Annotated in this window: 41 protein-coding genes, 4 pseudogenes and 2 riboswitches (1 of these 47 only partly in view); of the genes and pseudogenes, 26 read left to right on the top strand and 19 right to left on the bottom strand. The window is 41.5% G+C overall.

The annotated features are described in order from the left end of the window. Window positions 1-104 precede the first annotated feature (104 nt). Window positions 105-368: a hypothetical protein gene (locus V7K38_RS07735; RefSeq protein ID WP_334856746.1), complete on the bottom strand. Its 264-nt coding sequence runs from the start codon at window positions 366-368 to the stop codon at window positions 105-107. Between the two features lie 151 nt (window positions 369-519). Continuing rightward, a complete protein-coding gene (locus tag V7K38_RS07730) occupies window positions 520-1,791 on the bottom strand; it encodes an ATP-grasp domain-containing protein (RefSeq protein WP_334856743.1) in 1,272 nt (423 codons plus the stop codon). A 59-nt stretch (window positions 1,792-1,850) separates the two neighbouring features. Here V7K38_RS07730 and V7K38_RS07725 point away from each other — a divergent pair. From V7K38_RS07725 to ylqF, 3 genes and pseudogenes are all read left to right on the top strand, one after another. Further along, window positions 1,851-2,011 (top strand): annotated as a pseudogene (locus V7K38_RS07725) (chloride channel protein); the annotation flags it as partial. Window positions 2,012-2,151: 140 nt separating this feature from the next. Beyond that, window positions 2,152-2,538 carry a VOC family protein gene (locus V7K38_RS07720; RefSeq protein WP_334856741.1) on the top strand — a complete coding sequence of 129 codons (387 nt, stop codon included), beginning with the start codon at window positions 2,152-2,154 and terminating at the stop codon, window positions 2,536-2,538. A 96-nt stretch (window positions 2,539-2,634) separates the two neighbouring features. Continuing rightward, window positions 2,635-3,516, top strand: coding sequence for a ribosome biogenesis GTPase YlqF (gene ylqF, locus V7K38_RS07715; RefSeq protein WP_334856739.1), 882 nt, complete (start codon window positions 2,635-2,637; stop codon window positions 3,514-3,516). A gap of 144 nt (window positions 3,517-3,660) precedes the next feature. Here ylqF and V7K38_RS07710 read toward each other — a convergent pair whose 3' ends face one another. The 5 genes from V7K38_RS07710 to V7K38_RS07690 form a co-directional block, all read right to left on the bottom strand. Beyond that, window positions 3,661-4,002 (bottom strand): cupin domain-containing protein, encoded by a 342-nt coding sequence (locus V7K38_RS07710; RefSeq protein WP_334856737.1) that lies wholly within the window; start codon window positions 4,000-4,002, stop codon window positions 3,661-3,663. A gap of 7 nt (window positions 4,003-4,009) precedes the next feature. Continuing rightward, on the bottom strand, window positions 4,010-5,179 hold the full coding sequence (locus V7K38_RS07705; protein ID WP_334856735.1) for a zinc-dependent alcohol dehydrogenase: 1,170 nt from the start codon (window positions 5,177-5,179) through the stop codon (window positions 4,010-4,012). A 164-nt stretch (window positions 5,180-5,343) separates the two neighbouring features. Next, entirely contained in the window at window positions 5,344-5,724 is a 381-nt protein-coding gene (locus V7K38_RS07700) for a hypothetical protein (protein WP_334856733.1), read from the bottom strand. Window positions 5,725-6,024: 300 nt separating this feature from the next. Continuing rightward, window positions 6,025-6,723 carry an SRPBCC family protein gene (locus V7K38_RS07695; RefSeq protein WP_334856731.1) on the bottom strand — a complete coding sequence of 233 codons (699 nt, stop codon included), beginning with the start codon at window positions 6,721-6,723 and terminating at the stop codon, window positions 6,025-6,027. Window positions 6,724-6,954: 231 nt separating this feature from the next. Continuing rightward, a complete protein-coding gene (locus tag V7K38_RS07690; RefSeq protein ID WP_334856729.1) occupies window positions 6,955-8,052 on the bottom strand; it encodes a DJ-1/PfpI/YhbO family deglycase/protease in 1,098 nt (365 codons plus the stop codon). Window positions 8,053-8,428: 376 nt separating this feature from the next. Between V7K38_RS07690 and V7K38_RS07685 the strand changes: the two genes are divergently transcribed. From V7K38_RS07685 to V7K38_RS07675, 3 genes are all read left to right on the top strand, one after another. After that, window positions 8,429-8,827 carry a DUF6335 family protein gene (locus tag V7K38_RS07685; RefSeq protein ID WP_334856727.1) on the top strand — a complete coding sequence of 133 codons (399 nt, stop codon included), beginning with the start codon at window positions 8,429-8,431 and terminating at the stop codon, window positions 8,825-8,827. Window positions 8,828-9,224: 397 nt separating this feature from the next. After that, a complete protein-coding gene (locus V7K38_RS07680) occupies window positions 9,225-9,716 on the top strand; it encodes an orange carotenoid protein N-terminal domain-containing protein (protein WP_334856725.1) in 492 nt (163 codons plus the stop codon). 355 nt (window positions 9,717-10,071) lie between these two features. Next, a complete protein-coding gene (locus V7K38_RS07675) occupies window positions 10,072-10,521 on the top strand; it encodes an orange carotenoid protein N-terminal domain-containing protein (protein WP_334856723.1) in 450 nt (149 codons plus the stop codon). Between the two features lie 841 nt (window positions 10,522-11,362). Here the strand turns inward: V7K38_RS07675 and V7K38_RS07670 are convergent. Both V7K38_RS07670 and shc read right to left on the bottom strand, forming a co-directional pair. After that, window positions 11,363-11,644, bottom strand: a complete 282-nt coding sequence (locus V7K38_RS07670; protein ID WP_334856721.1) for a hypothetical protein — start codon at window positions 11,642-11,644, stop codon at window positions 11,363-11,365. Window positions 11,645-11,987: 343 nt separating this feature from the next. After that, window positions 11,988-13,898: a squalene--hopene cyclase gene (gene shc / locus V7K38_RS07665; RefSeq protein WP_334856719.1), complete on the bottom strand. Its 1,911-nt coding sequence runs from the start codon at window positions 13,896-13,898 to the stop codon at window positions 11,988-11,990. A 120-nt stretch (window positions 13,899-14,018) separates the two neighbouring features. Here shc and V7K38_RS07660 point away from each other — a divergent pair, with 120 nt between their 5' ends. The 3 genes from V7K38_RS07660 to V7K38_RS07650 all read left to right on the top strand — a co-directional run bounded on the left by V7K38_RS07660 (window position 14,019) and on the right by V7K38_RS07650 (window position 16,345). Further along, entirely contained in the window at window positions 14,019-15,251 is a 1,233-nt protein-coding gene (locus V7K38_RS07660) for a glycosyltransferase (RefSeq protein ID WP_334856717.1), read from the top strand. A gap of 81 nt (window positions 15,252-15,332) precedes the next feature. Beyond that, window positions 15,333-15,569 carry a hypothetical protein gene (locus V7K38_RS07655; RefSeq protein ID WP_334856716.1) on the top strand — a complete coding sequence of 79 codons (237 nt, stop codon included), beginning with the start codon at window positions 15,333-15,335 and terminating at the stop codon, window positions 15,567-15,569. Next, window positions 15,566-16,345 (top strand): nucleotidyl transferase AbiEii/AbiGii toxin family protein, encoded by a 780-nt coding sequence (locus tag V7K38_RS07650; RefSeq protein WP_334856714.1) that lies wholly within the window; start codon window positions 15,566-15,568, stop codon window positions 16,343-16,345. The genes V7K38_RS07655 and V7K38_RS07650 overlap by 4 nt, the downstream gene beginning before the upstream one ends. 37 nt (window positions 16,346-16,382) lie before the next feature. On the opposite strand, the gene V7K38_RS07645 is transcribed toward V7K38_RS07650, so the two are convergent. Beyond that, on the bottom strand, window positions 16,383-16,730 hold the full coding sequence (locus tag V7K38_RS07645) for an ArsR/SmtB family transcription factor (RefSeq protein WP_334856713.1): 348 nt from the start codon (window positions 16,728-16,730) through the stop codon (window positions 16,383-16,385). 80 nt (window positions 16,731-16,810) lie between these two features. On the opposite strand from V7K38_RS07645, the gene trxA reads away from it, so the two are divergent. The 13 genes from trxA to V7K38_RS07580 all read left to right on the top strand — a co-directional run bounded on the left by trxA (window position 16,811) and on the right by V7K38_RS07580 (window position 27,485). Next, window positions 16,811-17,134, top strand: coding sequence for a thioredoxin (gene trxA / locus V7K38_RS07640; RefSeq protein WP_334856711.1), 324 nt, complete (start codon window positions 16,811-16,813; stop codon window positions 17,132-17,134). A gap of 145 nt (window positions 17,135-17,279) precedes the next feature. Continuing rightward, the gene (locus tag V7K38_RS07635; protein ID WP_334856709.1) at window positions 17,280-18,074 is read left to right on the top strand and encodes an SDR family NAD(P)-dependent oxidoreductase; all 795 of its coding nucleotides are present in this window, start codon (window positions 17,280-17,282) and stop codon (window positions 18,072-18,074) included. A gap of 189 nt (window positions 18,075-18,263) precedes the next feature. After that, a complete protein-coding gene (locus V7K38_RS07630) occupies window positions 18,264-19,376 on the top strand; it encodes an alkene reductase (protein ID WP_334856708.1) in 1,113 nt (370 codons plus the stop codon). A gap of 188 nt (window positions 19,377-19,564) precedes the next feature. Next, complete coding sequence (locus V7K38_RS07625) at window positions 19,565-20,230, top strand: nitroreductase family protein (protein WP_334856706.1); 666 nt, start codon at window positions 19,565-19,567, stop codon at window positions 20,228-20,230. Window positions 20,231-20,340: 110 nt separating this feature from the next. Beyond that, window positions 20,341-21,636 carry an MFS transporter gene (locus tag V7K38_RS07620; protein WP_334856705.1) on the top strand — a complete coding sequence of 432 codons (1,296 nt, stop codon included), beginning with the start codon at window positions 20,341-20,343 and terminating at the stop codon, window positions 21,634-21,636. 164 nt (window positions 21,637-21,800) lie between these two features. Further along, entirely contained in the window at window positions 21,801-22,025 is a 225-nt protein-coding gene (locus tag V7K38_RS07615) for a hypothetical protein (protein WP_334856703.1), read from the top strand. Beyond that, window positions 22,025-22,288 (top strand): type II toxin-antitoxin system RelE family toxin, encoded by a 264-nt coding sequence (locus V7K38_RS07610; RefSeq protein WP_334856701.1) that lies wholly within the window; start codon window positions 22,025-22,027, stop codon window positions 22,286-22,288. The genes V7K38_RS07615 and V7K38_RS07610 overlap by 1 nt, the downstream gene beginning before the upstream one ends. Window positions 22,289-22,348: 60 nt before the next feature. After that, window positions 22,349-23,038, top strand: a complete 690-nt coding sequence (locus tag V7K38_RS07605) for an SDR family NAD(P)-dependent oxidoreductase (RefSeq protein WP_334856699.1) — start codon at window positions 22,349-22,351, stop codon at window positions 23,036-23,038. A gap of 34 nt (window positions 23,039-23,072) precedes the next feature. Then, window positions 23,073-23,849: a class I SAM-dependent methyltransferase gene (locus V7K38_RS07600; protein ID WP_334856697.1), complete on the top strand. Its 777-nt coding sequence runs from the start codon at window positions 23,073-23,075 to the stop codon at window positions 23,847-23,849. Between the two features lie 40 nt (window positions 23,850-23,889). Next, entirely contained in the window at window positions 23,890-24,588 is a 699-nt protein-coding gene (locus V7K38_RS07595) for a glutathione binding-like protein (RefSeq protein ID WP_334856696.1), read from the top strand. A gap of 588 nt (window positions 24,589-25,176) precedes the next feature. Further along, window positions 25,177-25,626, top strand: a complete 450-nt coding sequence (locus tag V7K38_RS07590) for a hypothetical protein (RefSeq protein ID WP_334856694.1) — start codon at window positions 25,177-25,179, stop codon at window positions 25,624-25,626. Window positions 25,627-26,148: 522 nt separating this feature from the next. Then, complete coding sequence (locus V7K38_RS07585) at window positions 26,149-26,574, top strand: hypothetical protein (RefSeq protein ID WP_334856692.1); 426 nt, start codon at window positions 26,149-26,151, stop codon at window positions 26,572-26,574. Between the two features lie 53 nt (window positions 26,575-26,627). Then, complete coding sequence (locus V7K38_RS07580; protein WP_334856691.1) at window positions 26,628-27,485, top strand: lysophospholipid acyltransferase family protein; 858 nt, start codon at window positions 26,628-26,630, stop codon at window positions 27,483-27,485. Between the two features lie 110 nt (window positions 27,486-27,595). On the opposite strand, the gene V7K38_RS07575 is transcribed toward V7K38_RS07580, so the two are convergent. Together V7K38_RS07575 and V7K38_RS07570 are read right to left on the bottom strand one after the other, a co-directional pair. Next, window positions 27,596-27,856 (bottom strand): MoaD/ThiS family protein, encoded by a 261-nt coding sequence (locus V7K38_RS07575; protein ID WP_334856689.1) that lies wholly within the window; start codon window positions 27,854-27,856, stop codon window positions 27,596-27,598. Between the two features lie 281 nt (window positions 27,857-28,137). After that, a complete protein-coding gene (locus V7K38_RS07570) occupies window positions 28,138-31,257 on the bottom strand; it encodes an MFS transporter (RefSeq protein WP_334856688.1) in 3,120 nt (1,039 codons plus the stop codon). A gap of 627 nt (window positions 31,258-31,884) precedes the next feature. On the opposite strand from V7K38_RS07570, the gene V7K38_RS07565 reads away from it, so the two are divergent. Together V7K38_RS07565 and V7K38_RS07560 are read left to right on the top strand one after the other, a co-directional pair. Next, window positions 31,885-32,097: a high light inducible protein gene (locus V7K38_RS07565; RefSeq protein WP_334856687.1), complete on the top strand. Its 213-nt coding sequence runs from the start codon at window positions 31,885-31,887 to the stop codon at window positions 32,095-32,097. A gap of 42 nt (window positions 32,098-32,139) precedes the next feature. Further along, window positions 32,140-32,352 carry a high light inducible protein gene (locus V7K38_RS07560; protein ID WP_334856685.1) on the top strand — a complete coding sequence of 71 codons (213 nt, stop codon included), beginning with the start codon at window positions 32,140-32,142 and terminating at the stop codon, window positions 32,350-32,352. Between the two features lie 828 nt (window positions 32,353-33,180). Here V7K38_RS07560 and V7K38_RS07555 read toward each other — a convergent pair. The 3 genes and pseudogenes from V7K38_RS07555 to V7K38_RS07545 all read right to left on the bottom strand — a co-directional run. Further along, window positions 33,181-33,801, bottom strand: coding sequence for a universal stress protein (locus tag V7K38_RS07555; RefSeq protein ID WP_334856753.1), 621 nt, complete (start codon window positions 33,799-33,801; stop codon window positions 33,181-33,183). Window positions 33,802-33,995: 194 nt separating this feature from the next. After that, window positions 33,996-34,131: riboswitch (cyclic di-AMP (ydaO/yuaA leader) on the bottom strand. A 17-nt stretch (window positions 34,132-34,148) separates the two neighbouring features. Further along, window positions 34,149-35,010: pseudogene (locus V7K38_RS07550) on the bottom strand (ABC transporter ATP-binding protein). A 250-nt stretch (window positions 35,011-35,260) separates the two neighbouring features. Further along, a pseudogene (locus V7K38_RS07545) lies at window positions 35,261-35,551 on the bottom strand (nitrate ABC transporter permease); the annotation flags it as partial. A gap of 97 nt (window positions 35,552-35,648) precedes the next feature. Beyond that, window positions 35,649-35,865, bottom strand: a riboswitch (cyclic di-AMP (ydaO/yuaA leader). A gap of 416 nt (window positions 35,866-36,281) precedes the next feature. On the opposite strand from V7K38_RS07545, the gene V7K38_RS07540 reads away from it, so the two are divergent. Next, window positions 36,282-37,472 (top strand): sensor histidine kinase, encoded by a 1,191-nt coding sequence (locus V7K38_RS07540; protein WP_334856683.1) that lies wholly within the window; start codon window positions 36,282-36,284, stop codon window positions 37,470-37,472. Window positions 37,473-37,530: 58 nt separating this feature from the next. Here V7K38_RS07540 and rnc read toward each other — a convergent pair whose 3' ends face one another. From rnc to V7K38_RS07520, 4 genes and pseudogenes are all read right to left on the bottom strand, one after another. After that, on the bottom strand, window positions 37,531-38,217 hold the full coding sequence (gene rnc, locus V7K38_RS07535; RefSeq protein ID WP_334856681.1) for a ribonuclease III: 687 nt from the start codon (window positions 38,215-38,217) through the stop codon (window positions 37,531-37,533). Window positions 38,218-38,354: 137 nt separating this feature from the next. Continuing rightward, complete coding sequence (locus V7K38_RS07530) at window positions 38,355-39,155, bottom strand: NYN domain-containing protein (protein ID WP_334856680.1); 801 nt, start codon at window positions 39,153-39,155, stop codon at window positions 38,355-38,357. A 609-nt stretch (window positions 39,156-39,764) separates the two neighbouring features. Then, window positions 39,765-40,373 carry a hypothetical protein gene (locus tag V7K38_RS07525; protein ID WP_334856678.1) on the bottom strand — a complete coding sequence of 203 codons (609 nt, stop codon included), beginning with the start codon at window positions 40,371-40,373 and terminating at the stop codon, window positions 39,765-39,767. A gap of 133 nt (window positions 40,374-40,506) precedes the next feature. Continuing rightward, window positions 40,507-41,094: pseudogene (locus V7K38_RS07520) on the bottom strand (Uma2 family endonuclease). Window positions 41,095-41,186: 92 nt separating this feature from the next. Between V7K38_RS07520 and bchD the strand changes: the two are divergent. Further along, window positions 41,187-42,893, top strand: the 5' portion of a protein-coding gene (gene bchD, locus V7K38_RS07515; protein WP_334856676.1) for a magnesium chelatase ATPase subunit D. Its footprint extends 327 nt past the window's final position; only the first 1,707 of its 2,034 coding nucleotides appear in the window; it begins with the start codon at window positions 41,187-41,189; the stop codon falls past the right edge of the window.

Genomic DNA, 42,893 nt, shown 5'->3' with positions numbered 1-42,893 from the left:
TCTTTGAGACAGAAAATATATTAGCTACTTTCCTGATTGAGATGTTTTTCTCTTATATGTGCTGCAACTATTTTTTCTCGAAGATCGACAGAGTAGGACTTCATTTAAAAGTATTTATATTTTAATCTAGTGTACCTCATAATAGACGCAAGTGCTGTAACTCCACCAAAACTTAGACCGTTTTCATCTGGTGCAAATATTGGTTTTGTAAATAGAAAGCTTGCCCATAAATCCGTGCGCCCACAAAGGTCAATAATCACCTGCTCTCCATCAAACCGATTAAATTGACGCTGCCAAACCAAGGCCGCAAATAGTTCTTGAGGAGAATAAGATTGAGCTATCGATTGGATTTTACTTAAGTCAAGCATTACTATTCCCCACTTGTTTTCATCACCTATTTTCGCTAAATTGTAGGACGTATTAACTAGGTCAGCTAATGCAAGTTTTATTCCCAATCAAACAGTAAACCGATCTGATCGAAGTAGAATAATAAATTTTCAATATCGACTATCGTCCTGTTTAAGGGAGTAGTTGTAATCCCTTAGCCTGTAATTTCTGCTCGATGTGCTGCATTTCTTCGATAGTTTCTCCAGTAGCGATCGCATAAAGTTCCGTATAGATTTTTCCGTATTTCACTTTCTCTAAAGCCGATAGAATAATCAAGTCTTTGCGAGCTAGTTCTGATTTCAGGGTTATCAGGATTGATTCCAATGTCCCCTCCATTCGATAGCTACTGGAATATTTAGCTACTTCTTTCCCCAGTTGCAGTAGGGTATGGCGTTGCAAACACAACGGAGTCGAGCCATTGACTCGGAAATTGGCATCGATCGCATAAAATTGTCCGTCTTGGTCTTCCAGCACATCAAAGCCAATCACGCCAAAATATCCCTGTTTGTGAGCATACTCACCAACGTTGGCAATCATCTCAAAAAACTTGCTCATGTCAGTTCTGCGGTAGTCAATCACTCCCCCTAAATAGTTGCCTTCTGGAGTGACGAGTTGTGTGGTAGTGCCGATGAGTGTTATCTCTCCGGCTTTGTTGACATAGAACTGTACGCAGTAATTTTGCACCTCATTTTTGACGAACTCTGAGACAATAATCGTATCAAGCAACTTAATATCAAGATATTTCCTAATTTCTTCAAGGCAGTAGTTTAAATCGCTGGGACTTTTGATGATATAAGTGCCTTCTCCTGACAGTCCGTGAGACGTTTTTATTAAGTAGGGAAATTGTGGTAACTGAATGTCTTCGAGATTGACTTGGTGGAGATTGTAGCTCTTGTATTTTGGACATTGCACCCCCAATTCGTTTAGCGTTACTTTGCTGAGTAAGCGGTAATGGGTGTCTGGAACAACAGCGTGTTTTTCAGGTTTTAGACGATCAAAAGGAAATAGAGTGATGAGTTTGTCAAAGCGTACGCTGTGACTGAGATCGTCTAGATAAGTCGAGCGATCCATTATCTCAATACTGGAGTACTTGAATCCAAAATGCTCTTGCCAGTATTCAAGCAAGGACTTTGGCGGCGGAATAATCACAATACCGGGAATGCGATCGCCTAATACAGCCAAATTTTTCCAAGGTTCCTTTTGACAAAGCTTGTCGAGGGAGGTTTTGCTAGCTTCACTACTCCCATCTTGAATAAAATATTTGTTCCCATTGGGATAAGCAGCCCAACTTGCAGTTGCAGGGTAATTTAAGATAAAGCCATAAGATGTATCTGCGATATCTTGAGCAAATAAATCAGAAAGAGAACTGCCTTGAAAGTATTGAAAGTTATATTTTGAGTTCATTAATTCCTCGCCAATTTGAACAAAAACCTATATATTCAGGAAGTTTCCCATATTCAAACTTAAAACTCCAAGGTGAAGACCTCAGAACTATAAGTTTAGCAGCGATGGCGGCTGGTTTTACTGCTTTATTTGGCGCACCTCTTGGCGCTGCAATGTTGCCTTAGAGATTTTGCACCATGAGCATATTGTGGAATATTACGAAGCCTTGATGCCAATGATTGAATAATGTTTTGAATCCAAAGTCAAATTTCACTATTTTACCAGTCGTTAGCTTAGATTTTAGCTCCAGATAATTGTCAACTATGATAACCATAAATGCGTATGCTATTTAAATTAAAACTTCAAAGGCGATAAACAAATATGGTTTTTCAGTACACTAATGCATTTGTCGCTATAGCATCGGTTAATTGCGAGACTTTAATGAATTTCTATACTAAATTACTGGAGCAGAAGCCAGTTATTTTGGTTCCGAATGTCTATGCTGAGTTTAGTTTGCTTGGTATGCGATTAGGTATTTTTAAACCCAAGAACGCAAAGGAATCGGAATTTGAAGCTGTCAGCAAAAGTAAGATAAGTTTGTGTTTAGAGGTGAGTAACTTAGAAGATGCGATCGCTCATCTAACAGTTTTAGGCTATCCCCCACCAGGAAAGATTTCCATTGCTTCCCACGGCAGAGAAATTTATGCTTATGACCCCGATGGCAATCGTCTAATTTTACATCAAGCAAAAGAGGAGAGATGCGATTAATCGCGTCTGTACAAGAGTTTGGAGTTATTATTCTCCCCTAATCCCCAGTCCCTTTAATATTAGTGATAATAAGTAATTGGTAGTTAATCATAAATTATGGCTATAACTCAAAACTATAGATTAAATCTGATTCAATGGTATCCAGGTCATATTGCTAAAGCTGAAAAGAAGCTCAAAGAGCAGCTTAAGCGCGTAGATGTGGTATTTGAGGTACGAGACGCGCGGATTCCCTTAGCAACTCACCATCCCCAAATAGGTGAGTGGGTGGAGGGTAAGAAACGGGTGTTGATTCTTAACCGAGTAGATATGATTACGCCGCAAATGCGATCGCTGTGGATAGATTGGTTTAAACGTCAAGGGGAAGTCCCTTATTTTACCAACGCTCAACATGGTAAAGGTATAGCAGAAGTGGCACGGGCAGCGCAAGCCGCCGGAGTAGAACTTAATCAAAGAAGAAGCGATCGCGGAATGTTACCTCGTCCAGTGCGGGCTGTGGTAATTGGTTTTCCCAACGTCGGTAAATCAGCTTTAATTAACCGCCTTTTAGGACGGCGAGTTGTGGAAAGTGCAGCCCGTCCTGGAGTGACTCGCCAACTGCGCTGGGTAAGAATTTCCGAACATTTGGAATTGCTAGATGCTCCTGGTGTTATCCCTATCAGGTTAGAAGACCAAGATGCAGCATTGAAATTAGCTATTTGTGATGATATCGGTGAAGCATCTTACGATAATCAGCTAGTAGCAGCAGCCCTAGTCGATTTATTCAACTATTTGGAAGCTGTAACTACAGATTTATTACCAAAGAAACCATTACAGTCCCGTTACCAACTCGATTCGACATCCGACACTGGGGATACTTATTTGCACGCCTTGGCCGAGCATCGTTACAAAGGTGATGTAGAGCGTGCTGCAAGGCAACTGTTAACAGATTTTCGCAAAGGATTGTTGGGTGAAATGAGTTTAGAATTACCTCCTAACTAGATTAGGCACTTCCAAGCAATAAAATCACCAAGTATAAGAATGATAATCATTGCGAGGTTGGGGGAAGGAGAAGCAGCCGACGGCTGCTTCTCCTTCCCTCTTTTCTAGTAAATTTAATTTGAATTTTGAATTGTTAAGCGTGGTTTAATTCTCATCCCGTTCGTGGATTTGAGCTGGTGGACTGGTTGCTTCAACAGCTGTGAATGGTTCCAGAATTTTGTATGTATGGCTGGCTCCTTTTGGCACAACCCAAGAACTTCCAGGTTCTAGCAAAATCATTTGCCCTTCAATGTGCAATTCGGCACGACCATTGATTACATAACCAACTGTTTCATAGTCGCGCGAACTTGGTTCTTTGTCTTCGCTTGGTTGTTCGTCTTCCCAAAGACGCATAGAAAGAGATTTACCAGAAGCAAGATACTTCTGACCAAGTTTACCTTTAGGGGAATGGGTAGAATCTATTTTTTTAACGCTGGTGTCGCTCATAATTACCTTAAGGTTTGAGTACAACTTTGATGCAGTTATCTTTCTTGTCCTTAAAAATTTCGTAGCCGTGGGGCGCTTGTTCTAAAGGTAATGTGTGGGTGATCACAAAGGTTGGATCGATATCACCATTTTGAACGTGTTCTAACAAGGGTCGTAAATATTTATGGACATGGGTTTGTCCCATTTTTAAAGTTAACCCCTTGTTCATAGCAGCACCCATCGGCATTTTGTCAATAAAGCCACCGTATACTCCCGGAATTGATACGTGGCCACCTTTGCGACAAGATACAATTACTTGCCGTAATGCCGTTGGACGGTCTGTTTCTAGGCGTACTGCTTGCTTTACTTGGTCGTATAACGCCATGAAATCTGTACCATGTGCTTCCATTCCCACTGCATCAATGCAAGCATCAGGGCCACGCCCCCCAGTCATTTCGTTAAGTGCTTCGCCAACATCGACTTCTTCGTAGTTGAGAACTTCAGCTTTACCGTATGTTTTAGCCATTTCCAGGCGTTCAGGAATGCGATCGATAGCGATAACCCTTTCTGCACCAAGAAGATATGCGCTTTGAATAGCGAATTGTCCGACGGGGCCACAACCCCAAACGGCGACAATATCACCGGGTTGGATGTTGCAGTTCTCAGCTGCCATATATCCAGTAGGGAATATATCTGTTAAAAATAACACTTGTTCATCCGTCAAACCATCGGGGATTTTAAACAAACCCACATCTGCAAATGGGACTCGTACATACTCTGCTTGACCACCAGCGTAACCGCCGAATAAATGAGAGTAGCCAAATAGACCTGATGGTGAATGCCCCATTTGCTTTTCTACTAACGAAGCATTGGGGTTAGAGTTGTCGCACAACGACCATAAATCCCGATTGCAGAAAAAGCAGCTACCGCAGGAGATGGTAAAAGGAACAACGACGCGATCGCCTATGTTCACATTTTTAACTGCACTTCCCAGTTCTACAACTTCCCCCATGAATTCATGACCAAGGATATCGCCCTTTTGCATTGAGGGGATATAGCCATTATAAAGATGCAAATCCGAACCACAAATTGCTGTGGAAGTAATTTTAACAATGGCATCGCGGGGGTTAAGAATTTTGGGGTCGGGAACTGTTTCCACCCGCACATCGTTTGCTCCATGCCAGCAAACTGCTTTCATAATTATTTAGTCCTTAGTAATGACTTCTGGCTCGTTAATATCAAGATAAATACTCGATTTAACCTGACTTTGAGACGCGATAGTTATCGCGTCTCAGTAAATTTCCAAAGGTTGTTTTACAGTTAGACTCAAAAATTTCTACAAGTCTACATTCTATCTCTCAATTACTTGCTAGGAGGAGTTCGGTAATAACCTTCTTTAGTTCCAGTCAATGGCTGAACTTTGTCTCCAACTGTATTTTTTGTAGACTTAAGAAATTCTTTTGTAGATCGAGGAGTTTCTTCATCCAAGTTTAGCTTTTCGCGGATATTATCAGCAGCTTCTTTTAATGGATTTTGGGTTTTTGTTGTTTGGGTATCGTTTCTGATTTCACCTTGCCCGTCTGGTATGCCTTTATAATAAGTGCCCTCTGGAGTTTTAACATCAGCTTGTGCTACATTAATGTCGCTAAAAGCCTGACCTAATAAGAACATAAATCCTACTAAGAAAACTACGATGATTTGGGAAATCCGAATATTCCGCAGCCATGAAATAACTCGATTCATAATAAACCTCAATTGCATTATGTTGGGTGGATAATTCCAAACACTGAATAACTATTCAGTATTTAGAGTTTAAGGACAACTTTGATGCAGTTATCCTTTTGTTTGTTGTTGAAAAATATGATAGCTGTGGGGTGTTTAGTGTAATGCCACCGCTATCAGTTATCTCCTTCAACACTTTACCAGCATTAACTTGTTTAGAGTTAATTACTTCGCTTTGGTAAACTTTTGCGCCATTTCCAGACCTTTAGGAAAACGATCGCTTTAGTTATTAGTCATTCGCTTTAGAGAAGTGACAAATAACTACTTGCTTCCACAAGGTTGATCGTGGGTAGTGGCAATTTCGCCTGCTTCCATTAGCATTTTGAAGCGGCGTAATTCATCACCAATTTGCTGTTCTGGTTCTTCACCAAAAAGTTTAGCTACGGTAGCTGCCAATGCTCCACCGGGTAGGTTATACTCCAAAACAACCTTAACTTCCGTGCCGCGATCGCCTGGTGCTTTTTTGAAGCGAACAAAACCAGAATTATCAACGTCTGCACCTTCTACAGAAGCCCAAGAAATAAATTCATTTTCCCGATCTTCGAGAATATCTGCATCCCATTCTACGCTGTTACCCAAGGGTGCATTGGCTATCCAGTGAGAACGTTTTTCGTTGTACACCGTGACAGATTTTAGATGCTTCATAAATGTGGGCAGATTCTCAAAGTTGTGCCAAAAACGATACAATTCTTCTGCCGATTTATTGATAGTTACCGTCTTTTCAACTTTGATGGGTTGGTTTATCCCTATTGCTTCCTGTGCTTGTTGAATTGTGCTTTGCTTCGTTGCACCTTGATAAATCAAACCGCCACCAGCTAAAGCCGTCAATGCTCCCCGCAATGAACCTTGCCTTAAACCCATCAGCACCATCGCACCGCCACCAATAAGAGATGCCCAACGCTCAACTTCACTAGCTTCAGTCGGACTGGTACTTAATTTATCTCCTGGTGTTGATGTCACTTTTTATATCTCCATTTCAGTAATAATATTTACGCAAACAATAGTCGAAAAGAAAGATTTATACGTAGAGGCAATTCATGAATTGCCCCTCCAGCATTTAATTTTGCAACAGTAGAGAGTTTGGAAGCTCCCACTGATAGCATGAATGTGTTGTAATTACGAATTACGTAAAGCCTACGGCATAGCTTCTCTACGAGGCGTTACGCGAACGCTTAGAGCGTAGCGGGCGTATTACATTGACACTGCGGCTCCTGTAGTCGGCTTAGGAGCCTGAATGTCAACACCAACCCGCGCCCGATATAGTTCTGCTAATCGCTGTTCGTATTTCAATAAATCGTGATAAATTTCTTTGAAAATAGCAGTTGCTACTGGATCGGTGAACATTGCACACAAATTGCCAATATCGCCAATACCAGTTTGTATATCCCCTAAAGCAGAACGTAACTGATATATGTCATCACTTCCTGTCAAGGCAGTTTTCACTTTGGCATACTGATTAGCAATATTTGCCGCTAAAGAGGGTTTTTCGTTCAAGTGCTGAAGATAGATTTCTACTTTTTGAATGTGGCGCTGTTTACTAGCGATTATTTCTTGAAAGACTGAATTTACTTCGCTATCTGATTCCTTTTCTAAGTAATTTTCAAATGCTTCTAGTGAATAGCGTTCACCAGCAAGAGCATTATTTAAACCTTTGGTGATCTCACCTTTAGTTGAGCCACCCCAAGCATCAGCTAGCTTCCACCATTCAGCGCTTGTGTCTTTCTCATTTGGTAATGCAGCATCTTTGCCACCATAACCCAAACGGCTTAATATCGCTGTGGTGAAAATTGGTAAGTCTCCAGGTTCACGAGATGTAATCAAATTCCCGTCAACTACCAACGGCTCATCTAGATAATTTGCGCCAGCGTTAGTCATATCTTTGGCAATAGCGCTAAAACCAGTGGCTTGTTTACCTTTGAGCAAGTCCCCGTCAATCAAAACTTGTGGGCCATGGCATACAGCAGCAACTAATTTTCCTTGTTGTATGGCCTCTTGGACAAAACGTACTGTGTTAGGGTTACGCCGCATTTTGTCGGGAGCCATCCCACCGGGAATTATTACCGCGTCGAATTGGGCTGCGATCGCTTCTGTAGTAGTACCATCAGCTTGTATACTAAGTTTGCCGCGTTTACCCTTATATTTTTCATTCATTCGGGAACCAAGGATTACTACCTCTATTCCGGCTTGTTTTAGTCCATTATAAGGAACTGTAAATTCTGCATCCTCTACCGCCTGTTCAATGAGGATGGCAACTTTTTTATTATCGGAATGATTGTTATGGTCAGTCATAAATTGGATTACCTGTTTCTTTCTAGTTTTTAACTAGCTACAATATTCATCAATAAAGACAAAGACAGTTAAAATTTCTGGGTTTTTGACGGAATAAAACAACTCAAATCCTCATCTTTCTCCTGAAGAGAAAATAGCTATGAGTGAGAAGTTTACTACTGAATATTTTCGGTTTTATAACTCCTAACTCATAGCTAAAAGCTTCAACTACAAGTTGCTTGATTATGATTTCATATTTTTAATAGTATGGTGCGATCGCTACCTTAGCGTCGTTCCCAGGGGATAGATTCTTTTATTTCTAAAGCTATACATCTATAGTAAGATAACTTTGTGGCAGGAAAGGGTTATTGTGATAAGGCAGAAAAAGGCTAGTATCATGCCAGAAAAAAATCATAATGACGAAATTGAAACCAATGATTTGCCACAGGAAATCACCGAATCTTATGGTACTGGTGTAAAAGACTTGCCGGGATACAATATTAGTGGACGCTCAATCAGAGAAGAAAGACCTGAGTATATAGAAACTAGTCCTGAACTCACTGGTGAAGATGTTGATGCTTATTCGCAAGATGCAGATGCAGTTGGGGATGAAGCTGTTGGTGGTAGTACTGCGACTCCCGATCAAAATGTAACTGAGGAGCTAGAAGCAGCAGTGGGACTAGAAATGGATGACTCCGAGTTTCTCCATACCAATGATATTTTAGAGGATCGTGATGGCGATCGCTGGGAGTTAGATCCAAAGTCTTCTGAAGATTATCAAAATCGGCGAGAATAAAACCAGAAATTCTTTTCTTACTTGTAAATCAACAAATTGGATGGCGGCGTTAAGAAATTAATGTCGGTAAATTGGCAGTGCTTTTATAGGCACTGTCCCAATCAGTCTTACATCTATCTAAGGAAATACATTTCTCTAACAAATATCTCCAGCTTACAGAATTTCAACTGCTAAATTATTGAAAATTCTTTTGCCAATCATAATTTTGGGATTTGATATTTGACTTTTATCTAATTATAATACCTCTAATGCAGGACTACAGTCTGCCAGATTTGTGTTCTGTTGATAATTGTTCTTCTTTCTGATTTTAATACCTCTGTCTTCAGTAGGGTAAAACGTTAAATGTAAATTTGATAACGTTGTTAATAGCACTCATAAATTCCAATTGGAGTTAATAATGACATACACACAAACTAGCGATCCAACTATTCGGGAACATGTTCAAGCTTGGCAAAAGTTGGATGTGGATCAACAACTGGCTTTGTTTTGGTTCATTTATAAAGAGATGGGTGGCTCAATTACACCAGCTGCTCCTGGTGCTAGCACTGTTTCCCCAGAAATCGCTGAAGGTTTGTTTAATCAAGTTAAGGAATTAACTCATGAAGAACAATTACAAGTTCAGCGTGACTTGATTAATAAAGTAGATACCCAAATGTCTCGTCAATATGGTTCTTTGGGTGATACTACCAAGCTGCTGTTTTGGTATCGATTATCTCAAGGTATGGATGATGGTACTATCATTCCAGTACCTGCTGACTATGAACTTCCCTCAGAGTCTAAAGCGTTATTGGGCAGAATTCAAGGATTAGCCTTTGAGCAACAGATTACTCTTTTCCGTGATTATGTTAGCCCATTGGGTGCTGACGCAAAACCAGGCGCTGAAATTTAGCACTTTGAAGTTTTTAACTTGCTTGAGGTTATCTATTTAGTCTAAAAATGAGGATGGCTGATATACCAAGTTAATTTACTTGCAATATTCTGTCTGCATACCCATTTTCTTAAGCCCTGCTATATCCGCCAGTCGCTTAATCTAAATTTAATTTTTGATGACTGGCGCTTTCACTTTTTCTCGATCAATAAATACAGAGTAAAAGCTAAAACTATTACTCGTAAGCATTTATTTTTTTAAGAAAATCAACAACTTTTGTTTTGTACTCAATATATTAAAAATAATTAAATTCATAATTATAATTTTCATTTAACAATTTTTAGTTAATTAAGTAGTTAATTACCTTGAGGTGCTTATGACTTCTACAAACGTCAATTTTTTAGAACAAAGTGTATCAAAATTTCAGAGTTTGGAAATAGACGATCGCTTGACTGTCTTAGCCTTACTTTACACTGAAATTTCTGATGCAATTCCGTCGCTATGTCTCAATAATACACCAAATGAAAAGACTGCAAATTTAGTTGCACAAATTCAAAACCTCCCACAGGGAGAACAGCTGTTTGCTTTGCGTCAGTTGCTAAACCAAGATGAAGTAGGAGAAAGAGCAATACCTGCTGAAGAGTATGCTTCAATCAACGTTGATGATAAATTGGCTTTTTGGTATCAATTAGCCCAAAATTTGGGAACTTCAATCATCGGTGTACCAAATGACTATATACCTTCTGAAAAAGCTACGGAAGTATTAGATTTACTTCACACACCAAATATTGAAGATTTAGTGACTTTCTTCAAGCGCGTGCTGTAATATAGCAGTCCTAAATCACTCATGAAAAGTTAGATCCCCGACAACTTTTACGAAGTCGGGGATCTGAACACTGCGAATTTTCACAAATCAGATAGGATTGCTATAGTTTTGAATTAAGAATCATCAGCTGTTCTGCATTTAATTTGCACGTTCGACGCGGGCAGGATGCCCGCACTACAATGATTTTAATAAATCACAATGTGCAAATTACAAGATTATCAGCTTATCATCTTCGCTAGATTCTTATTAAACCCGAAAAACCCTACCCCGCCAAAGGGAGAGCCTAGCGCCAAGGTGGTTTTCCCCATAAGCGACTGGCGTGTGGGGTGTAAGTAAATTGGTCAAATTAAATATAAAACCTCACCCTGGCTCCGGCTTCCCTCTCCTTAGTAAGGCTACGGTGTACACACAAATCTTTGAGAGTGGCCTCATAAGCTTTTGATCCCCCCAACCCCCCCCGATAAATTGGGGGGCAAAAGTCTCTTAAAGTCACCCAATTTATCGGGGGATTTAGGGGGATCTCCAACGATTTTGGGTTTGTACAAAGATGTGTGTACACCGTAGTAGTAAGGAGAGGGATTGAGAGGATGAATGAACAAGTCTTCTTGTCGGTATCAAAAGTTTTAGATCCCCCTAAATCCCCCTTCAAAAGGGGGACTTTAACTCCGGTTCCCCCCTTTTGAAGGGGGGTTCGGGGGGATCTAAAGTGCCTAAAGTCACAGCGAAACACTTTTCAAACAACCTCTGAGGGTGAGGTTTGATCTTATATTTAATTACGCCTACCTACTTAATGACTGTGGAAATCATAACTAATTACCCAAAGTTGATATCAAAGGTGGGGCTATGCCTCACTTTTATGTATGTTTAAAATTTGGAAAACTTTTGTTTTTAAGTTAATTTTTATGGTGTCTTTTTCTTGAATCTCTAGGTGAGGACGAGGAACCCGTAATGCCATTGCATCGACCCGTAATGCCATTGTATCGACTCGTAATGCCATTGTATCGACTCGTAATGCCATTGTATCGACTCGTAATGCTATTGCATCGACCTGTAATGCCATTGCATCGACCTGTAATGCCATTGCATCGACCTGTAATGCTATTGCATCGACTCGTAATGCCAATAATCAACTTGTAAAAATTAGCCTACTCCACGTTGTTAGGACTAGCCCTTTCAAGGTGACTCATAAAATCTCTGCTTTCCTCTCTGTGTTGCGCCAGTTGCTTCTCCTGTCGGAGACGCTGCGCGAACAAGTTGGGGAACCGCCAGTGCGTTGCGGGGGTTCCCCCCGTTGTAGCACCTGGAGCAACACAGAGAAAAGAGTAACTAATTATTCTCCAAAAATTTTACCCACCTTGAAAGGGCTAGTCCTAGTTGTTACGGAGCAACTCTAAAAGACTTTTGTATACACCGTAGCCGTAGTAAAGAGAGGCTTTGAGTCTTACTGCCTCCCCTACGTCCTTCCACTAGCGCAAAATTGTTTGATACCGACCTAGCGCGATTAAAGGAAAGTATTGTTGATACAGATGATATTTGAGATAAAAATGGCTTGGGAATCCAGTCCCTGTAAAGTCCGCTTCAAACCAAGTACCATCAGGTTTTTGAGTTGCAACTAAATAGGCAATTCCTTGCTCAATAGCCTCAAGAGCTAAATTACCAGTTGCTTCACCTGCTGCCAAGAGGCCAATTAAAGCCCAAGCGGTTTGAGATGCAGTATTATTTCCTTTTCCTTTAAGACTGGGGTCATTATAGCTGCGGCAAGTCTCACCCCAACCACCATCTGGGTTTTGACATCCCACTAACCAAGCTGCTCCCCGTTCTATGCTGAGTTTATGTCTTTGAGGATCAATTAACGCCAAAGCTGACAAAACGCCACTAGTGCCGTAGATATAATTTACACCCCAACGACCAAACCAACAGCCTTCGGTTTCTTGTTCGCTTAGAAGATAAGTAAGCGATCGCTCTAAATTATCACTATCAATCGACAAATCACAAGCACCAAGCATTTCTACGACTCTAGCCGTAACATCTGCGCTATTTGGATCGATCATGGCTTTCAAGTCGCCATAAGGGATAGAGTTAAGCCAATCTTGATCGTTATCCAAATCAAAGGCAGCCCAACCACCCGGTTTACATTGCATAGATGCAATCCAGTTTAACGCCCGTGCGATCGCAGCCTGTTTGATTTTTTCGTTGGGAAGTTTCGCCAAATGTAAAGCCATCACCACTACCGCCGAGTCATCTACATCGGGATAAAAGCGATTCTCAAACTCAAAAGCCCAAGCCCCTGGTTTTCCCTGACGATTTTTTACAGCCCAATCTCCATAATCTAAAATTTGTTTTTGTAACAACCATTCGCCAGCTTTTACCACAACTGGATGATCTGGTGCAAAGCCAGATTCTACCAAAGCACGCATCGCCCAAGCTGTATCCCACACGGGTGAAACACAAGGTTGAACTCGGTAGCTATTATCTGTTTCAATGGCAAAGTTATCAATTGCTTGCAAACCTCGCTCCACAATCGGATCGCTTCGGTCATAATCCAGACAGCGCAAAGCTAGCATTGAATTCAGCATCGCTGGAATAATGCCCCCCCAGTCGCCTGTAGCTTCTTGCCGTTCTAAAATCCATTTTTCGGCGGCTTTGATACCTTCTTCACGAAAAGGTACCAAATTCAGGCTTTCTGCCAACTTGAATCCTCGATCAAGGGTGAGGAATAAATCTGTCCAATCACCAGCTTGAGGTAATTCCCACCGGACTCGATCCACACCTTCAACGTATAGCTCATCTAAGTTGATAGTTGGGTTGGTGATAAAAACAGGTTTGCGATCGCACACAATCAGTAATGGTACTGTACTGGAACGCGCCCAGCTAGACATCTCGTAGATATTAACTGGGAAACCTTCAGGCAACAGCATCACCCAAGGCGGTAGCGAGGGAATACCGCGCCAGTTGTAGCAGCCAATCAAGGCTAGGTGCAACTTAGTAAAAATTCGAGTTTTGCTAACACCGCCCCGTTGGAGAATAAAAGCTTTCGCCCGAATCAGCGCCGGATCGTTTGCTGGTACACCTAGTAGCCTCAGCGCCATGTAAGCTTCAACTGAAGTGCTAATTTCTCCGCCATCACCGTAGTAAAGTTCCCAGCCGCCATGCTGCCGTTGCTCTTGACGCAGATATGCTTCAACTTTGTGTAAAGGTCTGGTTTGGTCTGTTCCCCAAATCTTATGCAAAAGAACGGCTTCAGCAGTGATGGTGACATTAGATTCTAACTCTGCCCACCAGTAGCCTGCCGGATTTTGAATCGAAAGTAAATATTGTTGGCTGGCTGCGATCGCTTCGGCAATTTGATTGACTTTTACCCTGTCTTGTGTTTGCATCAAATCCTATCTAACCTCACACTCAACACTAGTTATGAATACGGTAATACTATGAAAAATTTTTTCCTTTATTGGTAGACATAGTATTGTGTCTGAGTCACTGAGAATTTGCAATAGATCATGGATGTAATTGTATTAGGATTGATGCTGTTATCCTTGACAATTTGGTTAGGATTACTATGTTTTTGGGGACAATTTTGGCGGACAGACCAACAATTAGAGATTGGAGAAACTCAGCTAGAATCGTTACCTGTGGTTTGTGCTGTCGTTCCAGCCCGTAACGAAGCTGAATTGATACCAACTAGTTTGCGATCGCTCCTACTCCAAGATTATCCTGGTTCTTTCAACGTGTTTTTGGTAGACGATCGCAGTACAGACGGTACAGCAAGTTTTGCCGAAGGAGTTGCACACGCTGTCGGGAAACCCCAGCAATTACATATTATCTCAGGCGAATTACTGCCTTCTGGTTGGTCGGGCAAACTTTGGGCAGTTGAGCAAGGTATAAAAAGCGCTAGTAAATTCGCACCTGACTATTTTTTACTGACTGACGCAGATATCGAACACGATCCTGGAAATCTTCGCCGCCTCGTTGCTAAAGCTGTCCAAGAAGATTTAGACATGGTTTCGGTAATGGTGCGACTTAGGTGTGACAGCTTTTGGGAAAAACTTTTGATTCCGGCTTTTGTCTTTTTCTTCCAAAAACTCTATCCTTTTCGCTGGGTTAATAATCCCAACAATCCCACAGCAGGCGCAGCCGGGGGATCTATTCTGATCGCCCGTGAAGCTTTAGAGCGAATCGGAGGTATTCAAGTGATTCGCCAAGCTTTAATTGATGATTGCGCCCTTGCTCAAGCTGTTAAGAAGAGTGGGGGACAAGGGGACAAGGAGACAAGGGGGATAAACAATGATCTATACCCAATTCCTACCCAAGGGCGTATCTGGTTAGGATTGAGTAGCTTGACTCGCAGTTTGCGTCCTTATGATTCGCTGGCGACGATTTGGGATATGGTTGCCCGTAGTGCCTATACTCAACTGAATTATTCTCCATTACTACTATTAGGCACTTTGGTAGGAATGCCTCTGATTTATCTAGTTCTACCTGTATGTGTAATTCTGGGTGCGGTTTGGGGTAGTTGGGCGATCGCACTTACGGGTTTATTAGGATGGCTGTTGATGAGTTTAGCTTACTACCCGACAATTCGCTTTTATAAATGTTCTCCTTGGTTAGCCTTTAGTTTACCTGCGATCGCTTTTCTCTATACCCTGATGACTCTAGACTCAGCACTCCGTCACTGGCAAGGACGCGGCGGCGCTTGGAAAGGAAGAGTTTATCCCAGTTCGGATAATTTATAGTTAGAATAAAATTGAATTTCAAAATCGTTAGTGCTAATCTAAAATTAAAGTTAAGCTCAAAAGTGGTTGATTAAAAGAGTTATGACAACCGCAACACCAACAATTAATCCAGTTATTGTCCCCAAAAAGCTGCCTTTTCTGGAGTCGATTTGTTGGCAGACCGCCGATGTATATCGCTTTACTTCAGAACAAATGCTGAGTCGCTATGAACGTGGCTGGCAATATCACGACCTATTCAATAATCTTGAGGGTGAAGAACTGAATTTCCTTAAGGAACTTGCCAGACGCTATAAATCCTGGTTACAAGTTTCTTTATGACCTTTAGGTTAGAACACCATAATCAAATTCTCACAGTTCTTGAATGCTTAGATTCTGACATACTTAGGAAGGGTTCTGCTTACTTTGGTGGCGGAACCCTTCTTGCATTTGAGTTTGAAGAATATCGCTGGAGTAAGGACATTGATTTTATTGCTTCTGTTGGTACAGAAGGCTATAAATACCTGCGGACAGTGGTATTTGAGGGTGGGCATGAAGCATTATTTCGGGATTTAAGTAAAATTGAAGTTGGACGTAGCACAACTGACCAATATGGAATTCGGATGATAGTTTTTGTCGATGATGTGCCGATTAAAACAGAAATTATTGCCGAAACTCGTTTTCAATTAGACCCACCAAGATATCTAAACTGGTCATTCGTTCCTTGTTTAAGCTTCAATGACTGTTTTACCTCTAAGCTGCTGTCAAATTCTGACCGTTACATGGATAACAGCGTTGAGGCAAGAGATTTAATTGATTTAGCAATTCTCAGGCTGCGATCGCCAATACCTCAAGTGTCAATTGAGAAGGCTGAAAAAGCATATCAGGTTATGCGCCCTTTGGAAAGAGCGATCGCACTATTTCAAGAAAGACCAGATTACAGAGAGAAATGCTTTCTTAGTCTGCAAGTCGATCAAGCTCAGATACCCAAAATTATCGATGGGATTGATTTACTCTCTACAGATTTAGGTTTATCTCACACTCCAAGAACTTTTGGAGAACAACATGATATCTTTGCTGATTTAGAAACACAATTTGAAAAACGAGAAGATTCTTAAACAAATAGCGCCAATGCCCAATGCCCAATGCCCATCCCTAAGTCCTTGAAACTGTTTGTTTAGTAGCAGGACTAACAGGCAATGGTTGAGCCGCTTTCAATACCGCATCCAGCAATCCTGGAAACAGCATCTCTAAATCTTCACGCCGCAGAATATTAATATGATGTGTGCCTTCTTTACGTGTAAGGACTATCCCAGACTCCCGCAAAATCTTAAAATGATTGGACATCGTAGACTTAGCGATCGCAAAATCAAACTGGGCACAGCATTGTTCCCCCTCAGTCGCCAGCAGCCGCACAATCTCTAGCCGCACTGGATCGCCCAATGCATACAGCACTCCTGGTAAAGAAATATTTTTTCTATCTGGATGATAAAGAAATCTCATAGTTGCATTATCTCATCAAGTGGCATATATTTTGATTATTCGATATTATCGAATTATAGAATTAATTAGGAAGGCAATTTATGTCATCCATTACAAATGTCACGGAAGCCACATTCAAGCAAGAAGTTTTAGAAAGTGAACTTCCGGTCTTAGTAGACTTTTGGGCCCCTTGGTGTGGCCCTTGCCGGATGGTAGGCCCAGTAGTCGATGAGGTTGCTGCTGAATACGAAGGACAGGTGAAATTTGTGAAGCTGAACACAGATCAGAACCCTACTGTCGCTAGCCATTATGGAATTCGCAGCATTCCGACGCTGATGGTTTTTAAAGGAGGTCGCCAGGTTGATACTGTCGTAGGGGCAGTTCCAAAAACTACCTTGAATAAAACCTTAGCACAGCATCTTTAATCTAAGTTAAGGGTATGGGGAATTGGGAATTGGGCATTGGGCATGGGGCATTTGCTCCTCTGCCCCTCTGCTCTCCAGTCCCCAGTTCCCAGTCCCCTGTCACCAATCCCAGAGCATTCTGTTTCAACTAACGGGGAAAGAGCAAATGGACTTAAAATTGCATGGTAAATCCGCGCTGGTGAGTGGCTCAACCGCAGGTATCGGTTTGGCGATCGCACTTGGATTAGCTCAAGAGGGTGCATCAGTAATTGTCAATGGTCGATCTGAAGAAAGAGTCGCCCAAGCGATCGCCAAAATTCAACAAAGTACACCCGAAGCGAAAATTTCTGGTGTTGTTGCAGATGCAGGTACTGCATCAGGGGTAGAGCAACTTTTGCAAAAAGTTCCTCATGTTGATATCCTGATTAACAATGTCGGTATTTATGAACCAAAAACCTTCTTTGATATTACTGATGAAGATTGGTTAAAAATATTTGAGGTTAACGTTCTCAGTGGAGTCCGTTTGAGTCGGCAATATCTGCAAAAGCAGCTAGAGCAAAACTGGGGGCGGATAATTTTTATCTCCAGCGAATCTGGTATCCAAATTCCAGTGGAAATGATTCACTACGGCACAACAAAGACAGCGCAGCTTGCGATCGCCAGAGGTTTAGCAGAAATGACTGTCGGCACTGGAGTCACGGTAAACTCCGTCCTCCCAGGGCCTACCCGCTCAGAAGGAGTTGAAGAGTTTATCACCAAGCTGGCGCAGGAAGGTGGTATTAGTCCATCAGAAGTTGAGGCTGAGTTCTTTCAAAAAATGCGTCCCAGTTCCCTAATCAAACGCTTTGCGACTAATGAAGAAGTAGCAGCGATCGTAGTTTACCTTTCTAGTCCCGTAGCTTCAGCAACTAATGGTGCAGCTTTACGGGTAGATGGTGGCGTTATTCGGTCGATTGTTTAATATTTGAACCACATCTATCGTAGGGGTTGCCCTACCGTGTGGTCTCTTTACTTATCTCCGAGATGCGGGGTTCCGAATTTTGAATTTTGTTAGCGCAGCGTAAAGCCAACTCTTAGAGAGGCTGCGCCAACGGTATGGCTTCGCTTAGAGCGAATGATCGAGCGTCATTTTGAATTGGAGCAAAGCGACATGACTACTGATATCAACTTATTCTCTTCTTACCAGTTAGGGAATCTGGAACTACCTAACCGGATAGTAATGGCACCCTTAACCCGAAATAGAGCAGGTAAGGGAAACGTACCACACGAACTGAATGCTACCTACTACGTCCAACGTGCTTCCGCCGGACTGATTATTTCTGAAGCAACACAGGTAACTGCTGAAGGACAAGGCTATCCCGCTACACCAGGAATTCATTCGCCAGAACAGGTGGAAGGATGGAAGTTAGTAACCGATGCCGTACATCAGGCGGGAGGAAGAATTTTTCTGCAACTATGGCATGTAGGTAGGATTTCTCACCCAGACTTACAACCGAATGGAGCTTTACCTGTAGCACCTTCTGCGATCGCTCCGAAAGGTGAAGCTGCAACTTATGAGGGGCCAAAACCCTATGTTACTCCCCGTGCTTTAGAAACTTCAGAAATACCGCAGATAGTCGAACAGTACCGTCAGGGAGCGGCAAATGCTCTCGCGGCTGGATTTGATGGGGTGGAAATTCACTCAGCAAATGGTTATTTAATAGATCAATTTCTCCGCGATCGCACCAATCAACGGACAGATAAATATGGTGGTTCCATTGAAAATCGCGCCCGATTCCTGTTGGAGGTGACTGAGGCGGTAACTAGTGTGTGGGATTCTAACCGAGTCGGGGTACGTTTCTCTCCTAGTGGGACTTTTAACGATATAGGTGATTCCAATCCCCTGGAAACATTCGGTTACGCGGCTCAAGCGTTGAACCGATTTAATTTGGCATATCTGCATATTTATGAGGCAACAGAGGCAGATATTAGACATGGCGGAATAATTGTACCCACTAGTCATATCCGCGATCGCTTTACAGGTACACTCATCGTCAATGGTGGTTATACCCGTGAAAAAGGCGATGCTGTACTGGCAAGCAAAGCAGCCGATTTAGTTGCCTTTGGCACGTTATTTATATCAAATCCAGATTTACCCCAACGCTTGGCTTTGAATGCACCACTAAATCAACCAAATCAAGCAACCTTTTATGGCGGCAGTGAAAAAGGATATACAGACTATCCATTTTTGTCGGCTGCTAATGAGGCAGTAGCTCAGGCGTAATTCGTAGTTCGTAATTATGAGTCTTCCTTGGGGACTTCCAACAAATAAATTACCCAATCTTGTGGGGTGGGCAAGTTGTTTATTCTGAAACAGGGAATAATTTTTATTTTTGTTTCATGAATAAATAGATTTGGTTGTACTCTACTTACGAATTATTTGGTCAATAACCCAACTATCAGGAGAATCTCATGAGTCCGATCACTCAAATCCAACCTTTAGATGTACCCAGTGCGATCGCTAAACGTCGTTCAATCAAAACTTTTAAACCAGACCCCATTACCCCAGAACTACTCAAGCAACTGGTAGAGTTGACCGTAGCAGCGCCCAGTAGCTATAATATCCAGTCCTGGCAAATTATTCTTGTGCAAGATGAGGCGCAAAAAGCAGCACTGTCAGCCGCATCTTTTAATCAACAGCAAATTATTCAAGCACCTGTGACCTTTGTTTTTGCCGCAGATCCCAACGCAAGCGAACAAAACTTGACCCCAATTATAGAGCAGGGACTCGAAACTGGTGCATGGAATGAAGGCACGGTAAATTACTTTAAAACCGCCATCCCGCAATTTCAGGCTGGGCTAGGCGACAAGCGACGCGAATATGCCATCAAAGATGCCATCATCGCCGCTACTCATTTGGTGTTAGCAGCAGAAAGTTTGGGATTATCAACTTGTTTTATGAACGGTTGGATTGAAGATAAGGTAAAGGAAGTGATTGATGCTGGGGACAATCCAGATTTAGCGATCGCTGTTGTTGTTCCTGTTGGCTATGCAGCCGAACCACGCTTAAATCCAGGTCGTTTACCATTCTCCTCCAACGTCTCCGTAGACAGAATCGGTAATCCATATCAGGGTTAGTTCTCTCTAAATTGGGCATGGGGCATTAACAATTCGTAATTCGTAATTCGTAATTATGTTGAGTTATTCCCCAGTCCCCAGTCGCCAGTTCCCACTCGCCAGTCCCCACTATGTCCTTAGCCTCCTTCTTAGCGCGTCGTTCGTTCCACTATGGCTGGCTCGTTGCGGGTTTAACATTCCTAGCCTTACTAGTTGCAGCCGGAATTCGCTCTGCTCCAGGAGTTTTTATAGTGCCTCTCGAACAAGAGTTTGGCTGGAGTAGAGCAACTATATCTTTGGCAATATCCATTAACTTAGTTCTCTACGGATTAATTGGCCCTTTTGCCGCCACAGTTATGGAACGAATCGGCATTCGCTGGATGATGGTATTCTCACTTGCTGTCATTGCTCTCGGTGTCGGTTTAACCACTTTCATGTCAGCATCTTGGCAGCTAATCTTGCTGTGGGGTGTAGTTGTCGGTTCTGGTAGCGGAGTTATCGCCCTGGTTTTGGGGGCTATTGTTGTCAATCGCTGGTTTTTTGAAAAGCGGGGTCTAGTTCTCGGCATCTTAACCGCCAGTACAGCCACAGGACAACTGGTGTTTTTGCCCATACTGGCCTCAGTAACCGATCGCTTTGGGTGGCGAACTGCGGCTCTGGCTCTGACTGGTGCAGCACTTCTAATTATTCCAGCGATCGCAGCCTTTATGCGCGATCGCCCGGCTGATGTCGGGTTGCGACCTTTTGGTGACAACAGCGAAACTGTAGAGATATCAAAGCCTAGAGCAAATTCCATCGCCTCTACCCTCAACGCTCTCTGGCTGGGAATGCATAAACGCGATTTCTGGCTGTTATTTGGTAGCTTTTTTATCTGTGGCGCAAGCACAAATGGGTTAATTGGAACTCATCTGATTCCTGCTTGTATTGACCACGGTATCCCGGAAGTCAAGGCTGCGGGACTTTTGGCAATCATGGGACTATTCGATTTTTTTGGAACTACTATGTCCGGTTGGCTATCTGACCGATGGAACAATCGCTACTTGTTGTGCTGGTACTACGGGCTACGGGGTTTGTCTTTAATTTTCTTGCCCTTCAGTTTCAACTTTTCCTTCTATGGACTTTCCATTTTCGCCGTATTTTATGGACTTGATTGGATTGCTACCGTACCACCGACAGTCCGTCTTGTTGCCAATGCCTTTGGTAAAGAAAATGTCGGCGTAATGTTCGGTTGGATTGTTGCAGGACACCAGCTTGGTGCAGCCACGGCAGCATTCGGAGCCGGGGTGTTGAGAACCTGGACGGGTAGTTATTTAGAAGCGTTTATTTTATCAGGCGTTCTCTGTTTGATTGCCGCAGTTGGTGTACTGCAAATTGGTCAAACTCCCACTAAGGGCAATTTACAGCAATCTTCAGTCACGCTCAATTAATTCTTAATTTATAGCTGGTATATACCTTGATTTAATCAAATAAATGCTTTGGTTCATAACGTTCTCGCAGTAAAAACCTATTGAGACTATCATGTTAAAATCCCTCAACATTTTCACAACTTTGATAAAATGTCAAAATAATTAATAGCAGAGGATGAGTAAAAATGAAAACCGAACACGAACGCGAACAATTAATTAAAGATATCAACATACTGCTAAATCAAGCTTATGACAGTACTTTAGACGACATTTACGCTCTACTAAAACGTATAGATAATGAAGAGGAAGAAGAGGATATAAAAGCTATTAAAGAAGCGAGGGAAGATAGACGCATCAATGGTACTGTGTCTTGGAACGAATATAAAGGATATGAGAAAGAAACTGCGTAATGTATGAAATTGAATTTACTAAGGGTGCAATAAAACAACTAAATAAACTCCCAATCAACATTAAAAACCGCATCGATTCAAAAATTTTAACTTTAGCTATAGAACCCCGTCCTAACGGGGTTAAAAAATTAAAGGATGAAGAAAATACTTATCGGATTCGAGTAGGCGAGTACCGAGTGATTTATGAAATATATGACGATGTTTTGTTAATAAGTGTAGTTAAAGTAGGGCATCGCAGTAAGGTTTATGAAGATGAAAGTTGACATCCAATCAAAACTAAGAACTATTATCAACTGTTAATCTTAACAAGGAGAATTAAATTTATGACAACAACAGCTTTAATTGTCGGTGCAGGTAGTGGACTGAGTGCTTCTTTAGCTCGCTTATTTGCCAAAGAAGGATTCACTGTAGCTTTAGCGGCTCGTCAAATTGAAAAACTCACTCAATTAAGCACTGAAATTGGCGCAGTTAGTTTCGCTGCTGATGTTTCCAAGCCAAATGAAGTAGAACAATTATTTATTGATATTGATAATAAAATTGGTTCCCCAAATATTGTCATTTACAATCCTAGTTATCGAGTGCGGGGATCTATTGTTGATTTAGACCCTGGTGAGGTGGCAAAAACCTTAGATGTAACTGCTTATGGTGGCTTTCTTGTTGCTCAAGCTGCTACCAAAAGGTTTTTGCAGCTTGGCGGCGGTGCTATATTTTTTACTGGAGCCTCAGCCAGTATTAAGGGTTATCCTCTGTCTGCTCCCTTTGCAATGGGTAAATTTGCACTACGCGGTTTGGCTCAAAGTATTGCTAGAGAATTAGCACCAAAGAATATCCATGTCGCGCATTTTGTAATTGATGGGGCAATCCGTTCAGGAGTTCGCCAAGATCCATTAGATAATCCTGATAGTACTCTCGACCCAGATGCGATCGCTCAAACTTATCTCAGTATTCTACGCCAGCCCCGCAGTGCTTGGACTTATGAAGTAGAACTACGTCCTTGGGTAGAGAACTTCTAACCTAGACAATTGTTACAACGATGGTTTTGCAGGTATGAAAATTGATTTTGGTGCAACTGCTGTTGATTATGCAAAACACCGCGCTGGTTTTCCCAGTTCATTATTTAACAAACTGTCTGAATATGGTATAGGTTTACCAGGGCAGAATATTGTTGACCTTGGTACAGGAACAGGAACACTAGCGCGGGGCTTTGCTGATAGAGGTGCTTATGTAATTGGCATAGATCCATCAGCATCACTTTTAGAACAAGCCAGACAGTTAAGCGAATCTGCCCAAATCCAAGTAGATTATCGAGTTGCAACTGCCGAGAATACCGAGTTACCAGATGCAAGTGCCGATGTAGTTACTGCTGGACAATGTTGGCATTGGTTTGATCGTCCGCTTGCTGTCCAAGAAATTACTCGGATATTGAGAAAAAATGGCTCACTTGCGATCGCACATTTTGATTGGATACCCTTAAAAGGTAATGTGGTTGAAGCCACAGAACACCTGATCGAGGCTCATAATCCCGCGTGGAATTTGGGCGGCGGTAATGGCTTACATCCCCTGTGGTTACAAGACATTGGCGAAGTTGGATTCCGAGATATCCGCACATTTTCTTACGATTTATTTGTATCTTATACACACGAAGATTGGCGGGGACGAATTCGGGCTAGTGCTGGCGTGGGAGCCAGCTTGACACCAGAAAAAGTAGAAGTATTTGACCAAGAATTGGCAAAATTACTTGAATCAAAATATCCTACACCAATCCTTCAGGTTCACCATAGAGTTTGGGCAGCGATCGCCAAAGCACCAGAATCCAATTCGTAATCACCTACAAAACAATCACACAATTTTAGGAAAAATAACCATGATCGATCTCTATTATTGGGCAACCCCAAACGGTCATAAAATCACGATTTTTTTGGAAGAAGTCGGCTTGCAATATACCATAATTCCTGTGAATATTGGCGCTGGGGATCAATTTAAGCCCGAATTTCTGAAGATTTCTCCTAACAATCGGATGCCTGCGATCGTTGACCCTCAACCAGCAGATGGAGGTGCGCCGATTTCAGTATTTGAGTCTGGGGCAATCTTGCTATATTTAGCAGAAAAAACCGGGAAATTAATCCCCCAAGATTTACGCCAACGCACTCAAGTTTTAGAATGGTTGTTCTGGCAAATGGCGGGGTTAGGGCCAATGGCGGGGCAAAATCATCACTTTAGTACTTATGCTCCCGAAAAAATTGAATATGCCATTAAGCGTTATGTGAATGAAACGGGACGCTTATATGCAGTACTGAATAAGCAACTAGCAGATAGAGAATTTGTGGCTGGCGATTATTCCATTGCCGATATTGCTGCTTATCCCTGGATTGTGGCCCATGAGATCCAAAGTCAAAACCTAGAGGATTTTCCTCACCTCAAGCGGTGGTTTGAGACAATTAAAGCTCGTCCAGCAACAATTCGCGCCTACGAGAAAGCAGAAGCATTCAAAACTCAAGCGCTCGATCCAGAGAAGTTACGAGATTTGTTATTTAACCAGTCGGCGAAAACTATTCAACCTTGAGCCTTTTGAATTGTCTTATGGGCATGGGAGGAGGCTTGATGTGTATCAGCTGTGCGATCGCATTTTTCCAAAATTCGATCCTGTTTATCCCGTTGATGTAGCGATCGCTCTGCTCTCTGTTTGGCTAATCAACCAGAAGTAAAACAGCGATGAAAGCTAAAAGGATGTCTTGAAGGACATGATATTAACCCAAGTTACGGGTTATCGAACGATCTGTGTTTGCGACTAAGTGCATATAGTCGCCAGAATACCAGTACTTACCGCTATTTCTTCAAATAGCGGTAAGTACCGATGAGCTTTAGTATCACTTTGAAACGTCCTTGGAAAAACTAAGCGTATTATGTTGTTAAACACAGGCAGAGTAAAAGACATTTTGGTAATTAGGGAATAAAAAAATAATTTTTTAAAAATCTGCATAAATAGCTAAAGATCAGCAGATAAGAATATTGAGCGTAAGTAGGTAGACGTAACCTCACCCTCAATCCCTCTCCTTACTAAGGAGAGGGATTGAGGGTGAGGTTTTATATTTAATTTTAGCCACTTACTTACATCCAGAGAATTTGTAAAAGTTAAACAAGGATAATCATCATGAATTCATTGAAGATGTTCATAAATCCAGCAAAAGTTTTGGCATTTGCCCTGTCATTGTTTATATTCTGTTTTCCTACAGCTGCGATGGCAGTTCCAAATACCCTTGCTACCTTAATTATTACGGAAGCAGCGACAATTGACGGAGGTAAATTCAGTATCAACACAACAACTAATCCTTTACCAGCTAAAACAGTTATTCGCTCTGCTAAACTTTTTTTAGCTGCTGGCGAAACTGGAACAATCAATAAGATTAAAATTACTGGGCCAAATGGATTGGAATTTGGTTGCCAAGATATTCGGGTGAAAGACGGTGTTGATTTAATTAAAGCCTGTGGTGGCCCTGCTGTTTTAGAACCAGGAGGAGCGCTTACTTATGTTGCCGAAGGAAGTGGTTTTGCACCAAAACTTAAAACTAAGTTAAAAGTGGTTTTATCGGATGATTTTTAGACACTACTTTCAAGCATAATTACAGTCAAAATTCTGGTGAATAAGTCGCTCTAGTTTTTATTCAAAGCACAAATATTGATCTGGTTCAGCAGTCAATATTTGTACTTGGAATACATCAAGTTATGTGAATACATTACTCATGTTAATCATTTATCCCTTAACACATCTAAGTCTTGCCTTGATCGAATGGATATTAATACAGCACTTCCGCCTGCTATGAGGTAAGCACACAGTCTCAAAAGTTAGGATAGGAAAGGGATATGGATAAAATTGTGCTTCATAAGAGCCGGAAGTGCTGTAAGCTAATTCGTCTGTGGCAGCAATCAACCAGCCTTGCAATGATTGTGTTGCCTATACTACTAGCGAGCATTAGCTATGACAATCTCATTCTTTCAATGGGAAGTCTGATTGGTGAAGGAGAGCTTTTAAAAACTCTCTCTATGCTGCGTTTTCTATTGCATTACTTAGTTAATTGGTGTTGAACTCGCTCACCGCGCCGGAGCTAGTTGGGCTAATACACTAGTGCGGGTTTTATCTGCAATCTTTGCATTGGGACTTACAGCGATAAATGTTGCCACCCACTATATAGGGCTGGAACTAGTTCCAATAGAGTTTGCTAGAATCCTGCGCTATCATGTTGCCAACTTGAGTGGCCCGCCAATTATCACGATTGTAGTTAATCTGTTTGTCCTACTAATTGGCATCGGTATTTGGTTCAGGCTGAAATGGCCGTGGTTATTTGTAGGAACGTTGATTTCCCTTATTGGTAATGCTATGCCTTCAGATGTAATAGGTACGCTTGCTGGAAGCTTTTCTGAATTGGTAATGGCAATAAGTTTGTTGTTAACTGAGGAGCGCACACAATTTTTTCTTGTTACTCAAGTAGAGACAGCTTTTCTATCTAGTGACAAAAAGACGCTACCTCCTCAAATTGAACGCCTTTATTAATAAACTTGGTGTAAGGATTGTTTGAACTTTCGCAATCCTGTTAGAATGCATTGATGTCAAAAAAGCAATATCTTTTAAAGAAAAAACCTGGTTGGTCTTTGGATGAGCGAGATCCAAAGTTCATAGAATCTGTGATGCCTCTGTTGGGCTTTTTGTATCAGCACTATTTTCAAGTTAAAACTAGTGGCTGGGACAAGATTTCACCCAAAGAAAAAGTCCTATTTGTTGGTTCGCATAATGGGGGACTTGCGGCTCCCGATATGACGATGGTGATGTACGATTGGTTCAGACGATTTGGTGTGGAGCAACCGATTTATGGTTTGATGCATCCCAAGGTTTGGCAGGTTAGTCTACCACTAGCCGAACTAGTCACTAAGGCTGGAGCAATCATGGCTCATCCGAAAATGGCTTATACTGCCTTGCGCTCTGGGGCTAGTGTGCTAGTTTATCCAGGTGGAGCCGAAGACCTCTTTCGACCGCATTATTTACGTAATAAAATCTACTTTGCGGGGCGACAAGGATTTATCAAGTTAGCGTTGCGAGAAAATGTGCCGATTGTGCCTGTGATTTCCTGGGGCGCTCACGATACGCTGATTATACTGGCTGACTTCTACAAAGTTGTACAGCAACTCCACGATTGGGGAATGCCTTGGCTGCTTGGGATTGATCCAGAAGTTTTTCCGATTTATCTCGGACTCCCTTGGGGATTAGGAATTGGCCCCTTGCCCAACATTCCATTACCTGTACCCATGTACACGCGGGTTTGTCCGCCGATTGTATTTGAACGTTACGGTACTGAAGCAGCTAGCGATCGCTACTATGTCATTGAATGTTATGAATTAGTTGTTAATCAGATGCAGCAAGAGTTAGATAACTTAGTCAAAGTAACTGCTGAGTCGAATAGCAGATGAGGGCGCAGGGGGCAGAGGATAGAAACTTTATATAAAATATGTGAATATGTGGTTTTGAGTCCTAAATTTTGTACAGACAAAGATTTTTCGCGTCTTTTCTAACTATTTCCCTAGCCGCCGCTAACTGGTGGAATCAGTACGACTTCATCACCATCTTGTAGTAGGGTATCTGGTTCGACAAATATTAAATTAACCCCGAAGCGGGTGATATCTCGCCATTGGGAGAGTTCTGGGTGTTCAGTGATGAGGCGATCGCACACTGCTTTGACTGGCATACTATTGGGAAATTCCAGCACCAGTTCCGAAACCTTAAAGGCTTCTTGATAAGCAGCGAACAATTTGACGGTAATGGTGATTGCAGATTTAGACATACAATATGCTTTTGCAGTACTAGCAAGTACTTTAAGACTTGAAAAGCACCCTGAACTCTTGGGATTTAGTATACATTACTAGCTACATTATTTCACAAGTTAATAGCAAAAATTGCCTAACCAAGAAGAATTCAGAAGTCAGAATTCAACTTAATGTTAAGTCAATACGGTTCAGTTAATGACAATAAAAATGGTGTAACTTGTAGGCGCGACAGGTTAACGTCCTATAGAAAAGCCTCCCGGCGTGGGAGGCTTAAGTTTAGCGGAGACAACTTGGTGAACTACTGCGTAACTACAGCGAGCACTCCTCCTAATGCTGAGAAAATGGCTGAGACGGATGCTGTGGCAAATAACCACCACGCTGCTGTAGCTGCGGCTTTGCGGGTTTCTTCTGCTTGTCGCTGCGCTTGATGCTTCACCTGTTCTAGGCGGCGTTGAGCTTCATGCTGGATGCGTTCTGCACGTTGCAATACTGTGTTGCGGGCCCGCTCAATTTGGTCAACGATCCGGTTGGCATCTTCTTCTGAGATGTCCTCACGAGAACTCATAATTGCTACTAAGGTATCACGATCGAAAGAAGATAGGCGATCGCGCAGAGCATCAAATCCGGCTTGAGGATCTTCAAAAAATGTGCGGACATCGCCCTTGATACTATCGTAGTTAAGTTCCGGGCGATCCAAAGAGTTTAAATAGTTGCGAATGCGGGCAAAAACTCCCTCAATCGCATCTTGAATGCCTCGTTGGATATTCCGCACTTGTTCTACAAATTGATCTCTGACGGACACAATGCTATCAGCAATCCGCGCTGCTTCTTCATCGGACATATCTTCCCGAATTTTCAGCAGGGCGATAATGGTAGAACGGTCAAAATGGGAAAGGCGATCGCTAAAACTTTCTACCCCAACTCGCGGGTCGTGCAAGAGGAGTTGCAAGTCGCGTTTAATACCTTCGGGATTAAGTTCTTCTTTACCAGTTTGGCGTAGATACTCTTCCAGATAAGCTTTGAAGGTTTCCGCTCTTTGCTGGGTTCGGGTAGCTAAACGACGAGGCGCACGCACAAAGTTCCGAATCGAAGTTTGTGTGGAATCAATGATTTCATTGACTTGTTGTTCGCTCAAATCTTGACGTTGACTGAGCAACTTCACGAGTGTATCTCGATCTACGCGCGACAACCGCCGACGCAGTGCAACGGCTCCCTCTTTGGGATTTTCAAACAATTTGGTCAAATCTCGCCCAATACCTTCTGGATTGAGCTCTTGTTTACCAGTATTGCGTAAGTAATCTGCGATCGTGGTGGTAACAGAGTCGTATTGCTCTTTGGCTTTATCTACTACAGCTTGGGGTGTGTGGCGAATGTTATGCCACGACTCCTCAGCCGCATTGATGGTTTGATTAACTTGATCTTCACTCAAATCTTGGCGTTGACTCAACAATTGCACCAAGGTATCACGGTCAAAGCGAGAAAGGCGGGCCCGAATTGAGCTAATTCCAGCTTGGGGATCTTCTAATAGCTTTTTGAACTCCGCGCGGATGGCATCAGGATTTAGTTCTGATTTTCCTGTGTTACGCAGATATGATTCTACATTCAACCACAGGGTTTCTGCTTGATATTGTGCCTGTTCAGCTAATCCTTTGGATTCTACCAAGACGCGATCGCGTTGTTTTTCCAATTCGTCCAGAATGCTGTCTACTTCATATAGCTGGACATCATTACGTTGGAGCAATATCTCCCGAATTTCTTGACGTTCAAGGTGCGCTAGTCGCAATGTCAGGGTTTCATAATCTGCATCTGAGTCTTGCAACAGTGGTTTAAAATTCTGCTCAATACCTTCAGCAGTCAAATCTGCTTTCGGGGTAACGAGCAGATAACTTTCTACTGCGCGTTGCAAGTCTTGGACTATCTCTCTTTCTTCAATACCTGTAACTGTCACCAATACATCTTTGCGGACAACTTCTAGCCGATCTGCAATGCGCTGAATTTGGGTTTGGGTAAGTAGTCCCCGTTTTTGTAGGATATTAACGAAATCGTTACGTGATAGGCGTTCTAGTTCTCTGCGGACTATTCCAGAGTCAGCTGCTGGATCGAAAATGACATCACGAAATTCTTGAGCAATTTTTTCTGGGCTTAGTTGCCAAGCATAAGTGTTGTAAAGATAGTTTTCGATATCAGATCGAATTGGGCTATAGGGTTGTGATGGTATTGGTAAACCTAGCTTATCTGCTTGTTGAGTAACTTTATCTTTGGCGGTAGTGAGGCTACCCAAGATTTTTTCCACATCCAAATCAGATAAATCTGCCCGTCCCAACACAACGGCGGTTAATGCCGATAGTCCTTGCTGGATTGTACTTTGAATTGGCCCAGAGGCTGCCTTTTGGTCAGTTTCTTTGGAACCACGTGATTCTGCAACTAATCGATCCAGCTTGGCGTTGAGTTCATCTGTCTTGCTTTGTCCGGCTGGAAGTGATTTCAGATAATCCATCAATTCACCCATCCGGTCTTCGGTGGGTGATTGCTGACTTACTACCTGTTGCCAAACTTTATATAAAGTATCAGCAATGCGGGTAACGTCTTTTTTGGAAAGATCGGTGCGGCTGCTGACTAACTCGATAAACTTTTGGCGGTCGATGTTGCGAATATCTGGAGTCCCTGCGATCGCTTTTAATTGGGGATCGTTGAGTAAATTTTCAAAATCACTCCGAATTTTCGATACATCCAACTCTGGTGGACGCAGCTTATCTAAATAATCTTCTATGTTCTCTCGAATACTTCCAGGGTCGATGCCGCTTCCTAGTTCTCTACGGACGGCGGCGGCGGCGGCTTCAGCTGTTGCGATAACTTGGTTATTGACAGCTTTAGCGCCCAGTGCGGCGGTAGCTGTACCCATAATCGCCTGAAAACCGGAAGTAGCTGTATTAACTACTGAGCCAATTAAGGAACCCACAGTAGTGGAACTTACCCAAACCAGGAGTAAAAAGTAAGCACCCCAAATCACTAAACCCAGAATCGCTCCCAATGCTGGATCTAAGATTACAAGACTCAATTTTACTGCCAGGAAACAGGCAATTAATAAGGCGATCGTTACAGTGACTAACGTCCAAATCCCAACTGCCGTGCCGATTTTGCGAATGCTGCCACCCAAACTTCCGGCTTCCCCAGAATCTGAATCCGAGTCAGGTGAGTGCCCCAGGTAGGAAATACCGGCTGCAAGGGAGAGATTAGTTAGAACTAATTGAAAAGCAAAGGCTAAGATCACACCAGAGATTAAAGCCACAAAAAAGCGCGGCCCCGAAGTGATAACCGATGCCTGTGCTGGCGTGACATTTGAGGGATCTACTGAAGTCTGTGCCACCCATAACAGTGGTTTGTACAGTCCCAGCATGATTTCCGTACTTTGGAACATTGTGTTTCCTTCTACTAAGTTTAAATTTGGGGAATTAAGATTTTCTTGAGAAGCAACTCTTAGTATTTTTGTCTGTACCTATGGCAATACCTAACTGTTTAGTTCAGAATCGTAGAATTTAGCTGTTTAAAGCATCTCTCCAAAGGCTGAAAACTATATACAGCAAAAGAGATAAATTTTATTATCTAACGGTAAGAGGAGTTAAAAATTTGGTTAATTATTGACTGCGAGTCTTGTAATTTGAACTGCTTAATCACAACAATTGATTTTGGTGAAATTATAGTTTAGTTACTAGAACTTTACATTTATTTATAATTATATTTTTATCACCCTCTGAGGGTGGATTTGTTGGAACCACTATGTTGTTGATTATCGTCCCCAAGAAGTGCTTGTAGTTTGTGCCTATAGGCAGAAAGCAATCTAGTTATAAATAGCTACATTAAAGTTAACAAATGAATTGTTGACGACAACAAGATGGCAAATCATTATTCCAGAGATTTGCCAATACTTACAAAAGAATAATTTGCTTTGGGATTTTGTCGGTTATAGTATCCAGCGCGATGTTTTACATCTGATTGGCTGCTAGAAATTAAACATCTAAAAAACTAAGAAATTTTGGAGAAAGAAATGGCAACTCAAGAAACTCGCCCTTCTAATGATTTACCACCTGTTGCACCAGCATATAACGGTGTAGATCGCAACGCTTTTCTGTTTGGCTGGACACCTCAAGCCGAAATCTGGAATGGTCGTTTGGCAGCAATTGGTTTTCTTGCCTATTTGCTTTGGGATTTAGCTGGCTATAGTGTCTTACGTGATGTACTACATTTAGTTGGCTACTAGAGTATTTAACACTGAAAAAGCTATTAGATATTGGAGGAAAAAATGGCAACTCAAGGAACTCGTCCTTCTACTGATTTACCACCTGTTGCACCAGCATATAACGGCGTAGACCGGAATGCTTTTTTGTTTGGCTGGACACCTCAAGCCGAAATATGGAACGGTCGTTTAGCAGCAATTGGTTTTCTAGCCTATTTGCTTTGGGATTTAGCTGGCTATAGTGTCTTACGCGACGTATTGCACCTAATTAGCTATTAGATTGCCACCATCATTATGACATTGTGGGCGTTAGCCTTTCGTGGAGCCTCTCGCAGAGAAGGCTTTAGCGAAGGCGAACAGCGTCTCGTAGAGAAGCGATCGCTCTTGCTTTATTTTACAGGTATCTAGAATCAGGGCGATCGCCTCTTTGCCCAAACTAAGTAGAGCGATCGCACTTGATTTAAGCTAATGCAATATTGGGTTTCGTTACATAAACTGAATAATAGCCAAAGTTACAATACAACACTGCTCCAGATTTAATTCAGCAATTTTACATATCTTATTAGATGTATTTTTTGCCCGATGTTAGTTGTATCGTCGCTGAGTGCATAGCATCCAATCAATCTCGAAATCTAATATCCTGTAATCAATGACTGCCTGACGAATAGGCAGGTGTAAGCTGTTCCACATTTAAATTGCATTAGTTGGGCGGGCAGGATGCCCACCCCACAAGAGTTATATTTAACTCGATTATGCAAGTTAGATGTTTTTTTAGCTTATAAGCTTGTGGTCTATTGGATTAGTTCTGAGGGGTTATAAAACGTTTGTAGTAAGCACTTCAGTGCTTGAAATTTAGCGATAAATCGCTCACTACAAACCTTCAAAATTAATGAGACAGACTACTAGCTTTCGTATATGGGCTGTACGCACTGCTTGGAGGTGTGGTTGGAATTTTTTACAAGGTTTGCGTAAGTCCTGTTCTGGACAGTTTCACGCTCAAAATCCTCAAAAATAGAAAAACGTCTTTGTATTAAAAAAGCCACCTAATTGTAGGTGACTTATCTATGATTACAATTGGATAAAAATTACTGAAATTTTAAACAGGGATTATTCATCAATACAACTGGGAATACCTAAAACCGCGCAGGGAAAATTATAACCTAATGCCTCAATCATCGGATGATTAACAGATTTGCAACCGAGAAATAAAACATCAGCACCTTCTGATTCAACAACTTTGTTAAGTTCTGTGGAAATGCTGCCAAAACGCAAATGAGATTTAAAAGAACCTTGCCATTCTTCAGCTAGACTCCGGGCTTGCCAGAGAATTATATCTGCTTGTTGTAGTGGAGTTATCACTGTCTGTAATTTGGGTTGAGTTAATACCTGTGTGACAGACTTTGATACTTCACTGATTTGACATTCTAATGAAGGCTGTTGTGTTGGAAAGCTCAAGATATTTGGATATTGACTGCTTTGACGATCTTCTACTACATAAACAGCTTGAACAGTGACTTCTGCATTAGTAGCTAAACGGGTTTGATGCGCAATCCAGAAAGCAATGTCTAGTGCCGTATGACTGTTGGGAGATGCGTCATAAGCAACAATTAAATTAACTGCTTTTGGTTTTTGAGGTTCTTTAGAAAAAGGTTTTTTTGGTTCTGGTACTAATACCATTTGTTCAATTAAGTCATCTCGACCTGTGGCACTTTGCAGACGTGCTAACATTGGCTTGATTTGCACAGCTTTACTTCTCCCAATGAAATGAATTAGTAATGAGAAGCAGGGCGACAAACTTTAAATTTTGTCCTTTGTCATTTGTTATTCGTCCATTGTTTTTGACCAATGACCAATGACTAATGACTAAAATATTAAATCAGTCTAGGAAACCCCAATAATAACTGTATTACAGCCAAAGTGTTGGGGGTTCCTTCCATTGCCTACGGAGTTAGCTGACGGGCTAAGACTGGAAGGTGTCTCTCGTAAGATTAGCCCCAAACATTGGTTCCTCCGTTCCAAATCCAGCTTTCATGAATTTGAATTAGGCTACCCACTAAAAAAAATGATAATCTAATTTACTCGTCTTGGGCAAAATAGCGATCAAGGAAATTTAGGGCGTGGTTGCGGAGTTCAAAATATTCTTTTGAGTTTCGTATGGCAGCGCGAGCCTCTTTCAGAGGAGCTTCGCTAACGCGGGGATGCTCAAAAGGAACTTCTAAAATCTCTCCTATACTAGCAGATGGGCCATTGGTCATCAAGACGATGCGATCGGACATATAAATTGCTTCGTCTACATCGTGGGTAATCATCATCACTGCTTGACGATTATTTTCCCAAATATCCAATACCTGCCGTTGTAATTTACCACGAGTTAGCGCATCTAATGCCCCAAAATGGTTCATCCATCAGCAACATTTTCGGGTGAATTGCTAAAGCTCTGGCAATACCTACTCGTTGTTTCATCCCTCCAGAGATTTCATCAGGATATTTGTCAGCCGCCGCCGTCAAGTCTACCATTGCCAAGTGTTCATTTACAATGCTAATTTTCTCGGCTCGATTCGCATTTTTTAACACTTCATCCACAGCTAAACGGATATTCTCTCGTACTGTTGACCAAGGTAACAGCGAATAGTTCTGAAATACCATCATCCTTTCGGCTCCTGGCTGACGAATTTCTTTTCCATCTAGCCGGACTGAGCCTGATGTGGCTTTTTCTAAACCAGCTACTATCTTTAGTAGCGTTGATTTTCCACAAACTGAGTGACCAATTACAGAAATATATTCATCTTCACCAATCGTTAGATTAACTCCATCTAAAACGACAAAGTTATCTTTTTCATGTGTCGGATAAGACTTGACTAAATTTTCAATTTCTAAAAAACCAGGACGGGGTAGAACTTCGGTCTGGGTATTAATAGGTAATGAGGTATATTCCATCATCAAAATGCTCCCGAAATTTATTTAGTCAATCAATTTTGGATTAACTGCGACTTGTACCAAAAATCTAAAATCTAAAATTGCCAAGGTTAATATTTGAACTTGGGATTTAAGACATGAAAAAGTTAGTGGGAGCATTAGCCCTGATAGCAAAACTATTCAGATAGCCCACAAGATCGCTGGGGTTGAAGCCTTTCTTATCTATAAATACTTCTGGTGGTTCGACCTTGTAATCATCCTTGGGACATTTGATGCATACCCTACGCAGACTTGCGATCAACAACCAACCAATTCCCAAGTTGCCAGGGACTCTTTGGTAGAAGGGATTTGAGATGTAGTCTAGATTAGCGATTAGCGCTTCTGGTGGGGTGGGCATTAATTCATGATTGACAAGTGCAATAATCCACCACAGAACAATTATTCCCAAGAAGCCCAATACAGGTAAAATGAATACATCTTTGAGGATGACAGGTTTTGTCTTTTTCCACGCAGCTTGTGTTGTGATCGCAGCGATCGCAGCCAAATTTAGTTGAAATATCATTTACGACCTCAACAGATTTAAGTGCAGGTACAAAAAATCCGAGCAGTACCAGCCTTGGACACCGATGAGATCGCAACATTATAAAAATGCCGTCTCTTCAGTCTCCTCCCAATGCCTACGAAGTTAGCTGACGGGCTAGGGCTGAGAGATGCCCTTCACAAGAAAGTTATGAGTTATAAGTTATGAGTATTTAGTCAACTAGCTTCTAACTCCCCACTCTTAACTCCTCACTTTCTATGAGATACGCCCCACAATTTGGTTCCTCCGCTCCAGCGTTATGCACTGTGACACGCTGAATTAGGCTGACTTACTCTAATGGATACTAAATTATCCACAATATAACATTGATGCTCAGTAAAAGCCATCTCTCTTATGACAAACATTGTTAATATTAATACTCCTATTAAGTAGTATTTCTAATTATTTAGTAATAATTGAAACTTGGTATTTTAGCTTTCTTGTGAGTGAACTCCTTGCACAGACAGCTAAACAATATAGTCGATCCAAGCATCAAGAATGTTACGTGCTTGATTAATATTTTTGAATCCAAAATCGAATATACTGAGAAAATTTTATATACGGATAGTTAATCAGTAAACATTAGAACATGTAAAATCTATTTCTTTTGGTAGGTGAATTAAATTCTTAAACTTGGTAAAAAACCACTTCAATCGCTAAACTATTTGGATATAGCAGTTTGCACATCTATCTCCTAGCTGAATTTAACATAATGGATTTTAGTCAAGTACTGGCTGAAAAAACGCACACCATCATCGATAAATGGGTTACAGCAGTTCGCAAGGATAGACGGATTGAAAGTGCTGATGACCTATCTTATACAGCAGTAAAGGATCACATTCCTGATGTTTTACAAGCAATGGTAACAGTGCTTTCAAAATCTCAGGATAATGATATTCAGTCGATAGTTACTGCTAGTTTTCAGCATGGAGCTATTCGAGCCGAACAAGGCTTTGATCCAGCAGAAATTGCCAGAGAATATCATCTGCTGCGAACAGTAATATTTGATGCTCTACAACCAGATTTATTGAATGGAACACCTGAAGAGATAATTCGTTCCATACGTTTAATTGACGCTATCATAGACGAAGCGATCGCTCGGTGTTTTAAGAGTTATGTTGAGGAGCGGTTACGAGAATTACAGCAGTTGCAGTCATCACTAACACTCCATAATGATGAACTTAGGCGCTTAATTAGCGCTAATCAAGAGTATCTTTCACAACTAGCCCATGAATTGAAACATCCTTTAACTTCCATTATTGGCTACTCGGATCTGTTTTTACGCCAACAACGACGAAAGACACGGATAAAAGATACCTCAGCCAATTTAGAACATATTGAGCGGGTATTACGCAACGGTAGACAATTACTCCACCTGATTAACGATGTATTAGAACTTTCACGATATGAAGCAGGGCAGATAAAACTCCAACTAGCGCCTACCGATGTGCGTGAATTAATCAATAATATCTGTGAAATGTTGGAACCTTTAGCTGCTGGGAAAAATTTAAAAGTCGTACTAGATTGCGATCGCGCTCCCAAAGAAATAATTACCGATCCTTTTCAATGTCAACAAATTATTACAAATCTTATTAGTAATGCGATTCGCTATACAGAGTCGGGGACTGTTATTATAGTGTGTCAGGTGTTGGAGAATCAGAGATGTGCGATCGCAGTTTCTGACACTGGAATTGGCATTGCATCAGAAAACCAAGCCCAGATATTTGAACCGTACTTTCGCGTCAGTTTTAGCGATCGTCCTTATCTCCCTGATAGTACAGGATTGGGGTTAGCGATCGTCTCGCGGTTAGTAAAACTACTGCAAGGTGAAATTAACTTAGTTTCTGAGGTGGGAGTTGGTTCTACTTTCACCGTGATTTTGCCTTTAGAAATAGAGAGTTGATTTCGCGCCAAGACATAAAATTATTCTCTGCGTCTCTGCGTGAAATCAAAAAACATTTTTACAACAACCCTTGTTTTTTCAATTTAGCTAGTGCATCTTCAGCAGCAGCTTTTTCAGCATCTTTCTTATTGCGTCCCTTCCCTTCGCCATAAATTTTCTCATCTACCAATACTTTGGCGATGAATTCTGGCGCGTGAGAAGGGCCTCCTATTTGTTCCGTGAAATATTTGGGGGGATTTGGAGTAACGTTACGTTGCACCCATTCTTGAAAGCGATTTTTTGAGTCTACATTAGAACGAGGCACAATTATATGTTTAGGATCTACAGAATCAAATAGTGGTTCTATAATTGCGCGAACTGCTTCAATATTAGAATCATTATCCAAATAGTAAGCACCAAGGACTGCTTCAAAGGTGCTACTGAGCAAATTAGGATTTTGGAAGCCTCCGTCTCGAATTGCGCCTTTTCCTAACCGCATTCTAAAGTCTAAACCTACTTCCTCAGCGAACTTTGCCAATTGCTTTTCATCTACCAGCGCCGAACGCCGCCGTGTTAATTCATCTTCTCCCATTTCTGGGTGACAACTATATAGATACTCGCCACTTAAGAAATTCAGCAAAGCATCACCGAGAAATTCTAGGCGTTCATTGTGTTCGCCTTCTCCAGGGTTTTCATGGACGTAAGAACGGTGAGTAAGCGCACGGCGGAGAAGTTTTTCATTATGGAATATTAGAAGTTTGTGCATTTTTGTCTTGTGTTTTGTTGCAGAAATTGACTGTTGGGAAACTATATAAATGTGATTATTCTCAGACATTAAAAAACCGCAGATAGCGGTATTGGTAAAACCCAGTTGAGTAGAAAACTGGGTTTTTCAAAGCTATTTTAGGCTGCTAGTATATCTAACTCAGTTAAAAATAACTCCTGATTTCGCTTTCGGACTTTACCATCCCTGACAGCAGCATCAACAAACTGGCTAAAAGTCTTAAATTTCTTGCCATTAGCTGTAGAAATAGATGAGTATCCTTGATATTTGGCACAAAGTTGACGCATCAATTTATCAATGCGACCAAATACCGTAGATTTACCTTGGCTTGAAAGAGTATTGATAGCTTCAATTAGATACTCTATAGCCTCATTGTAAGTAACCTGAGACACAATATCAGTGTTTTGAGGTTGAGCCTTATTACTACTGCCAACTAGCTGAGGTAATTCATCTAAAAAGTGGAAGTTATCATTACCAACCAGTTTAATTAAATTTGGACTAGCACTACCTCTTTGAGCAAAAATTATCACCTCTTTACCCAAAGATTTTAGAATACAAATTAAGCCAGCATAGTCCCAGTCTCCTGAAAGTAGGATAATTGTTTTCAGAGAAGGATTAAAGGCAACTGCTTTAACACAGTCAGCCATCAATCTGTAATCTGCACTATTCGCTGAATAATCAGGAACATCAACACCCTTCATACCAAGAATTTCTAGCTCATTTTTGGTACAAACTTGGTTTATATCATGTGAATTATAGTAGAAATTTTTACAGACTATACGCCCCTTAGATTGGGCAAATTTCAGCAATAAATGACCCTTTCCTTTAATTGAAGAGACATTCTGAATATCGGCCAAAATACCGATAGAATTTTTTTGCTGGCTTGTTTGTTTTTTGGAAGATTGATCAGCGTGTGTCATTGTAATTTATCCAGTTTTATTTAGTGAACTGGACAGCTTCAACAAATTACACATCTAGTAGCAGCATAGCTTTATACGAGGAACTTATACTCAAAAAGTACTACCCTAGAATAAAGCTTTTTACCGTCGCTTTAATTTTTTTGGTTTAAGTCTCAGCAGTAGAACTCCCAGTCTCCTAGCAAGCTTTGCGTCATCCCTTCCCCTGAATATTCACCCAGATATCTTGTCTTCCCATTGAAAGTCTAGTCAATCAGTTGACCTGACATTGGACTGAATACTCAGCCGAAGGGATGACACGAAGCTCGGCAGGAAACTAGGAATTCTGCTGCTGAGACAACACCAAAAAACTGCATTATAGAGTGCGGTTGTTTGTTCTGTCTTAATATACAGAGTTACATAGATAACCCTGGATTGTCAACATACTTATTTATGAAGATTCGTAAAAGCGTAGCGCTTTGTCGTTAGACATCGCCTGAAATCTATCACCTTTAAAATTATCTATGGTATTTTCTCAAAGCCACCATATTATTTAAAAATCAAAGCATCTTTTGGGAGCAGGGCGCTCACCTACTGCCAATCCCTAATCTTAGGGTAATTTGTTGGACTAATTTATAGTTTACTCTGCGCGATCGCACTATACAAAATACCTAAAATTTTCTTAATATCCTTAATATAATATTCACTCAAATCAATCGAAACTATATTCTCTTCAAGCTTGAGAAATTGCCAGAGTGTACCTATAGTAACAGCACCATATATAGCTTTGATTTGATTTCCACCTCTTTCGTTAAACAACTGAGCAGCCACCATTTCAGCAATACATTGCGCCAAACCAGACCTCAAATTTTCATTTTTACTTTCTACTAAGACAATCACCGGACTACGTACAAGCAACTGCTCTGAAGAAAGACTCAAAATAAAATCACAAAACCCATTTAGTCCTCGTTGGCTATCAACAGTAAAATCAACTCCAGAAAATAAACTTATTTCATAATTGAATTTACGTCTAATTTCTAACAAAATTGGACTAATTATCATTTCACTTCGAGCTTTCTCTGTACTTATAGCTACAGCTAAATCTATATTCTCTTTCAGAATGGTAGATAATAAATCACTATATTCTTGCTCCTGCACAGTTGCAAATAGTCCAGATGACTCGTGGATAACTAAACCAAAAGAATCAATAATTTCAATAAGTTTGAAATCACTATAAGCCATAAAATTTACTCCTTTGTCTTATGACTGAATCTTATCTAATTTGTGAAAATAGCAAGGCTCAGATCACCAACTTATTAGAGAAGTCGGGGATCTCATTATTCACGAATAATTCAGGATTGCTATATAGCAAAGTTTAAAAATTCAGTTCTGGCGGAAATATTTTACTTAAATCAAGAGATAAATCAGGAAAAGAAGGAAATTATATCAGATGATTTGACAAGAAAATTTGCTTATTTAAATAACCATACGTCCTTGATTATCCTGATATTGTTAACTATAACATTCCAAATAATTATCGAATAAATTGAATATCCAACAATCAGCAATACCTGCTTGAGCATAGAGAGTAATTTTAATATCTTGGTCATAAGCTAAAGAAGAATCGGAAACTTCCATTACTAATAAAACATCAGCCGGTTTAGGGTGAGACGATAGATAATTATCATCTCGGTTTTGAACAATCGCAAAATCTGGTTCAGGTTCGCTGTTGAATGGTAAGGTAATCGTGGCTTGAGATTGCAAAGTAGCCTTGTCTCTCAGTATTTTGGGGAGTTCCTTCCACAGTTTTCTTAAACAAGTTTCATGGGCTTTACCTTTGGATGCCATTTCAATAATTTCCCCGTTGATTAATTCAATGCGATCATCTTCATGGAAAAAGCCCAATTCTACAAGCCTAGTGGTATTCAGCTAGTGTGAAGCGTTTAGCTTGAGCAATACTCATAACCTTACCTTTGATCTCATTGCCATAATACTTATTCTAAATGTGCCAGAAATTGGTATGCTGAAGGCCGAGACTCGCTATAAAAGCAAACAATGCCTGCGCCTACTATCAATCCCACCATCACTGCCTTTCCCTTGACAGCTGTAGTTGGTCAAGAAGCAATTAAATTAGCCTTGCTGTTAGCAGCAGTTGATCCTGGTTTGGGGGGAGTAGCGATCGCAGGTCGTCGCGGTACGGCAAAATCTGTGATGGCTCGTGCTATCCACGCCCTACTACCACCCATTGAAGTTGTCAAAAGTTCAATCAGCAATTGCGACCCCAATCACCCAGAAGAATGGGACGATCAACTTTTGGCGGAGTACGCAGACAAAGACATTCAAGATGTACCCGTCGAAATTATCCCCGCACCTTTTTTGCAAATTCCTCTAGGTATCACAGAAGACAGACTTCTGGGTTCAGTAGATGTTGAGAAGTCGGTAAAACAAGGTGATACGATTTTTCAACCGGGATTACTCGCTACAGCAAATCGGGGTGTACTGTACGTAGATGAAATTAATTTATTAGATGACCAAATATCAAATCAGCTTTTAACAGTATTATCTGACGGACGCAACCAGATTGAACGGGAAGGGATTAGTTTTCAGCATCCTTGTAAATCCTTATTCATTGCCACCTACAATCCAGAAGAAGGCGGATTACGGGAACATTTATTAGATAGAATTGCGATCGCACTCTCTGCTGACGGTGTACTCGGCTTAGATCAAAGAGTAGCAGCAGTTGAAGTTGCGATCGCTTATTCTAAATCTCCTCAAGATTTCCTCAAGCAGTACAACGAAGACTTAGACTCCCTCAAAACCCAAATCATCTTGGCGCGGGAATGGTTGAAAGAAGTCATCATCACCCATGAACAAATTGCCTATTTAGTAGATGAAGCGATTCGCGGAGGAGTTCAGGGACATCGCGCCGAGTTATTCGCCACGCGGGTAGCCAAAGCTGCTGCGGCTTTGGAGGGACGAACAACAGTTAATGCCGAAGATTTGCGCCGTGCTGTAGAACTGGTAATTGTACCACGCGCCACAGTTGTGCAGACACCGCCACCCGAACAATCACCACCACCTCCGCCACCGCCACCGCAACAGAATCAAGAAGAACCCCAAGACGAATCTGAAGAGGAACAAGAAGAACAAGAAGAAAAAGAAGAAAATCAAGAGCAAGAACCCCCCAGCATCCCGGAAGAGTTTATCTTTGATCCAGAAGGGGTAATCCTTGATGACAACGTGCTGTATTTTACTCAAATGGCGAAGCGACAAGGTAAATCTGGTAGTCGCAGTGTCATATTTTCCGATGACAGGGGACGCTACATTAAGCCAATGCTACCCAAGGGGAAAGCGCGACGCATTGCAGTAGATGCTACCCTAAGAGCAGCTGCACCTTATCAAAAATCACGCAGAGAAAAACAACCAGATAGAAAAGTTATTGTCGAGCAACCTGATATTCGCTCAAAACGCCTAGTACGTAAAGCCGGGGCGTTAGTAGTCTTTGTGGTAGATGCTTCTGGCTCAATGGCCTTGAATCGAATGCAATCGGCTAAAGGTGCGGTGATGCAACTGTTAACAGAAGCTTATCAAAACCGCGATCAAATAGCATTAATTCCTTTTCGGGGAGAACAAGCAGAGGTATTATTGCCTCCAACCCGTTCTATTGCCTTAGCGCGTAACCGTTTGGAAAGGTTGCCCTGTGGTGGGGGTTCGCCCTTAGCGCATGGTTTAACTCAAGCTGTGCGCGTCGGCTTAAATGCC

The sequence above is a fragment of the Nostoc sp. genome, from assembly GCF_036917465.1.
Lineage (GTDB): Bacteria > Cyanobacteriota > Cyanobacteriia > Cyanobacteriales > Nostocaceae > Nostoc.
This window is presented reverse-complemented; position numbering and strand designations above follow the sequence as displayed.

Excerpts from the sequence above, each read along its gene's own strand:
- V7K38_RS07730 (WP_334856743.1), bottom strand. The coding sequence starts at position 1,791 with ATGAACTCAAAATATAACTTTCAATACTTTCAAGGCAGTTCTCTTTCT.
- V7K38_RS07600 (WP_334856697.1), top strand. The coding sequence starts at position 23,073 with ATGAAAATTGATTTTGGTGCAACTGCTGTTGATTATGCAAAACACCGC.
- V7K38_RS07630 (WP_334856708.1), top strand. The coding sequence starts at position 18,264 with ATGACTACTGATATCAACTTATTCTCTTCTTACCAGTTAGGGAATCTG.
- rnc (WP_334856681.1), bottom strand. The coding sequence starts at position 38,217 with ATGCACAAACTTCTAATATTCCATAATGAAAAACTTCTCCGCCGTGCG.
- V7K38_RS07680 (WP_334856725.1), top strand. The coding sequence starts at position 9,225 with ATGACATACACACAAACTAGCGATCCAACTATTCGGGAACATGTTCAA.
- shc (WP_334856719.1), bottom strand. The coding sequence starts at position 13,898 with ATGCAAACACAAGACAGGGTAAAAGTCAATCAAATTGCCGAAGCGATC.
- V7K38_RS07720 (WP_334856741.1), top strand. The coding sequence starts at position 2,152 with ATGGTTTTTCAGTACACTAATGCATTTGTCGCTATAGCATCGGTTAAT.
- V7K38_RS07620 (WP_334856705.1), top strand. The coding sequence starts at position 20,341 with ATGTCCTTAGCCTCCTTCTTAGCGCGTCGTTCGTTCCACTATGGCTGG.
- V7K38_RS07580 (WP_334856691.1), top strand. The coding sequence starts at position 26,628 with ATGTCAAAAAAGCAATATCTTTTAAAGAAAAAACCTGGTTGGTCTTTG.
- V7K38_RS07710 (WP_334856737.1), bottom strand. The coding sequence starts at position 4,002 with ATGAGCGACACCAGCGTTAAAAAAATAGATTCTACCCATTCCCCTAAA.
- V7K38_RS07595 (WP_334856696.1), top strand. The coding sequence starts at position 23,890 with ATGATCGATCTCTATTATTGGGCAACCCCAAACGGTCATAAAATCACG.
- V7K38_RS07705 (WP_334856735.1), bottom strand. The coding sequence starts at position 5,179 with ATGAAAGCAGTTTGCTGGCATGGAGCAAACGATGTGCGGGTGGAAACA.
- V7K38_RS07635 (WP_334856709.1), top strand. The coding sequence starts at position 17,280 with ATGGACTTAAAATTGCATGGTAAATCCGCGCTGGTGAGTGGCTCAACC.
- V7K38_RS07625 (WP_334856706.1), top strand. The coding sequence starts at position 19,565 with ATGAGTCCGATCACTCAAATCCAACCTTTAGATGTACCCAGTGCGATC.
- V7K38_RS07565 (WP_334856687.1), top strand. The coding sequence starts at position 31,885 with ATGGCAACTCAAGAAACTCGCCCTTCTAATGATTTACCACCTGTTGCA.
- trxA (WP_334856711.1), top strand. The coding sequence starts at position 16,811 with ATGTCATCCATTACAAATGTCACGGAAGCCACATTCAAGCAAGAAGTT.
- V7K38_RS07590 (WP_334856694.1), top strand. The coding sequence starts at position 25,177 with ATGAATTCATTGAAGATGTTCATAAATCCAGCAAAAGTTTTGGCATTT.
- V7K38_RS07610 (WP_334856701.1), top strand. The coding sequence starts at position 22,025 with ATGTATGAAATTGAATTTACTAAGGGTGCAATAAAACAACTAAATAAA.
- V7K38_RS07525 (WP_334856678.1), bottom strand. The coding sequence starts at position 40,373 with ATGGCTTATAGTGATTTCAAACTTATTGAAATTATTGATTCTTTTGGT.
- ylqF (WP_334856739.1), top strand. The coding sequence starts at position 2,635 with ATGGCTATAACTCAAAACTATAGATTAAATCTGATTCAATGGTATCCA.
- V7K38_RS07645 (WP_334856713.1), bottom strand. The coding sequence starts at position 16,730 with ATGAGATTTCTTTATCATCCAGATAGAAAAAATATTTCTTTACCAGGA.
- V7K38_RS07530 (WP_334856680.1), bottom strand. The coding sequence starts at position 39,155 with ATGACACACGCTGATCAATCTTCCAAAAAACAAACAAGCCAGCAAAAA.
- V7K38_RS07605 (WP_334856699.1), top strand. The coding sequence starts at position 22,349 with ATGACAACAACAGCTTTAATTGTCGGTGCAGGTAGTGGACTGAGTGCT.
- V7K38_RS07685 (WP_334856727.1), top strand. The coding sequence starts at position 8,429 with ATGCCAGAAAAAAATCATAATGACGAAATTGAAACCAATGATTTGCCA.
- V7K38_RS07560 (WP_334856685.1), top strand. The coding sequence starts at position 32,140 with ATGGCAACTCAAGGAACTCGTCCTTCTACTGATTTACCACCTGTTGCA.
- V7K38_RS07570 (WP_334856688.1), bottom strand. The coding sequence starts at position 31,257 with ATGTTCCAAAGTACGGAAATCATGCTGGGACTGTACAAACCACTGTTA.
- V7K38_RS07675 (WP_334856723.1), top strand. The coding sequence starts at position 10,072 with ATGACTTCTACAAACGTCAATTTTTTAGAACAAAGTGTATCAAAATTT.
- V7K38_RS07655 (WP_334856716.1), top strand. The coding sequence starts at position 15,333 with ATGACAACCGCAACACCAACAATTAATCCAGTTATTGTCCCCAAAAAG.
- V7K38_RS07660 (WP_334856717.1), top strand. The coding sequence starts at position 14,019 with ATGGATGTAATTGTATTAGGATTGATGCTGTTATCCTTGACAATTTGG.
- V7K38_RS07540 (WP_334856683.1), top strand. The coding sequence starts at position 36,282 with ATGGATTTTAGTCAAGTACTGGCTGAAAAAACGCACACCATCATCGAT.
- V7K38_RS07575 (WP_334856689.1), bottom strand. The coding sequence starts at position 27,856 with ATGTCTAAATCTGCAATCACCATTACCGTCAAATTGTTCGCTGCTTAT.
- V7K38_RS07555 (WP_334856753.1), bottom strand. The coding sequence starts at position 33,801 with ATGTTAGCACGTCTGCAAAGTGCCACAGGTCGAGATGACTTAATTGAA.
- V7K38_RS07735 (WP_334856746.1), bottom strand. The coding sequence starts at position 368 with ATGCTTGACTTAAGTAAAATCCAATCGATAGCTCAATCTTATTCTCCT.
- V7K38_RS07690 (WP_334856729.1), bottom strand. The coding sequence starts at position 8,052 with ATGACTGACCATAACAATCATTCCGATAATAAAAAAGTTGCCATCCTC.
- V7K38_RS07650 (WP_334856714.1), top strand. The coding sequence starts at position 15,566 with ATGACCTTTAGGTTAGAACACCATAATCAAATTCTCACAGTTCTTGAA.
- V7K38_RS07615 (WP_334856703.1), top strand. The coding sequence starts at position 21,801 with ATGAAAACCGAACACGAACGCGAACAATTAATTAAAGATATCAACATA.
- V7K38_RS07700 (WP_334856733.1), bottom strand. The coding sequence starts at position 5,724 with ATGAATCGAGTTATTTCATGGCTGCGGAATATTCGGATTTCCCAAATC.